This is a genomic window from Rhodovulum sp. 12E13, assembly GCF_003340565.1.
Taxonomy (GTDB): Bacteria; Pseudomonadota; Alphaproteobacteria; order Rhodobacterales; family Rhodobacteraceae; genus HLUCCA09.
This window is the reverse complement of the sequence record NZ_QPLK01000024.1, coordinates 1-42,926: the sequence shown is the minus strand read 5'-3', so window position 1 is coordinate 42,926 and position 42,926 is coordinate 1. Positions and strand designations below refer to the sequence as shown.

General features: G+C 68.8%; 56 protein-coding genes, 1 tRNA gene and 2 pseudogenes. 13 read left to right on the top strand and 46 right to left on the bottom strand.

The window, feature by feature from the left end; translation table 11 throughout:
* Both DLJ49_RS17280 and DLJ49_RS17270 read right to left on the bottom strand, forming a co-directional pair.
* Window positions 1-214: pseudogene (locus DLJ49_RS17280) on the bottom strand (hypothetical protein); the annotation flags it as partial.
* Window positions 215-449: 235 nt separating this feature from the next.
* Window positions 450-1,571: pseudogene (locus tag DLJ49_RS17270) on the bottom strand (IS256 family transposase); the annotation flags it as partial.
* 89 nt (window positions 1,572-1,660) lie between these two features.
* On the opposite strand from DLJ49_RS17270, the gene DLJ49_RS17265 reads away from it, so the two are divergent.
* Window positions 1,661-2,239, top strand: a complete 579-nt coding sequence (locus tag DLJ49_RS17265; RefSeq protein WP_115394797.1) for a hypothetical protein — start codon at window positions 1,661-1,663, stop codon at window positions 2,237-2,239.
* Here the strand turns inward: DLJ49_RS17265 and DLJ49_RS17260 are convergent.
* The 5 genes from DLJ49_RS17260 to DLJ49_RS17240 all read right to left on the bottom strand — a co-directional run bounded on the left by DLJ49_RS17260 (window position 2,202) and on the right by DLJ49_RS17240 (window position 6,729).
* A tRNA-Arg gene (locus tag DLJ49_RS17260) sits at window positions 2,202-2,278 on the bottom strand. The two genes, DLJ49_RS17265 and DLJ49_RS17260, sit on opposite strands and share 38 nt — an antisense overlap.
* Window positions 2,279-2,333: 55 nt before the next feature.
* Complete coding sequence (locus DLJ49_RS17255; protein ID WP_115394796.1) at window positions 2,334-2,882, bottom strand: hypothetical protein; 549 nt, start codon at window positions 2,880-2,882, stop codon at window positions 2,334-2,336.
* A gap of 201 nt (window positions 2,883-3,083) precedes the next feature.
* Window positions 3,084-4,490, bottom strand: coding sequence for a sensor histidine kinase (locus tag DLJ49_RS17250; RefSeq protein WP_115394795.1), 1,407 nt, complete (start codon window positions 4,488-4,490; stop codon window positions 3,084-3,086).
* Window positions 4,491-4,525: 35 nt separating this feature from the next.
* Entirely contained in the window at window positions 4,526-5,989 is a 1,464-nt protein-coding gene (locus tag DLJ49_RS17245) for a dihydrolipoyl dehydrogenase family protein (RefSeq protein ID WP_115394794.1), read from the bottom strand.
* Window positions 5,989-6,729, bottom strand: coding sequence for a TVP38/TMEM64 family protein (locus DLJ49_RS17240; RefSeq protein WP_115394793.1), 741 nt, complete (start codon window positions 6,727-6,729; stop codon window positions 5,989-5,991). The genes DLJ49_RS17245 and DLJ49_RS17240 overlap by 1 nt, the downstream gene beginning before the upstream one ends.
* Window positions 6,730-7,055: 326 nt before the next feature.
* Here DLJ49_RS17240 and rpmH point away from each other — a divergent pair, with 326 nt between their 5' ends.
* The 8 genes from rpmH (at window position 7,056) to yihA (ending at window position 14,283) form a co-directional block, all read left to right on the top strand.
* Window positions 7,056-7,190: a 50S ribosomal protein L34 gene (gene rpmH / locus DLJ49_RS17235; protein WP_115394792.1), complete on the top strand. Its 135-nt coding sequence runs from the start codon at window positions 7,056-7,058 to the stop codon at window positions 7,188-7,190.
* A gap of 41 nt (window positions 7,191-7,231) precedes the next feature.
* Window positions 7,232-7,615 (top strand): ribonuclease P protein component, encoded by a 384-nt coding sequence (rnpA, locus tag DLJ49_RS17230; protein ID WP_115394791.1) that lies wholly within the window; start codon window positions 7,232-7,234, stop codon window positions 7,613-7,615.
* Window positions 7,612-7,884: a membrane protein insertion efficiency factor YidD gene (gene yidD, locus DLJ49_RS17225; RefSeq protein WP_115394790.1), complete on the top strand. Its 273-nt coding sequence runs from the start codon at window positions 7,612-7,614 to the stop codon at window positions 7,882-7,884. The genes rnpA and yidD overlap by 4 nt, the downstream gene beginning before the upstream one ends.
* A 158-nt stretch (window positions 7,885-8,042) precedes the next feature.
* On the top strand, window positions 8,043-8,912 hold the full coding sequence (gene ttcA, locus DLJ49_RS17220) for a tRNA 2-thiocytidine(32) synthetase TtcA (RefSeq protein ID WP_115394789.1): 870 nt from the start codon (window positions 8,043-8,045) through the stop codon (window positions 8,910-8,912).
* 91 nt (window positions 8,913-9,003) lie between these two features.
* A complete protein-coding gene (locus DLJ49_RS17215; protein WP_115394788.1) occupies window positions 9,004-10,557 on the top strand; it encodes a bifunctional diguanylate cyclase/phosphodiesterase in 1,554 nt (517 codons plus the stop codon).
* Window positions 10,558-11,022: 465 nt separating this feature from the next.
* Entirely contained in the window at window positions 11,023-12,873 is a 1,851-nt protein-coding gene (gene yidC, locus DLJ49_RS17210; protein ID WP_115394787.1) for a membrane protein insertase YidC, read from the top strand.
* Between the two features lie 10 nt (window positions 12,874-12,883).
* A complete protein-coding gene (locus DLJ49_RS17205) occupies window positions 12,884-13,636 on the top strand; it encodes an MOSC domain-containing protein (RefSeq protein ID WP_115394786.1) in 753 nt (250 codons plus the stop codon).
* On the top strand, window positions 13,633-14,283 hold the full coding sequence (gene yihA / locus DLJ49_RS17200) for a ribosome biogenesis GTP-binding protein YihA/YsxC (protein WP_115394785.1): 651 nt from the start codon (window positions 13,633-13,635) through the stop codon (window positions 14,281-14,283). The genes DLJ49_RS17205 and yihA overlap by 4 nt, the downstream gene beginning before the upstream one ends.
* A 7-nt stretch (window positions 14,284-14,290) precedes the next feature.
* On the opposite strand, the gene DLJ49_RS17195 is transcribed toward yihA, so the two are convergent.
* Window positions 14,291-15,028, bottom strand: coding sequence for an SDR family NAD(P)-dependent oxidoreductase (locus DLJ49_RS17195; RefSeq protein ID WP_115394784.1), 738 nt, complete (start codon window positions 15,026-15,028; stop codon window positions 14,291-14,293).
* Between the two features lie 136 nt (window positions 15,029-15,164).
* On the opposite strand from DLJ49_RS17195, the gene argB reads away from it, so the two are divergent.
* From argB to DLJ49_RS17180, 3 genes are read left to right on the top strand one after another with little or no spacing between them, the layout of a single operon-like run.
* Window positions 15,165-16,031: an acetylglutamate kinase gene (gene argB, locus DLJ49_RS17190; protein WP_115394783.1), complete on the top strand. Its 867-nt coding sequence runs from the start codon at window positions 15,165-15,167 to the stop codon at window positions 16,029-16,031.
* Window positions 16,032-16,080: 49 nt separating this feature from the next.
* Window positions 16,081-16,764: a ferredoxin gene (locus DLJ49_RS17185; RefSeq protein ID WP_115394782.1), complete on the top strand. Its 684-nt coding sequence runs from the start codon at window positions 16,081-16,083 to the stop codon at window positions 16,762-16,764.
* Window positions 16,761-17,258, top strand: coding sequence for a SixA phosphatase family protein (locus tag DLJ49_RS17180; protein WP_115394781.1), 498 nt, complete (start codon window positions 16,761-16,763; stop codon window positions 17,256-17,258). The genes DLJ49_RS17185 and DLJ49_RS17180 overlap by 4 nt, the downstream gene beginning before the upstream one ends.
* Window positions 17,259-17,345: 87 nt before the next feature.
* Here DLJ49_RS17180 and DLJ49_RS17175 read toward each other — a convergent pair whose 3' ends face one another.
* The 10 genes from DLJ49_RS17175 to DLJ49_RS17130 all read right to left on the bottom strand — a co-directional run bounded on the left by DLJ49_RS17175 (window position 17,346) and on the right by DLJ49_RS17130 (window position 27,339).
* Entirely contained in the window at window positions 17,346-18,143 is a 798-nt protein-coding gene (locus DLJ49_RS17175; protein ID WP_304466146.1) for an amino acid ABC transporter ATP-binding protein, read from the bottom strand.
* 13 nt (window positions 18,144-18,156) lie between these two features.
* Complete coding sequence (locus tag DLJ49_RS17170) at window positions 18,157-19,458, bottom strand: amino acid ABC transporter permease (protein ID WP_115394779.1); 1,302 nt, start codon at window positions 19,456-19,458, stop codon at window positions 18,157-18,159.
* Window positions 19,459-19,512: 54 nt separating this feature from the next.
* The gene (locus tag DLJ49_RS17165; protein ID WP_233489166.1) at window positions 19,513-21,072 is read right to left on the bottom strand and encodes an amino acid ABC transporter permease; all 1,560 of its coding nucleotides are present in this window, start codon (window positions 21,070-21,072) and stop codon (window positions 19,513-19,515) included.
* 124 nt (window positions 21,073-21,196) lie between these two features.
* Window positions 21,197-22,216 (bottom strand): amino acid ABC transporter substrate-binding protein, encoded by a 1,020-nt coding sequence (locus DLJ49_RS17160; protein WP_115394778.1) that lies wholly within the window; start codon window positions 22,214-22,216, stop codon window positions 21,197-21,199.
* A gap of 237 nt (window positions 22,217-22,453) precedes the next feature.
* Window positions 22,454-23,200 (bottom strand): ATP12 family chaperone protein, encoded by a 747-nt coding sequence (locus DLJ49_RS17155; RefSeq protein ID WP_115394777.1) that lies wholly within the window; start codon window positions 23,198-23,200, stop codon window positions 22,454-22,456.
* Window positions 23,197-24,237, bottom strand: coding sequence for an RluA family pseudouridine synthase (locus DLJ49_RS17150; RefSeq protein WP_115394776.1), 1,041 nt, complete (start codon window positions 24,235-24,237; stop codon window positions 23,197-23,199). The genes DLJ49_RS17155 and DLJ49_RS17150 overlap by 4 nt, the downstream gene beginning before the upstream one ends.
* Window positions 24,234-24,611 (bottom strand): fluoride efflux transporter CrcB, encoded by a 378-nt coding sequence (crcB, locus tag DLJ49_RS17145; protein WP_115394775.1) that lies wholly within the window; start codon window positions 24,609-24,611, stop codon window positions 24,234-24,236. The genes DLJ49_RS17150 and crcB overlap by 4 nt, the downstream gene beginning before the upstream one ends.
* Before the next feature lie 15 nt (window positions 24,612-24,626).
* Window positions 24,627-25,970 (bottom strand): replication-associated recombination protein A, encoded by a 1,344-nt coding sequence (locus tag DLJ49_RS17140; protein ID WP_115394774.1) that lies wholly within the window; start codon window positions 25,968-25,970, stop codon window positions 24,627-24,629.
* A gap of 98 nt (window positions 25,971-26,068) precedes the next feature.
* Window positions 26,069-26,659: an acyl-homoserine-lactone synthase gene (locus DLJ49_RS17135; RefSeq protein WP_115394773.1), complete on the bottom strand. Its 591-nt coding sequence runs from the start codon at window positions 26,657-26,659 to the stop codon at window positions 26,069-26,071.
* A 68-nt stretch (window positions 26,660-26,727) separates the two neighbouring features.
* Window positions 26,728-27,339, bottom strand: coding sequence for an autoinducer binding domain-containing protein (locus DLJ49_RS17130; RefSeq protein WP_115394772.1), 612 nt, complete (start codon window positions 27,337-27,339; stop codon window positions 26,728-26,730).
* Window positions 27,340-27,405: 66 nt separating this feature from the next.
* Here DLJ49_RS17130 and DLJ49_RS17125 point away from each other — a divergent pair, with 66 nt between their 5' ends.
* Window positions 27,406-27,618 carry a hypothetical protein gene (locus tag DLJ49_RS17125; RefSeq protein WP_115394771.1) on the top strand — a complete coding sequence of 71 codons (213 nt, stop codon included), beginning with the start codon at window positions 27,406-27,408 and terminating at the stop codon, window positions 27,616-27,618.
* Between the two features lie 57 nt (window positions 27,619-27,675).
* Here the strand turns inward: DLJ49_RS17125 and rplQ are convergent, their stop codons facing one another.
* From rplQ to DLJ49_RS16985, 28 genes are all read right to left on the bottom strand, one after another.
* Window positions 27,676-28,095: a 50S ribosomal protein L17 gene (rplQ, locus tag DLJ49_RS17120; protein ID WP_115394770.1), complete on the bottom strand. Its 420-nt coding sequence runs from the start codon at window positions 28,093-28,095 to the stop codon at window positions 27,676-27,678.
* 110 nt (window positions 28,096-28,205) lie between these two features.
* Window positions 28,206-29,222, bottom strand: a complete 1,017-nt coding sequence (locus tag DLJ49_RS17115; RefSeq protein WP_115394769.1) for a DNA-directed RNA polymerase subunit alpha — start codon at window positions 29,220-29,222, stop codon at window positions 28,206-28,208.
* A gap of 118 nt (window positions 29,223-29,340) precedes the next feature.
* Window positions 29,341-29,733 carry a 30S ribosomal protein S11 gene (gene rpsK, locus DLJ49_RS17110; RefSeq protein WP_115394768.1) on the bottom strand — a complete coding sequence of 131 codons (393 nt, stop codon included), beginning with the start codon at window positions 29,731-29,733 and terminating at the stop codon, window positions 29,341-29,343.
* 12 nt (window positions 29,734-29,745) lie between these two features.
* Entirely contained in the window at window positions 29,746-30,114 is a 369-nt protein-coding gene (rpsM, locus tag DLJ49_RS17105; protein ID WP_115394767.1) for a 30S ribosomal protein S13, read from the bottom strand.
* A gap of 180 nt (window positions 30,115-30,294) precedes the next feature.
* Window positions 30,295-30,945: an adenylate kinase gene (locus DLJ49_RS17100; RefSeq protein WP_115394766.1), complete on the bottom strand. Its 651-nt coding sequence runs from the start codon at window positions 30,943-30,945 to the stop codon at window positions 30,295-30,297.
* The gene (gene secY, locus DLJ49_RS17095; protein ID WP_115394765.1) at window positions 30,942-32,318 is read right to left on the bottom strand and encodes a preprotein translocase subunit SecY; all 1,377 of its coding nucleotides are present in this window, start codon (window positions 32,316-32,318) and stop codon (window positions 30,942-30,944) included. Before secY ends, DLJ49_RS17100 begins: the two co-directional genes overlap by 4 nt.
* 100 nt (window positions 32,319-32,418) lie before the next feature.
* Window positions 32,419-32,892 carry a 50S ribosomal protein L15 gene (gene rplO, locus DLJ49_RS17090; RefSeq protein ID WP_115394764.1) on the bottom strand — a complete coding sequence of 158 codons (474 nt, stop codon included), beginning with the start codon at window positions 32,890-32,892 and terminating at the stop codon, window positions 32,419-32,421.
* Window positions 32,893-33,248: 356 nt separating this feature from the next.
* On the bottom strand, window positions 33,249-33,437 hold the full coding sequence (gene rpmD, locus DLJ49_RS17085; RefSeq protein WP_115394763.1) for a 50S ribosomal protein L30: 189 nt from the start codon (window positions 33,435-33,437) through the stop codon (window positions 33,249-33,251).
* A gap of 12 nt (window positions 33,438-33,449) precedes the next feature.
* Entirely contained in the window at window positions 33,450-34,037 is a 588-nt protein-coding gene (rpsE, locus tag DLJ49_RS17080; protein ID WP_115394762.1) for a 30S ribosomal protein S5, read from the bottom strand.
* A 129-nt stretch (window positions 34,038-34,166) separates the two neighbouring features.
* Complete coding sequence (rplR, locus tag DLJ49_RS17075; RefSeq protein WP_115394761.1) at window positions 34,167-34,526, bottom strand: 50S ribosomal protein L18; 360 nt, start codon at window positions 34,524-34,526, stop codon at window positions 34,167-34,169.
* A gap of 11 nt (window positions 34,527-34,537) precedes the next feature.
* A complete protein-coding gene (rplF, locus tag DLJ49_RS17070) occupies window positions 34,538-35,071 on the bottom strand; it encodes a 50S ribosomal protein L6 (RefSeq protein WP_115394760.1) in 534 nt (177 codons plus the stop codon).
* Window positions 35,072-35,082: 11 nt separating this feature from the next.
* Window positions 35,083-35,475, bottom strand: coding sequence for a 30S ribosomal protein S8 (gene rpsH / locus DLJ49_RS17065; protein ID WP_115394759.1), 393 nt, complete (start codon window positions 35,473-35,475; stop codon window positions 35,083-35,085).
* A gap of 13 nt (window positions 35,476-35,488) precedes the next feature.
* Entirely contained in the window at window positions 35,489-35,794 is a 306-nt protein-coding gene (rpsN, locus tag DLJ49_RS17060) for a 30S ribosomal protein S14 (RefSeq protein WP_115394758.1), read from the bottom strand.
* A gap of 16 nt (window positions 35,795-35,810) precedes the next feature.
* A complete protein-coding gene (gene rplE, locus DLJ49_RS17055; RefSeq protein WP_115394757.1) occupies window positions 35,811-36,374 on the bottom strand; it encodes a 50S ribosomal protein L5 in 564 nt (187 codons plus the stop codon).
* Complete coding sequence (gene rplX / locus DLJ49_RS17050) at window positions 36,367-36,681, bottom strand: 50S ribosomal protein L24 (RefSeq protein WP_115394756.1); 315 nt, start codon at window positions 36,679-36,681, stop codon at window positions 36,367-36,369. Before rplX ends, rplE begins: the two co-directional genes overlap by 8 nt.
* Entirely contained in the window at window positions 36,681-37,049 is a 369-nt protein-coding gene (gene rplN, locus DLJ49_RS17045; RefSeq protein WP_011567679.1) for a 50S ribosomal protein L14, read from the bottom strand. Before rplN ends, rplX begins: the two co-directional genes overlap by 1 nt.
* 67 nt (window positions 37,050-37,116) lie before the next feature.
* Window positions 37,117-37,416, bottom strand: a complete 300-nt coding sequence (gene rpsQ / locus DLJ49_RS17040) for a 30S ribosomal protein S17 (RefSeq protein WP_115394755.1) — start codon at window positions 37,414-37,416, stop codon at window positions 37,117-37,119.
* A 4-nt stretch (window positions 37,417-37,420) separates the two neighbouring features.
* Window positions 37,421-37,636, bottom strand: coding sequence for a 50S ribosomal protein L29 (gene rpmC, locus DLJ49_RS17035; protein WP_115394754.1), 216 nt, complete (start codon window positions 37,634-37,636; stop codon window positions 37,421-37,423).
* A gap of 181 nt (window positions 37,637-37,817) precedes the next feature.
* Complete coding sequence (rplP, locus tag DLJ49_RS17030) at window positions 37,818-38,231, bottom strand: 50S ribosomal protein L16 (protein WP_115394753.1); 414 nt, start codon at window positions 38,229-38,231, stop codon at window positions 37,818-37,820.
* A gap of 12 nt (window positions 38,232-38,243) precedes the next feature.
* Window positions 38,244-38,957, bottom strand: a complete 714-nt coding sequence (gene rpsC / locus DLJ49_RS17025) for a 30S ribosomal protein S3 (protein ID WP_115394752.1) — start codon at window positions 38,955-38,957, stop codon at window positions 38,244-38,246.
* On the bottom strand, window positions 38,957-39,337 hold the full coding sequence (gene rplV, locus DLJ49_RS17020; protein ID WP_115394751.1) for a 50S ribosomal protein L22: 381 nt from the start codon (window positions 39,335-39,337) through the stop codon (window positions 38,957-38,959). Before rplV ends, rpsC begins: the two co-directional genes overlap by 1 nt.
* 3 nt (window positions 39,338-39,340) lie before the next feature.
* Entirely contained in the window at window positions 39,341-39,619 is a 279-nt protein-coding gene (gene rpsS / locus DLJ49_RS17015; RefSeq protein ID WP_115394750.1) for a 30S ribosomal protein S19, read from the bottom strand.
* A 2-nt stretch (window positions 39,620-39,621) separates the two neighbouring features.
* Window positions 39,622-40,464, bottom strand: coding sequence for a 50S ribosomal protein L2 (rplB, locus tag DLJ49_RS17010; protein ID WP_115394749.1), 843 nt, complete (start codon window positions 40,462-40,464; stop codon window positions 39,622-39,624).
* Between the two features lie 108 nt (window positions 40,465-40,572).
* Window positions 40,573-40,869, bottom strand: coding sequence for a 50S ribosomal protein L23 (locus DLJ49_RS17005; protein WP_115394748.1), 297 nt, complete (start codon window positions 40,867-40,869; stop codon window positions 40,573-40,575).
* Window positions 40,866-41,486 (bottom strand): 50S ribosomal protein L4, encoded by a 621-nt coding sequence (gene rplD, locus DLJ49_RS17000; RefSeq protein ID WP_115394747.1) that lies wholly within the window; start codon window positions 41,484-41,486, stop codon window positions 40,866-40,868. The genes DLJ49_RS17005 and rplD overlap by 4 nt, the downstream gene beginning before the upstream one ends.
* A gap of 1 nt (window position 41,487) precedes the next feature.
* Window positions 41,488-42,351, bottom strand: coding sequence for a 50S ribosomal protein L3 (rplC, locus tag DLJ49_RS16995; RefSeq protein WP_115394799.1), 864 nt, complete (start codon window positions 42,349-42,351; stop codon window positions 41,488-41,490).
* 8 nt (window positions 42,352-42,359) lie between these two features.
* Window positions 42,360-42,671: a 30S ribosomal protein S10 gene (gene rpsJ / locus DLJ49_RS16990; protein WP_115394798.1), complete on the bottom strand. Its 312-nt coding sequence runs from the start codon at window positions 42,669-42,671 to the stop codon at window positions 42,360-42,362.
* Window positions 42,672-42,814: 143 nt separating this feature from the next.
* A partial coding sequence (locus DLJ49_RS16985) for an EF-Tu C-terminal domain-related protein (protein ID WP_147277330.1) occupies window positions 42,815-42,926 on the bottom strand: 112 nt, incomplete at its 5' end.

The following is a 42,926-nucleotide window of genomic DNA, read 5'->3' as shown; positions in this document are numbered from 1 at the left end:
CGCCCGTCCGGGTCCGGCCCCACCGGATGCGCTCGCCGCCACCGCAGCGCGGGCAAGCGGCCGCCGCTCCCCCCACCTCGGCGCGGGCGTCGATCTCGAGCACCGCTTCGGCCCGCTCCTGCGCCTCTGCCACCATCCCCTCGACCTGCCGCAGCTCCTGCGGTGTCAGACGGGCCAGCAAGCGGCCGAACTCGGTCGGATCGAAGCGGGGCATGGCAGGTCTCCGGCAGGCTCAGAAGCCGCCGATCCTACTCTACTGACGGACAAGAACAAAGGGCGAACCAACACGGTTTGCTGACACCGCCCAGGCGATGCTGCGCTTTTTGCGCAGCCGCCGCCGGGACAGTCATGCGGTGATCATCGACGACATCTCGCGCCTCGCGCGGGGACTGGATGCCCACCTGAAGCTGCGCGCGGACATCGCGGGCGTGGGCGGCGTGCTCAAGAGCCCGTCCATCGAATTCGGCGAAGACTCCGACTCGATGCTGAACGAGCTTGAAGACCATCAGCTTCGCCGTCTTCTGCGACAGGGCGCCGTTGGTCCGGACCGTTCGGTGCCGGACGGTGGCGAAGACGCTCTCGATCGGGTTGCCGGTGCGCAGGTGGTCCCAGTGCTCGGCAGGGAAGGCGTAGAAGGACAGCAACGCCTCACGGTCCTTGGTCAGGCAGGTCACGGCCTTCTCGTACTTGGCCCCGTACTTGTCCGCGAAGGTGTCCATGGCGGCCTCGGCGACGGCGCGGGTCTCGGCCTGCCAGATGTCGCGCAGATCGGCCTTCACCGCCGGATGCATGGATTTCGGGAACTTGTTCAGGACGTTGAAAGTCTTGTGAACCCAGCAGCGCTGGTGACGCGTGCCCGGGAAGACTTCGTCGAGGGCCTTCCAGAACCCCATCGCCCCATCGCCCACGGCGATCTCGGGTGGCACCTTGAGGCCGCGTTTCTTGATGTCGACCAGCAACTCCCGCCAGCTCTGCGCGCTCTCCCGCACGCCGACCTGGAAGCCGACGAGTTCCTTCTTCCCCTCAGGTGTGGCCCCAAGAATGACCAACATGCACTCGGCTCGGGCCTCCATGCGGGCCTGCAGGTAGACGCCGTCCGCCCAGATGTAGACGTACCGCCGCGCAGAGAGGTCGCGGCGCTGCCAGCGGTCGTACTCCTGCTGCCACTCGCCGGTCAGCCGCGAGATGACGTTCGGCGACAGGTTCGGCGCATCCGTGCCGAGCAGCGCCGAGAGTGCCTCCTGGAAGTCCCCGGTGGAGATGCCGCGCAGGTAAAGCACCGGCAGCAGGGTATCGAGGCTCTTCGACCGGCGCGCCCAGCGGGGCAGGATCGCCGAGCTGAAGCGGACCTTCTTCTCGGCCGCTACGCCCTCGGCGCGGTCGCGGACCTTCGGACGCCGCACCTCGAGCGCGCCGATCCCGGTCTAGATGCTGCGCTCCGGCCCGTACCCGTGCCGAACCACCCGCTGGCGCCCATCCGGCAAGGTCTCCTCGGCATGCTGCGCGACGAAGGCGTCGGCTTCAGCGCGGAGCGCGGCCGCCAGCATGCGCCGCGCCCCATCGCGCGCGATCTCGGTAAGCGGAACCGCTCACGGCCTGCTGGTCGAAGAGCAAGACCGGCAAGAAGCATGCCTACTATCTCTGCAAGACCAAGGGCTGCGTGAGCTATCGCAAGTCGATCCGGCGCGATGATCTGGAAGAGCGGTTCGAGTCGCTGCTGCACTCGATGGAGCCCTCACCAAGGCTCTACGAGCTGGCGAAGGCCATGTTCAAGGAAGCATGGCAAATGAAGCTCGCACAAGCCGAGGACATGGCTGCGCGGGCGAAGATCGAGCTGCGCAAGCTCGACAAGAAGATCGAAGAGTTGCTCGACAGGATCGTCGATGCGTCCAATCAGAGCGTTGTCAGCGCCTATGAGCGGCGTGTCAGCGCGCTTGAACGCGAGAAGCTGCTGCTGCGTGAGCGACTCGACAAAGGGGCCACTCCGAAGACCACCTGGGAGGAGTCGTTCGAACTCGCGACGCGATTCCTTTCAAGTCCTTGGAAAGTCTGGAAAAATGCTGATCTTGCGCTGCGCAAAACGGTGCTGAGACTGGCGTTTTTGGAGCCCCTGCCGCACTGCCGGAATCAGGGACTTCGAACCCCAAAAATGGCCTATCCTTTCAAGGCCTTAGGCGATTTTTCCACAATGAAATGTGAGATGGCGCGCTGGGGAGGATTCGAACCCCCGACCCCCTGATTCGTAGTCAGGTACTCTATCCAACTGAGCTACCAGCGCCCGGAGTGGGGGCGGTGTAGCCACGGCGGCGGCGCGATGCAAGGCGAAATCGGGCTCAGCGTCCGACCTGGGGCAGACCCGCGCTGCTGCCGCCGCCCGGGCGCAGGACAACCGGCGCGGCGCGCGGGCCTTCGGCCGCCGGATCGGCCTCGGGGCGCGGCACGGAGACGGCCGGGCGGGCGGCGTCCGGCGGGGCGAAGGAGCGGGCGAGCGCGCGCAGCGCGGCCTCCATTGCGGCACGGTCGGAGCCCTCGGGCGGGGCGATCTGGCGCATCGTGCCCTCCTCGCCCGCCGGCGGATCCGGAAGCGCGCCCGGAGACGGCCCCTCCTGGTCGCCGGCAAGCATCTCGCGCGCCGTGGCGACGAGGCTCGCCAAAGGATCCGGGCCGGGGGGCTTGGGCGTCGCCGCCGGCGTCTCGGACGGCCCGGAGCCGGCGGCAAGACCGGCAGAGAGACCCGGCACGAGACGATCGGCGAAGGGGAGATCCGCCGCGGCGCGCTTGAAGCCCGTCGTGAGTGTTTCGCCCACGTCGCCGCCGGTCATCGCCGTGCCGGTGACGGCGAGCCCGACCATGAAGAACCCAAGGTAGAATCGCCTGCGCATGCCGCGTCTCGCCAGTCGCTCCTCTGCCGCGGTCTCCGCATGGCACGGGATTGCGGCGATCCGGCGCCGCACGCCTGTCGGAAAGACGGCGGGACGACCCGGGCAGGCACCCGCCACGGAGCGCCGGCGCCGCCCGCCGCTCGGTCGGCAGACGGACTGTGGCGGGGCGCTCAGGCGGCGGGGCGCTCAGGCGGCGGGCGCTCAGGCGGCGGGCCGCTGGATCGCGCCCTTGGGCAGGAACAGCACGAAGACCGTTCCATCAGGCCCTGTCCGCTCCAGCCGCAGCGTGCCGCCGTGCCCCTTGACGAGGTCCTCGGAGATGGCGAGGCCGAGACCCGTTCCGCCCTTGCGGGTGCCGGCCGAGAACGGGCGGAAGAGGTGTTCCTGCGCCTTCGGCGGAAGGCCCGGGCCGGTGTCGGAGACACGGATCGTCCAGCCCTCGCCCTCCTCCGCCGCCGACACGCAGATCTCCCCCTCCTCGCCAGAGGCGACGATGGCCTGCCGCGCGTTGCGCACGAGATTGGCGAGCACGCGGTGGAGCTGCTCGGGGTCGGCCCGCAGGGTCAGCCCCGCCGGCACGTCCTCGCCATAGCTGACCGGCGCGTCCTCGGCGGCGAGCCGCTCGCTCTCGATCACGTCGCCCACGAGCGGGGCGAGCTGCACCAGCCCGAGGCGCGGCGGTGGCTCCTCGGCCTTGCCGAAGGCGAGGGTTCCCTCGCAGAGCGCGACGGCCCGGGTGATCGCGCCCACCAGCTTGGGGGCGGCGCGTTGCACCTTGGGGTCCTCGCTCACCTCCATCCGGTCGGCGAAGAGCTGCGCGGTGGCGAGGATGTTGCGCAGGTCGTGGCTGATGCGCGCGACGGCGCCGCCCAGCTGGGCCAGCCGCTCCTTCTGGCGCAGTGCCCCCGTCAGCTGGGTCTGCAGGCTTTGAAGCGCCTCCTCGGCCTCTCGCAACTCGGTCACGCCGGCCCGCGGCTCGATGATTCGGCGGGCGTCCTCAGGCGCCTCGGCATAGCTCTGCATCGCGCCCACCACGCGCCGGATCGGGGTGACGAGAACGAAACGCACGGCGAGGAACAGCAGGCCCGCCGTGACGACGGAGATCACCGCCGACAGAACGAGGATGCGGATCCCGTAGTCGATCATCTCGGTGCGCAACCGGTCGGTCGTCAGCGTCACCTCGATCAGCAGGCCCGCCTCGCGCACCGGGTCTCCGATCACGCGGATCACCCGCGCCTCCGGGTCGGCCAGCCGCCGCATCGCATCGGCGATCAGCGTGGCGGGGGCGGCCTCGCGCAGGTCGAACGTGGCGTGGATCGGCGCGGGCACCGGCGACGACAGCACGAGCTGACGCGCCTCGTCGCGCCGCAGCACCACGTTGAGCACGCCCGCGTTCTCCAGCAGTTCCGCCTCGAGGCCGGCGTCGATCATGTCGTCCGCCGCCAGCAGGGCGAGCGAGGCGATCTGCGCCCGCTCGAGCCGCGACAGCAGGTAATCCTCGCGGAAGCGCGCCACCGACGGCACGAAGATCAGGATCTCAGCGATCATCACGAAGATGACCGTCAGGATCAGGAACCTGCCCGAGAGTGAGTTCAGGAATCGGCGCATCGACGTGGCGGGGCTCCGCAATGGATAACCCCCAATTAGGGAAGAAATCGCTGCACGAAACCCACAACGCGCTTGACCGTCCGGTTCTCGAAGAGGCGCGGCGTGAAATAGGCGCCAGCCGCACGCTTGCTCGCCTCCATCCGTGTCGGGTAGGGGAGCACCGCGTGCGAGATCGCCGACATCTTCATCCGGTTCGCGATGGCGAGCGACCAGAGCGCGATCTGCTCGCCGGCCTGCGCCCCGACGATGGTGGCGCCGACAGGCCGCCCGCCCACGACCATCACCTTGACGAAGCCTGCCGTGCGCCCCTCTGCCACCGCGCGGTCGTTCTGCGCGAACTCGGCGCGCACGACCTCCAGCCGGGCACCGTGACGCTTGCGCGCCTCCGCCTCGGTCGCACCGACCTGCGCGAGCTCGGGGTCGGTGTAGGTTGCGCGGGGGATATGGGCGCCCTTCGCCTTCGCCGGCAGGCCGAAGAGCATCGCACGCAGGATGACCCCGGCGTGATAGCCCGCCAGATGGGTGAACTGCCCCTGCCCCGCCGCATCGCCGATGGCGTAGACGCGCCTGTTCGACGTGCGCAGCGCGGCGTCGACCTTAACGCCGGCCCTGTCGTGCCGCACCCCCGCCGATTCGAGCCCGAGGCCGGCCACGTCGACCCGGCGACCGGCCGCGACAAGCAGATGCGTGCCCGTCACCTCCTCGCCTCCGGCCTTCACGGTGATGGCGCCCTCGACACCCGAGACGCGCTCGACGGCCGCCCCCTCGCGGATGTCGACGCCCTCCTCCCGGAGCGCCTCGAGCACCAGCGCGGCCGCCTCGGGGTCGTCGCGGCCGAGCGCGCGGGCGCCTTCGATCACCGTGACCCTGCTGCCGAGACGCCGGTGCGCCTGCGCCATCTCCATCCCGATGGGGCCACCGCCGACCACGATCAGGTGCTCCGGCCGTTCGCGCAGGGCGAAAACCGTCTCGTTGGTGTGCACGGGCACCGTGTCGAGCCCGGCGATCGGCGGCATGAAGGGGCGCGAGCCCGTGGCGATCACGAAGCGCCGCGCCCGGATCAGCGCGTCGCCGGCCCGCACCTCGCGCTCCGACACGAAGCGGCCCCAGGCGCGGATCACGGTGACGCCGAGGCCCTCGAACCGCTCCTGGCTGTCGTGGGGCGCGATGGTGGCGATGGCGCGGGCGACATGGTCCTTGGCCCTGGCATAGTCGACCTGCGCGGGCACCGGCGCCACGCCATAGGGTGCGCCCGTCTCCATAGCGTGGGCGTGGTGCGCGGCGGCGATCAGCGCCTTCGAGGGAACGCAGCCGTGGTTGAGGCAGTCGCCCCCCATCTCGGCCCCCTCGATCAGCACCACCCGAACGCCCATCTGCGCCGCGCCGGCCGCGACCGACAGACCGCCCGAGCCTGCGCCGAGGATGCAGATGTCGGTCTCGATGGTGCGGGCGGGCGGCGCCTCCCGCGCCTTGGTGTCGGTTTCGGTCGCGTCGAACATCACAGCCCTTTCCGGCCGCGCACGGCCTTGAGCACGAGCGGCAGAGCTGCGAGCGCCGCGAGCCCGAGGATCGGCAGCAGCACCTGCGGCTCGAAGATGATGCCGAGGTCGGGCGTCTCTCCGGCGGCGAAGACCTCGCCCAGCCCCGCGCCGACCGAGGTGTAGACCAGCGCGCCCGGAATGATCCCGAGAAAGGTCGTCACGGCGAAGCGGTAGAGCGGCACGCCCACGAACGACGGCACCAGATTGGCCACGAAGAACGGCACCGCGGGCACGAGGCGTATGAGGAACAGCATCTCCCACTGGCTCGCGTCGATCCCGGCCTTGATCCGCTTCACCATGCCCTCCGAGGCGTCCATCCGCGCCGCGAGCCGCTCGCCAAGCCCCCAGCGGGCGGCGAGGAAGATCGCGGTGGCACCCAGCGTGGCCGCGGCGACGTTGAAAAGGACGCCCGGAAAGGTGGCGAAGAGGAAGCCGCCCGTCAGGGTGGCGACCGTCGCGCCGGGCAGCGAGAAGGCGACGATGGCGACGTAGGCGGCGATGAAGGCGGCGACCGTCGCGGCATAGTTGGCGTCGCGGAAGGCCAGCAGCGCCTCGCGATGCTCGGCCAGCGTCTCGAAGGTCAGCCGGTCGCCCAGCAGCACGGCGCCGCCGACCGCCACCGCAGCGATGACAGCGATGGGCAGGAGGCGCAGGGCGCCGCCGCGGTCGGGCCGGCTGTCGTCGGCGGTGTCGTGCATTGGGCGATCCTTTCGTCGGGCGGCGGCTGGTCGTCGGGCGGCGGGCGCCGGCTGTCCCCTAGATGCGCCACGGCGAGGCTGTCGGAAACGACCTTCACGCCGCCTTGATGCCCGCACCCGGTTTCCGTGAGGTCGGGCGTGTCTTCGCCCGCCTTCTGTAACAATTCCCGCGCCGGGCGCGGGGCGATGTTTCAAGCGCCCGCCCGCGTTGACTTGCCCGCGCGAACCGCCTATGCGCGGGGCTTCGCAACACCCCGGGCCGGCCCTCGGCCGCCGCCCGTGACAGACGAGAGGCCCCGGCGGGGCCCCTGCCGGAGACGAGCAAGATGAAGCGGACGTACCAGCCCTCCAACCTCGTGCGGAAGCGCCGCCACGGATTCCGCGCGCGCATGGCCACCAAGGCCGGGCGCAAGATTCTCAATGCCCGCCGCGCCCGCGGCCGGAAGAAGCTGTCGGCCTGAGCCGCGGCCCGGCACCGGCCCCTGGCCGGGGCCCGTCTCCCATGCCCGCGCTCGCTGGCCTCACGCGCCGCGCCGAGTTCCTCGCCGCCGCCCGCGCCCGCCGGGCGGGAACGGCGGGCTTCCTGCTGCAGGCCCGCAAGCGCAGGCCCGACGAGGCCGCTTCCGAGGTGGCGAGGGTGGGCTATACCTGTTCGCGCAAGGTCGGCAATGCAGTCGCCCGCAACCGCGCCAAGCGACGGCTGCGCGCCCTCGCACGCGAGGTGCTGCCCGAGGCCGGCCGCGCCGGCTGGGATTACGTGCTGATCGGCCGCCCGGGCGCCACCGCAGAGCGCCCCTACCCCCTGCTGCTCGACGACCTGCGCGGCGCGCTCGCCCGCATCCATGCGCCCGCGCGACGCGAGAGCAACCCCGAGCCACCGGCATGACCCCCGCCGCATGGCTCCTTTCCCTGCCGGTGCGGGGCTATCGCCTGTTGCTCTCGCCCTGGCTCGGCCATTCCTGCCGCTACCAGCCCACCTGCTCGGCCTATGCCCTCGAGGCGCTGGAGCGGCACGGCGCCCTGCGCGGGGCATGGCTGGCCGCCCGCCGCCTCGGCTCGTGCCACCCATGGGGCGGATCGGGCTACGACCCCGTCCCCGGCGCCGACCCCTCGCATGATGCCATGCACCGCTCCGCCCGGCCGCGCCGCGACTGAGCGCGCGGCCAGCCATCGGCGGGGCGAAAGGCGCCGCCCCCCGCCCGCCGCTTCTTTCTGTTCCAAATACGCATGGCACCACGCGCGCGCCCCGCACGACGCCGGACATGGGCGCGAGGGCCCTTCCCGCGCACGCGGCCCTCTGGCATAGACCGCCCATGCTCGACGAGTCCGACGACATCCACCCGCTGTTCCATGGCGCTCCCGCCACGACGGAGTTCCGCAAGCTGCGCAAGCGCATCGTGCGTCTGGCGCGCGAGGCGGTGGAGCAATACGGCATGGTGCACGCGCGGGGCGCCCGCTGGCTCGTCTGCCTCTCGGGCGGCAAGGACAGCTATACCCTGCTCGCCGCGCTGACCGAGCTGCAATGGCGCGGCCTCCTGCCGGTCGATCTGCTCGCCTGCAATCTCGACCAGGGGCAGCCCGGCTTCCCCGCCACCGTCCTGCCCGCGTTCCTCGAGCGGATGGGCGTGCCGCACCGCATCGAGTACCAGGACACCTACTCGATCGTGACCGACAAGGTGCCCGCGGGGCGCACCTACTGCGCGCTCTGCTCGCGGCTGCGCCGCGGCCACCTCTACCGGATCGCCCGCGAGGAAGGGTGCTCGGCCGTCGTGCTCGGACACCACCGCGACGACATTCTCGAGACCTTCTTCATGAATCTCTTCCACGGCGGGCGACTGGCCACGATGCCGCCGAAGCTGGTCAACGAGGAGGGCGACCTGTTCGTGCTGCGCCCTCTGGCCCACGTCGCGGAAGCGGATTGCGAGAAATTCTCCCGCGCGATGGGCTATCCCATCATCCCCTGCGACCTCTGCGGCAGCCAGGACGGGCTGCAACGCCAGCAGGTCAAGCGAATCCTCGACGGATGGGAGGCGAGCAGCCCCGGACGGCGGCAGGTGATGTTCCGCGCACTGATGAACGCGCGGCCCTCGCACCTGCTCGACCCGAAGCTGTGGGATTTCGCCGGGCTCGAGCTGGGCGCCGCCCCGCCGCCCGATGCCGACACGCCCGATACCGAAAATTGAGCGAAAACCGGGCCGCGCCTGTTAAGCCTCTGGCCACCCCCAGCGCCTAGCGTCCTCCCGACGCCCGCCTCAGGCCGCATGGAGGAGAGCCATGACCACGCCGCGCCAGCGCACGACGCCGATCCGCGGCTGGCAGCGCAGGCTTCCGCGCTCCCTGCGCCGCACCTTCCTGCGCCCCCAGCTGCTCGCCTTCGCTCCCGCCCTCATGCTGGCGGGGGCATGGTTCGGCCTTCAGGGCGTGCTGATGATCGTCGCGCTGACCGTGCCGCTCCTGCTGGTGCTGTCGGGCCTGTTCGACCGCGACCAGCGGCAGGTCGACGGGCTGACGGGCCACCTCACGCGCGACGGGCTCACCGAAGAGATCGACGACTCGCTCGTGTCCATCGGATCCGAGGCCGAGACGGCGATCGTGGTCGCCTTCGAGATCGACCACGGGCCGCAGCTGGCCGCCCGGCTCGGCCCCGCCGGGCTCGAGACCGTGCTGTGCCGCACCGCCGACCGCCTCGCCTCGGCGGCGCGCTCGGGGGACCGGGTGGGCCGGATCGGCGAGTTCCGCTTCGCCGTGCTCTTCGCACCCGTCCGCAACGCGGGGATGGACCTCGCGCTGCGCACCGTCGAACGGCTGCAGGGCGCGGCGAGCGAGCCCGTCAGCGTCGATTCCGGCAGCGTCTATGTCACCCTCTCGGCCGGCTTCTGCCTGGAGCGACGCGCCCCGCAACGCACGGGCGAGGCGCTTCTCGAGGCCGCCGTGACCGCGCTCGACGAGGCGCGGCTCGTGGGCGAGGGCGCGGTGCGCGCCTATTCGGCCGAGATGCGCGGCCGCGCTGCCCATCGGCGCGCCCTGGCCGACGATATCGGCCGGGCCATCGACGAGGGCGAGATCGTGCCATGGTTCCAGCCGCAGGTCTGCGCGCAAACCGGCCGCGTCACGGGAATGGAGGCTCTCGCGCGCTGGAATCACCCCAAAAGCGGCATCATTCCTCCCGCCGATTTCCTGCCCACCGCCGAGGCGACCGGCAAGATGGAGCGGCTCGGCGAGGTGATGCTGTTCAACGGCCTCTCCGCCCTGCGCCGGTGGGATCGCGAGGGTCTCGACGTGCCGCGCATCGGCGTCAACTTCTCCTCGGCCGAGCTGCGCAATCCCCGTCTCGTGGAGCGGGTGAGATGGGAACTCGACCGCTTCGACCTCGCGCCCGAGCGGCTTGCGATCGAGGTGCTCGAAACGGTCGTCGCCGCCCCGGACGACGACGCCGTCTCGGCCAACATCGCCGGCCTCGCCACGCTCGGTTGCGCCATCGACCTCGACGATTTCGGCACCGGCTCGGCCTCGATCGCCTCGATCCGCCGCTTCGCCGTCTCGCGGCTGAAGATCGACCGTTCCTTCGTCACCCGGATCGACGCCGACCCGGCCCAGCACAAGATGGTCGCCGCGATCCTCTCGATGGCCGAGAAACTGGATCTCGACACGCTGGCCGAGGGGGTCGAGACGCGGGCCGAGCGCGCACTGCTCGCCTCGATGGGATGTGGCCACATCCAGGGCTACCTGCTCGCCCGCCCGATGCCTCTGGACGAGGCCGAGGCCTGGCTCGAGAGCTACGCTGCACGGCTCGACAGCGAGGACGCCGCCTCGAGCCTGTCGGCCTGAACGGCGCGGCGACCGCCCCGTTGGGGGGGGCTGCACGTTCGCCGGGCCGCCCGCGGGGGGGCGCCCGTGCAGGGCGCTTGCGCCGGCGCACTCTGCGCTCCGGCCGAACGCGCCGCACCGGGTCCGCCAGCCCGCAGCACAACCCTCGCCCCGGCCGACGCGCCTCGCGCCCCGGCCAATGCGATACAGATGATGCCGATACCGTCGATGTCGGTGCCGTCGGCCGCGGCTCGCCCTTCCACCTGGTGGCCGGCCGGTGGCGCCTATCCTGCTTCGGCTCGCATACAAGACGCCCTGCCGACCGGCGCCGATCTTGGCAAGGCGCGCCCCGATGCCCACTTCAACTCCGGCGCGACGGCGCGGCGCGGCGCCCGCATCGGGCTTTGCTCTTGACCTTCGCGGCCCTGACCGATTGAAGCGACGACGACCTTCTCCTCCCTCCCTCGGACGACCGGTGCCCCGCTGATGGACGATCAGAACAAGAACCTCATCCTGGCCACGGCCCTGAGCTTTCTCGTCATCCTGGTGTGGTTCCTGCTCTTCCCGCCGGAAGAGCCCGTGCCGCCGGCGGAGCAGCCCGTCGCCTCCGAACAGGCCCCGACCGTCGACCCTGCGACGGGCGCGCCCATCGCCTCGGTGCCCGGCAGCGCGGAGACGGGCGGCGGATCGGAACCGGCCGCACCACAGCCCGATGCCGCGGCATCGGAGGTTGCCGACGCCCCGCGCATCGAGATCGACACGCCGCGCCTGTCGGGCTCGATCTCGCTTCTCGGCGGCCGGATCGACGACCTCGACCTGACCCGCTACCAGGAGACGCTGGCCGACGACAGCCCCGATGTCACGCTGCTGTCGCCCGTCGGCACCGACGGCGCCTACTACGCGCTCTACGGCTGGGCGCCCGGCGGCGGGCTGACGGCCGAAGACGTGCCCGGCACCGACACGATGTGGCAGGTCGAGCAGGGTAACGTGCTTACCCCCGACACCCCCGTCGTCCTGCGCTGGGACAGCCCGTCGGGATTGATCTTCCGCCGGACGATCACGGTCGACGACGCCTATCTCTTCGAGGTGACGCAGTCGGTCGAGAACCCCACGCAGGAGGCCCGCCGCGCCGCGCCCTACGGGATCATCGCCCGCCACGGCCTGCCCGACGATCTCGCCAACTTCTTCATCCTTCACGAGGGCGTCGTCGGCTGGGTCAACGACGAACTCGTCGAGGGCGGCTTCAAGTACGATCAGGTCGCCGATTTCGACGTATCGCCCCAGCTCGGCGTGCCCGGCGAGGTGTTCGGCGGGGTCGAGCAGGGCTGGATCGGCTTCACCGACAAGTACTGGATGACCTCGCTCATCCCGCAGCAGGGCGTCACTTCGACGCTCGCGGTACTCTACCAGCCGGGCCCCGACATCTACCAGACCCGCGCGATCTACCCCACGCTGGACCTCGCCCCCGGCGCGACCGCCGAGCAGACTTCGCGCCTGTTCGCCGGCGCCAAGGAATGGGAAGTGATCCGCACCTACCAGAACGAGGAAGGCATCGTGAACTTCCTCGATTCGATCGACTGGGGCTGGTTCTTCTTCCTGACCAAGCCGATCTTCGCGGTTCTGCACTTCCTCAATATCTGGATCGGCAACATGGGCTGGTCGATCATCGCCCTGACCCTCCTGATCAAGGCGCTCCTGCTGCCGCTGGCCTACAAGTCCTACGTGTCGATGGCCAAGATGAAGGAACTCCAGCCCGAGATGGAGAAGATCAAGGAGCGCGCCGGCGACGACCGCCAGAAGCTCCAGAAGGAGATGATGGAGCTCTACAAGAAGGAAAAGGTGAACCCGGCGTCGGGCTGCCTGCCGATCCTTCTGCAGATCCCGATCTTCTTCTCGCTCTACAAGGTGATCTTCGTCACGATCGAGCTGCGCCACGCGCCGTGGTTCGGCCCGTTCCGCGACCTCTCGGTGCCCGACCCGACCTCGATCTTCAACCTGTTCGGCCTGTTCCCGTGGCAGGCGCCGCCGCCCGAGTCGCTGCTCGCGCTGATCTTCATCGGCATCCTGCCGATCGTGCTCGGCGTGTCGATGTGGCTCCAGCAGAAGCTCAATCCCGCGCCGACCGACCCCACGCAGCAGATGATCTTCGCGTGGATGCCATGGGTGTTCATGTTCATCCTCGGCGGCTTCGCCAGCGGTCTGCTGGTCTACTGGATCGCGAACAACGTGCTCACCTTCGCGCAGCAATACGCGATCATGCGCAGCCAGGGATACAAGCCCGACCTGTTCGGCAACATCGCGTCGAGCTTCCGCAAGTCGAAACCCGACGCGAAGTGAGCTTGCTGACGTGAGCGGCGCACCCCGCCTCGCGCAGATCTGGCGCCACCCGGTCAAGGCGCTCTCGCGCGAGCGCCTGCCTGCGGTCGTCCTCGAGGCGGGCGCGCCCCTGCCCCTCGACCGGCGCTGGGCGGTCACCCATGCGAACGCCCGCTTCGACGGCACCTGGGCGCCAAAGGGCAACTTCCTGCGCGGGGTGAGCGCGCCGGCACTGATGGCGGTGACCTCGACCCACGATCCCGATACGGGGCGTCTGACGCTGGCGCATCCCGAACAGGACGAGATCGAGATAGACCCGGAAGACGCGGCTGCCTCGGCCGCCCTGGTCGCTTGGCTCGGGCCGCTCTGGCCCGAGAGCTTCCCGCCGCCGACCGGCCTCGTCTCGGCCGACACCGCGCTGACCGACGTGCCCGAGCCCTGGGTCGCGGTGAACAACTGCGCCAGCCACCGCGCCGTGGCCGACCGCCTGGGCGATCCGGGCCTCTCGATCCACCGTTGGCGCGGCAATCTCTGGCTCGACGGCCTCGCGCCGTGGGAAGAGTTCGACTGGCCCGGTCAGTGCCTGCGGATCGGCGAGGCGGTGCTCGAAGTGCAGGAACGGATCACGCGCTGCATGGCGACCGCCGCCAACCCCGAGAGCGGCCGGCGCGACCGCGACACGCTCGCTGCCCTGCGCTCCTGGGACCACGAGGATTTCGGCGTCTACGCGCGCGTGGTCGAGGGCGGCGAGATCGCCGAAGGCGCGGCAGTCACCCTGCCATGAGCCTTCCCTTCCCCCTCGCCGAGCCGCCCGATCCGCAGGCCGCCGAGGCGGGCCGCAAGCTCTTCGCCGGCGGCGCGGACTTCCTCAAGGGCGTCGTCGCGATGGACGGGCTCCCACCGGCCGACCGTCTCGAGGTGTGCTTCGCCGGGCGCTCCAACGTCGGCAAGTCGAGCCTGATCAACGCACTGACGGGCACCAGGGGCCTCGCGCGCACCTCAAACACGCCGGGCCGCACCCAGGAGATCAACTATTTCACCCTCGGCGAGAGCCATTACCTCGTCGATCTTCCGGGCTACGGCTTCGCCAAGGCGCCCCTGCCGGTGGTGGAGCGCTGGCAGCGCCTGCTGCGCGCCTACCTCGCCGGCCGCCCCTCGCTGCGCCGCGCCTTCGTGCTGATCGACGCCCGTCACGGCATCAAGCCGGTCGACGAGGAGATCCTGTCGATGCTCGACGGCGCCGCCGTGCCCTTCCAGACGGTGCTGACCAAGGCCGACAAGATCAAGGCGGCCGAGCGCGAGCGCATCCTCGCCCAGGTCCGCGAAAAGCTCCAGCCGCACCCGGCGGCCTTTCCCGAACTCGTCCTCACCTCGTCGGAAAAGGGCGAGGGGATCGCGACGCTGCGCGCCATCATCGCCACTCTCGCCTGAGGCCCGTCTACACGTGCTGGCCCGCATTCACCTCGATCTCGGTGCCGGTGACGTAGGTCGACGCCCCCGAGCACAGGAAGAAGATCACGTCGGCCACCTCCGAGGGCTGGCCGAGGCGCCTGAGCGGCAGCGTGTCCACGATCTTCTCTGTCCCGGGGCTCAGGATCGAGGTCTCGATCTCGCCCGGCGCGATCGAGTTCACCCGCACGCCGAGGGGCCCGAAATCGTGCGCCATCTCGCGCGTCAGCGCCGCGAGCGCCGCCTTCGACGTGGCATAGGCCGCGCCCGCGAACGGGTGCACCCGGCTGCCGGCGATCGAGGTGACGTTGACCACCGCGCCGCGCGCCTCCCACAACTCGTCCACCAGACCGCGGGCCAGAACGATGGGGGCGAAGAAGTTGACGTGAAAGACCTTGCCCCACGTCCGGAGGTCGGTGTCGATCGTGTTCAGCCGCGCGCCGTCTTCGCCCTTGGGCGAGATGCCGGCATTGTTGACCAGCGCCTCCAGCTTGCCGTCGACCTTCTCGCGGATCACCTCGATGGCGCGCATCGTGTCGTGCGGGTCGGCGAGATCGACCTGCACATGGTTCTCTTCGCCGCCCGGCCACGGGCAGCGCGAATCGAACGGCTGGCGCGAGCAGGTCAGCACCCGCCACCCCTCGGCCGAGAACCGCTTGACCGTGGCGTGCCCGATCCCCCGGCTCGCCCCGGTCAGCACCAGCGTCTTCTGCCGCGCCTCGCCCATTCGCGCCCTCCCGGCTGTCGCCGTCACACTACCGCGCCGCAGCGCCCGTGCAAATCGCCCTCTTGGCACGGCCCGGAACGGGGGCTAGCAGGGAGCGCCCCGCCGACCCGACCGGACCGAGAACATGAGACGACAGATGGCCGACCCCGACAGCTCCATCGCCACCGCCCGGACGCTCGCCGAGGCGCTGCCCTACCTCCAGCGCTACTCGGGCGCGACCGTGGTCATCAAGATGGGCGGCAACGCGATGGGCGACGACGCGGCCATGGCCGGCTTCGCCCGAGACGTGACGCTTATGAGCCAGGTGGGCCTGCGACCCGTCGTGGTGCATGGGGGCGGTCCGATGATCAACGCGCTGCTCGGCAAGCTCGGCATCGAGTCGAGCTTCGTCGGCGGCAAACGCGTCACCGACGAGGCCACGATCGAGGTGGTCGAGATGGTGCTGGCGGGCGGCGTCAACAAGCGCATCGTGCAGGCGATCAACATGCAGGGCGGCCGCGCGGTGGGCCTGTCGGGCAAGGACGCCAACATGATCGTCTGCGACCCGGCCGACCCGAGCCTCGGCTTCGTCGGCGAGCCGGTGGAGGTGACGCCAGACGTCCTTCACCAGCTTCACGATGCCGGCATCATCCCCGTCATCGCCCCCCTGGGCACCGGCCGCGAGGGCGAGACCTACAACATCAACGGCGACACCGCCGCCGGCGCCGTGGCTGCCGCCCTCAAGGCCGACCGCCTGCTGCTTCTGACCGACGTGGAGGGGGTGAAGGATGCCGAGGGCAAGGTGGTGACGGCGCTCACCGCGGCACAGGTCGAGGCGATGACGCGCGACGGCACGATCGCGGGCGGCATGATCCCCAAGACCGAGACGGCGCTTCACGCCCTGCGAGGCGGAGTGCGGGCCGTGGTCATTCTCGACGGGCGCCAGCCCAACGCCTGCCTGCTCGAGCTGTTCACCGATCACGGCGCAGGCTCGATGATCCGCATGCAGGAGCGGCTGGGGTGAGCACGAAAATGCCTTCTCCCGCACCTGCGCCCTGCCCTATGCTTCACCCATGAAAGCCGCGCGCCCACCTGCCCCGAGCTTCGCCGCACTCGATGCGCGCGCCGCCGAGGCGGGGCTCTGGGCGCTTGGGGGCTTCCACGCGCGTGCGGACGACGACCACCTGCCCGCCGGCACGGAGACGGTCGTGCTGCTCGCCCCGCGCGAGCCCGGCTTCTGGGCGCGCGTGAGTGCCGAGCCCGAATTCGCGGACACCCGCCCCGACCCGCTCGACCGCTGGTCGCGCCGCGCGGTGGGACGGCTTGCCTGCGCGTTCTCTGCCAAGGCGCTCTTTCCCTTCGACGGCCCGCCGTGGCGTCCCTTCCTCTCCTGGGCGCTGCGCACCGGCCGGCTGCACCCCTCACCCGTCGGCATGCTGGTGCACGACGAGGCGGGCCTGTGGGTATCGCTGCGCGGCGCGCTGGCGCTCCGGCAAAGGATCGACCTGCCGGCGCCCACCCCCTCGCCCTGCGAAACCTGCACCGGCCAGCCCTGCCGCACCGCCTGTCCCGTCGGCGCGCTGGGCGGTGGGCCCTACGACATCGACGCCTGCCGCGACCATGTCACCGCACCGGAGGGGGCCGATTGCATGGAGGCGGGCTGCCGAGCGCGTCGTGCGTGCCCCGCCTCCGCCCGCTACCCGCGCGCCCCGGCGCAGTCGGCCTTTCACATGCGCGCCTTCACCGGAGCCCCATGAAGCACCTGATCCTCCTCCGCCACGCCAAGTCGAGCTGGAACAATCCCGAGCTCGAGGATCTCGAGCGGCCTCTCAACAAGCGCGGCAAGCGCGCCTCGGGCGACCTCGCCAAGTGGTTTCGCCAGCAGGGATGGACACCCGACCAAGTGCTCTGCTCGCCCGCCCTTCGCACGCGCGAGACGCTGGAGCGGCTCAAGCTCGACGCGACGCCCGAGATCCGCGAAGACATCTACGAAGCGCCGCCCGGCGCCCTCTTTGCCGCGCTGCAGGGCGCCGTGGGCGAAACGGTGATGATGGTGGGCCACAATCCCGGAATCGGGGCACTCGCGCAGATCCTCGCCCGCGAAAAGCCCGACCATCCCCGCTTCGACGACTACCCGACCGGCGCCCTCACGATCCTGCGCTTCGACCTCGGCGACTGGGCCGGGCTGCAGCCGGGCTCGGGCGAGGTGGTGGAGTTCCTCACCCCCCACGACCTCGCTCCCGCCGGTTGAGCGGCGACGCGGAACGCCCTTGCAAGGGCGTTGCCAAGCGCTTTCGAAAGCGCTTCTCAAGGCGCTTCGAAGCGCCTTGCCTCGAGCTCAGTGGCCGAGGATCTGGCTCAGGAACAGCCTAGTCCGCTCGTTCCTGGGATCGTTGAAGAACGCCTCGGGCTCGTTCTGCTCGACGATCTGCCCCTGGTCCATGAAGATCACCCGGTTCGCCACCTGCCGGGCAAAGCCCATCTCGTGCGTCACGACCAGCATCGTCATGCCTTCCCCGGCCAGCTCGACCATGGTGTCGAGCACTTCCTTGATCATCTCCGGATCGAGGGCAGAGGTCGGCTCGTCGAACAGCATGATCCGCGGCCGCATGCACAAGCTGCGCGCGATCGCCACCCGTTGCTGCTGGCCGCCCGAGAGCTGTCCGGGATACTTGTGCGCCTGTTCGGGTATCTTGACCTTGGTGAGAAAGTGCATCGCCGTTTCCTCGGCCTCGCGCTTGGGCGTCTTGCGCACCCAGATCGGGGCCAGCGTGCAGTTCTCGAGGATGGTCAGGTGCGGGAAGAGGTTGAAGTGCTGGAACACCATCCCGACCTCGGAGCGGATCGTGTCGATGTTCTTGATGTCCGACGAGAGCACGGTGCCGTCCACCTCGATCCGGCCCGCCTGATGCTCTTCGAGCGCGTTGATGCAGCGGATGAGGGTCGACTTGCCCGAGCCGGAAGGCCCGCAGATCACGATCCGCTCGCCGCGATAGACGGTCAGGTTGATGTCGCGCAGCACGTGGAAGGCGCCGAACCACTTGTTCATCGCCTCGATCTCGATGGCCACCTCGTCGGAGACGGTCATCGTCTTCTTCGGTGCCGAGGCCTCCGGCATTTGCGGTGCTTCGCTCATGGGGCGTCCTTTCTCAGCGTCGGTCGGTCTGGAGCTGCCGCTCCAGCCATTGCGAGTATTGGGAAATGCCGTAGCAGACGACGAAGAACAGCAGCGCGGCGAAGCCGAACAGCTCCCAGTACACCCCGTTCCAGTCGGTCGACGCCAGGATCGGCCCCCGGATCATGCCGACGAGGTCGAACATCGAGATGACCGAGACGAGCGTGGTGTCCTTGAACAGGCCCACGGCCACGTTGACGATACCGGGGATCGAGATCTTCAGCGCCTGCGGCAGGATGATCAGCCGCATCGCCTGCGCGTAGTCGAGCCCGAGACTGTCGGCCGCCTCGTACTGGCCCCGCGGCAGGGCGGCGAGGCCGCCGCGCACCACCTCTGCGATGTAGGCCGAGGCGAACATGGTGATCATGATGACCACCCGCAGGATCAGGTCGAGATTGGATTGCGGCGGCAGGAAGTAGGCGAGCACCACGTTGGCGACGAACAGCAGCGTGATCAGCGGCACGCCGCGGATGAACTCGATGAAGATCACGCTGATCCACTTGATGATCGGCATCGAGCTCTGCCGGCCGAGCGCCAGCGCGATGCCGATGGGAAGCGACAAAGAGATGCAGACGGTCCCGAGGATGATGTTGAGCATGAAGCCGCCCATGTCGCGGCTCGGCACGGCCTCGAGCGCGATCGGCGCCACCGTAGAGAGCGGCGGTACCAGGTAGCCCTGCAGCGACCAGAACACGAGCGCTGCCACCGTGCCCGCCAAAAAGCCCATGGCGAAACTCTGGGTGACGAGCCGGGAATACACCGCATAGCCCACCATGAAGCCCACGGCCGTGAGCACCGGTGTCCAGATCGAGCCGCCCCAGATCAGGAAGTAGGCCACGAACGGGTAGAGCGCGGTGAGGATCAGCATGCGGCGCGGCAGCGCCGGGAACAGCACCGGCGCGGCGCAGACGAGCAGCAGCAGGAAGGCCAGCGACGGCCGCCAGTAGAGCTCGGACGGGTAGGTGAAGCCGAACAGAAGCTGGTTCCACCGCTCCGACAGCACGGCCCAGCAGGCCCCCGACGTGCCGCCGAGAATCTCTCGGCATTCGGCGAGGCTGCCCGCGTTCCAGACGCCGTTGAGTATCCATGGCAGGCTCTGCGCGAGCACCCAGTACACCGCGTAGAGCGACGCAAGCGTCAGGATCGCGTTGAACCAGTTGGAGAAGAGGTTGTCGCGCAGCCACTTGACGACGCCGCCCACCGCCTCGGGCGGTGGCGCCGGCGGGATCTCGGACTCGCGCACATAGGCGACGGTGCGGGCGTGAACGTCGCTCATCCGCGGCCCTCCTTCGCTGCACTCGTGGCCGGGCGCTCTTTCGGTGCGACCATCTCAGCGCTCCTTCAGCCTGACGGCGTTGTTGAACACGTTCATCACGGCCGAGATGCTCAGCGAGATGATCAGGTAGAACAGCATCAGCATCAGGATCGACTCGATGGCGCGGCCGGTCTGGTTGAGCGTGATGCCTCCGAGCGTTCCGGTCACGTCCATGTAGCCCACGGCGATGGCGAGCGAGCTGTTCTTGGTCAGGTTCAGGTATTGCGAGATGACCGGCGGGATGATGATCCGCAGCGCCTGCGGCAGGATCACGAGGTTCATGATCCGGCCCGGGCGCAGGCCGAGCGATGCCGCGGCCTCTGTCTGGCCGCGCGGGATCGCCTGGATGCCGGCGCGCACGTTCTCGGCGATGAAGGCGCCGGTATAGATCGCCAGCGCGAACCACAGCGCGATGAGCGAGCCGCGCACCTGCACGCCGTCGGAAAAGTTGAAGCCCGAGAGATACGGCTTGTCCCACTCGATGGGACGCCCCTCGCGCAGCTGGGTCTCCAGCGTCGCGCCCGCGGCGATGTTGGCGGCCGCCTCCTGCGGCACGGCGAGCAGGTTGCACTGCCCCTCCTCGAAGGCGGCAACGGCGGCCGCCCGGCTCTCCACCCGGTTGGTGCGGATGTTCAGGTTGACGCGGTCGTCCACCGGGCCCGAGCGGGCGGCAGCCTGCAGGCGCAGGAGCGCCGTCTTGGCCACGGTGCTGGACGATGCCCCATCGACGAGGCAGAGCGTCGCGCCGCCCTCGGCCATCACATAGTCTTCCAGCGTTTGCCCGCCGGCACCCTCGGGCACCAGCAGCGCGTTCTGCGCCGAGCCCGCGGTGAGCGAGAAGAGGAGCCAGACCACGAGCGACGGCACCACGAGGATAGCCAGCGACGGCCAGCCGCGCGGCAGGTCTCGGCCCGTGTCGTAGAGCAGCTTGGTGGCGAAGCGGCGATAGGCGAAAACGCCCGCCACCGAGGCGAGGAACACCGCCACGAAGAGCCAGCCGCCCGGCCCAAGGACAGGCTCGGGCACGTAGACGCCGCGATTGGTCGCCGCCATCGCGCCGAACAGCATGGTCTGGTCGGGATCCGCGCCCCTGAAGGCCGACGGCGCGGGGAGTGCCGCCGTCATGATGAAGAAGATGATAAGGATCCAGATCAGCACCGGCACGTTGCGGAACGCCTCGACATAGGCCGCCATGAGCTTGGCCACGAGCCAGTTGTTCGACAGGCGCAGCACGCCGGCGATGGTGCCGAGGATCGTCGCCGTGACGCAGCCGAGGAAGGCCACGATGAGGGTATTGAGCACCCCGACGAAGGCCGCGCGCAGGTGCGAATCCTGGTTGTTGTAGGGAATCGGGCGCTGGTTGATGTCGTAGCCCGCGGGCTCGCCGAGGAAGGCGAACGAGATGTCCTGACCGAGATCGGCGAGGTTCCTCACGAGGTTCCAGCCGAGAAACGCCATGAAGAGGATCAGGAGAAAGAGCGCGATGACCTGGAAGGTATACGACCGGTAGCGCGTATCGTTCAGCAGCATCGAGAGCCGGAACTGCTCCCGTGGCGGCTCGACCGTCGAGGACATGGCAATATCCCTGCTGGAGCCGGTTAGCCGGGCGGGGCCGTGCCCGCCTCTTCCGGCCTGTCTTGTCCGTCCGTCGGATACGAGAAGGGCGCGGAGTGCCCGCGCCCTTCCCGGATTCGTGCGATCAGCGGAACGGCGGCGAGTACATCAGGCCGCCATCGGTCCACTGCGCGTTGAGACCGCGCGCCAGACCGATCGGGGTGCTCTCGCCGATGTGACGCTCGAAGATCTCGCCGTAATTGCCGCCGGCCTTCAGCGCGTTGACCAGCCAGTCGGATTCCAGTCCAAGGATCTCGCCGAAGTTGCCCTCGGTGCCGAGCATCCGGTTGATCTCGGGGTTGTTGGTCCCCTGGGCGAGTTCGTCGATGTTGGCCGACGTGATGCCGTACTCTTCGGCCGCGATCAGGCCGTTGAGCGTCCAGCGCACGATGTCGCCCCACTCGTTGTCTCCATGGCGCACGAGCGGTCCGAGCGGCTCCTTCGAGATGACCTCGGGAAGGAGCACGTGGTCGCCCGGCGCCTCGAACGTGGCACGGGTCGCCGCGAGGCCCGACATGTCGGTCGTGTACACGTCGCACGCGCCGGCGAGGTACTGCTGCTGCGCCTCGGCGTTCGTCTCGATCGGCACCGGGTCGTAGTTCATGTTGTTGGCGCGGAAGAAGTCCGCGAGGTTCAGCTCGGTCGTGGTGCCGGTCTGGATGCAGACGGTGGCACCGTCGAGCTCGGTCGCCGAGCTCACGCCCAGCGCCCGGGGAACCATGAAGCCCTGGCCGTCGTAGTAGTTGATGCCGACGAACTCGAACTTCAGGTCGTTGTCGCGCGTGAAGGTCCAGGTCGTGTTGCGCGAAACCATGTCGACCTCGCCCGAGGCCAGCGCGGTGAAGCGCGTCTTGCCGGTGGTCGACACGAACTCGACCGACGACGGATCGCCGAGCACGGCGGCGGCGACGGCACGGCACACCGCAACGTCGAAGCCTTCCCACTCGCCTTCCGCGTTGGGGGCGGCGAAGCCCACGAGGCCGGTATTCACGCCGCAGTTGAGCACGCCCCGATCCTGCACCTGTTGCAGCGTCTGGGCCGACGCCATGCCGGCGGCGGCGATGGCAGTCGCGGCTACGGCGCTCGCGAGAACGGATTTCTTCATGTTTACCTCTTCCTGATGGTTCGCCCGGCAAGCGGGCGTTTTCGCAATGAGGGGGTATCCGCCCCCCTTACGCAGCGGCAGACGAGCGCAGCCCCCTTCCCTCAACGCCGCAACATTGGGCAAAACACCGCATCAAGGTCAAGGCTGGTCTGGCCCTGCGCAACGACAGATCGCTGGACTTGCTGCCCGAGTCGGGCCGTGCCCACCCCTTGTGCGGAATGGTGGCCGCCCGCCGACTTATCGGGCAGGCTTGTCGGCCTCGCCCTGTCGAGCGGGCCGGCGCGAGAGAAAATGAAAGGCTGACGCAACGAGAAAATCTGCCCGCCGGGCCTCTTCCATGCGGGCGGCTTCGGCGTCGCGGCCCCACTGGCTTTCCTGCCAGTGCTCGTCGACGCGCGAACGAATCCACAGCTCCTCGGCAGGCAGCACGCCCTGCTGCGCGGCGAGCCCGATCACGAGCGAGCCCGACAGCGTCACCAGATCGTGCAGCGCCGTGAGCGCGAAGGCGTCCTGCCCCGCGACCGCGGCCCTCAGGCCGGCACGGGCGCGCTCCGGCTGGTCGACATGGATGACGCCGGCGGTCGCCACCAGCGGGGCGCCCAGCGCCGAGCGCGCCCAGTCGAGCAGGGGATCCCACGCCTCGGCCTGCGCGGCGGCCAGCTCCTCCGGCGTCTCGGCGCGGTAGCACAAGAGGTCGGTGTCGCCGTACTCGATCAGCATGTCGGCCACCGCCCCCGCCTGCAGCACGACCTTGTCGAGCGCGGAGTTGGCCGCGCGCGTGAGGGGCATCAGGCCCGGCTGCACCTCGCCCTCCTGCGCCTGCCACTCGGCCGCCACGGCCTCGGCCAGCGCCTCGGTGGGCAGGAGCAGGGGCGCACGGGCGGGCGTGTGCACGGGGCGGCCGTCGAGCAGGACAGCCCAGCCGCCCTCGCCCGGCTCGGCGCGTGCCTCCGTCCAGAACCGCTTGAGGGCCCATTCGGTCATCGCGTCGTCTCTCGATCGTCGAGGAAGGGGTCGGCAGGAACGTCGGCCGGCCGCCAGTCGAGCACCTCCCAGGTGCGGGCCATGTGCTCGGGCAGCGGCGCCGTGACGTGCAGGCGCGCGCCCGTGACCGGGTGGGTGAGTGCGAGCGAGCGGGCGTGCAGGTGCAGCTTGCGCGAGAGCGCCCCGCCTGCGCCCGCGCCCCAGCCGTCGCCTACATTCTCCTGCGCCGAGCCGCCATACTTGCCGTCGCCGAGGATCGGGTGGCCGATCTCGGCCATGTGCGCACGCAACTGGTGGGTGCGCCCGGTCACCGGCACGAGCGCCACCCATGACAGCCGCCCGCCCGCGGCCTCGAGCACGGCGTAGTCGGTCGTCGCCCGCCTGGCATCGCGCGTGCGCTCCACCTCGTCGGGATGGAGGCAGATCATCTTCTCGCGGTCGCCGCCCGCCTTGACCAGCCCGTAGCGGATCGTGCCCATCCGGGGCGCGGGCACGCCGGCGCAGGCGGCCCAGTAGATCTTGCGCGTCTCCTTCGCGCGGAGGGCCTTCGCCAGCGCATCGGCCGCCGCGCGGGAGCGGGCGAGCAGCAGTACGCCCGATGTGTCCTTGTCGAGCCGATGCACGAGGCGCGGCTTGTCGCCGGCACCGAACCGAAGCGCCTCGGCCAGCGCGTCGACGTGGCGCGCGCCCTGCCCCGAGCCGCCCTGGCTGGGCAGGCCGGGCGGCTTGTTGAGCGCGATCAGGTGGTCGTCGCGCCAGAGCACGGCGGCACGCATCATCTCCGAGTCCCGCTCCGACACGCGAGGTCGATCGGGGGGCGGCGGCGCGTCGTCGGGCAGGGGCGGCACCCGCACCGATTGCCCCTCGGCCACGCGCGTGGCGGGCTTCACCCTGCCGCCGTCGACCCTGATCTCGCCCTTGCGGCACATCTTCTCGACGCGCCCCTGCGGAACGTGCGGAAAGCGGCGGCGAAACCACCGGTCGAGCCGCTGATCGCCCTCGCCCGCGCCCACGGTGAGAGTCTGCACTCCGCTCATGCCATCCCCACCCGCATCAGCCACATCCCGGCGAAGAGCGCACCGACCGACAGCACGACCGAACCGACGGCGTAGCCCGCGGCAGCGGCCACTTCTCCGCGCTCGTAGAGCGTCGCCACGTCCAGCGAGAAGGCCGAGAACGTGGTGAAGCCCCCCAGCACGCCCGTCATCAGGAACGGCGCCCAGTGCTGCCCGCCACGCTTCGCAAGCCATACCACGAGCGCGCCCATCAGCAACGAACCGGCCACGTTCACCGCCATCGTCGCCCACGGAAAGCCGGGGCCGAGCGCGCGCATGACCGAGACATTGACGAGATGGCGGGCCGAGGCGCCGAGCGCGCCGCCCAAGGCCACCTGGAGGAGCGAGCCGAGCATGGCCGCGCCAATGGCTCAGCCCTCGTCGCCTGTCAACTTGCCGTGCCGCCGCGCGCGCAGCCGCCCGAAATACTCCACCCGCTTGCGCAGGTCGCGCTCGAAGCCGCGGTCGACCGGGTCGTAATAGCTTTCGCGTGCCATCCCGTCGGGGAAATAGTCCTGGCCCGAGAAGGCATCCTCGGCGTCGTGGTCGTAGGCGTAGCCCGCGCCGTAGCCCTGCTCCTTCATCAGCCGCGTCGGCGCGTTGAGGATGTGCTTGGGCGGCGGCTCCGAGCCCGTCTTGCCGGCGGCCGACATCGCCGCCTTGTAGGCGGTGTAGGCCGCGTTCGACTTGGGCGCGAGCGCGAGGTAGAGCACCGCCTGGGCCAGCGCCAGCTCACCCTCGGGCGAGCCGAGCCGCTCGTAGGTGGCCCAGGCATCGAGGCAGTGGCGCTGCGCGGCCGGGTCGGCCAGCCCTATATCCTCCACCGCCATGCGGGTGATCCGCCGGGCGAGGTAGCGCGGATCCTCGCCGCCTTTCAGCATCCGCGCCAGCCAGTAGAGCGCCGCGTCGGGGTCGGAGCCGCGCACGGATTTGTGCAGCGCCGATATGAGGTTGTAATGCGCGTCGCCGGTCTTGTCGTACTGCGCCGCGCGTCGGGTCAACCGGGCGGCGAGGGCGCTCGCGTCGAGCGGCGGCCCCGCGTGGTCCGCCACGTGCTCGACGAGATTCAGAAGCGCACGCCCGTCGCCGTCGGCCATGCCGATCAACGCGGCGCGGGCCTCGCCCGTCAGCGGCAGGGGGCGCCCGAGCTCTGCCTCGGCGCGCTCCAGCAGCGCCTCGAGCGCCTCGGTATCGAGCCGGTGCAACACCAGAACTTGGGCACGCGACAGCACGGCCGCGTTCAACTCGAAGCTCGGGTTCTCGGTGGTGGCGCCCACCAGCACGATCGTCCCGTCCTCCATGTGGGGGAGGAAGCCGTCCTGCTGGGCCTTGTTGAAGCGGTGGATCTCGTCGACGAACAGAAGCGTGCCGCGCCCGTTGACGCGCCGGTGCTTCGCCGCCTCGAAGACCTTTCGCAGGTCGGGCACGCCGGTGAAGATGGCCGAGATCTGCACGAAGGCGAGATCGGTCTCGTCGGCCAGGAGCCTTGCGATCGTGGTCTTTCCCACGCCCGGCGGCCCCCACAGGATCAGCGACGACAGCCGCCCCGCCGCCAGCATCGCGCCGAGCGGGGCCTCGGGGCCGAGCAGGTGCCCCTGCCCGATCACCTCGGAGAGTCGCGTCGGACGCAGGCGGTCGGCCAGCGGCCGGGTTGCGGCCTCCGAAGCGGTGTCGGGCGCGGGCCGTTGCGGCGATGGGTCGAAGAGGTCCTGCATCGGCCCAATCTAGGCCCCCGGCAGGTCGGTTGAAAGCGGCGGGCCGCCCGCCCTGTGCCGGGCGGCCCCCGTGGCGCTGTCCCCCCCTCGCGCGGGCGTCAGTGGAGCTTTGCCGTCAGGTCGATCGACACGCACTGGTTGGCGATGCCGTCGATCTCCATCACCCGGCCCGCCGCGGCCGCGTTGAGCCCGCAGCGCGGGGCCCAGCGCGGCCAGTTGGCGGGGATCAGGCCGAGGAGCTGGGCCGCGCCGAGGTCGCGCGCCGCGCGGCTCATCTCGTGCATGAGGCTGAGATGCACGCGCCTGCGATCGCGTGCCGGGCAGGCCGAGCTGACGAAGACGCGGCTCGACTCCCACACATGGTCGGCGACCGGCGCCTCGACATAGAGCAGATCCTGCGGGATCGAGTCGAGCAGGCCGCGCTGCGCGTCGCGGATCATGTAGGTGTAGATGCCGCAGCGCGCCGTGGTGGGCGTCAGGCGGATGCCGGCCAGCACGGTTCCGGCCTGGTCATGCACGGCGACCCAGCGCGAGGCCGGCGTGTCGTACTGATCGTACTCCATGCCGAGTGCCTCGGGCAGATCCCACTTGTTCTTCTCGATGAAGGACTGCCGCCTGGCGCGAAGCAGATTGGCGAACAACTCGCCATGGTTGTGAAGGTTCTCGAACGAAAGGGTCGTGGCTTCCATGGTCACTCTCCTGCTGGTTGGTGGTGGGTGAAACCGAGCCAGCGCGAGAGCAGTCAGTGGACCTTCACCTACAACAGACGGTACTCTTGTGCGCGCTGAAGCGCCTCGGCCGTCGTGCGCGCCATCAGGCGCTGACGAGCCGAGGAAAGCCGTGCCTTCAACGCGCTTTCCGAAATCCCGAGTTTGGCCGCCGCGGCCGCGTGACGATCCCCTGCTGCGATCAGGCGCAAGGCATCCTTCTGGGCCTGGGTCAGGCTCTCGGGCGGTTCGGTGATGGCATGCAGACGGCGCACGATCTCCTGCAACTCTGCGATCTCGTCGTCGGTGAACTCTCGGTCCGCACGGGCGAACCCGCAGATCGAGCGTGACGCGATCGGGCCGCAGGCGACACAGGCCCCGTAGGGCATGCCGTAGTCAGCCGCTTCCTTAAGTATGCCGAACGGATCGGGAACGCCCAGCGTCGACCAACGCGTGGCCCCCTCCTCCGTAAACCCCCAGGCAACCATCGGGTCGCGCAGCTGGTAGGCCTGCGCGGTGTAATGGTCGATCCAGTCCTGTCTGTACGTCTGGAACTTCACGAGGGGGGCAGCGAACCGGATGTGCAGCGCCAGAAGGTAGCCGGCGGGCGCCAGCTCCTTCAGCGTGTCCAGTTCCACCTCGATCGCGTTCCGCTGAGACATGACCTTTTAGACTAGTTGCCTGTCAGGCGGTCAACCGTAAATTGAACATACCTGAAGGAGCTATACTTGGAGGGGTTTTCCGTGCGTCCCATCCGACCGGAGCAGTTTGCGCGCATCATGGCATTGCCGCAAGCGGCGCGCATGGACCTGCTGGAGTTCCTCGGCGGCACGCCCGTCAGCGCCCGCCAGGTCGATATGCTGATTCTGACCGCACACCAGAAGCACAAGCGCGCCGCAGTCGAGGCCCGCCGGGCCACGACCGAGCCCGAACACGCATGAAAAAGGGGGCCTCGCGGCCCCCTTTTCCCATGCTTCACGCAGCGCGGGGCGACGTGGTCACTCTTCGGCGGCCTCCGCTTCCGCCTCGCGGGCACGGTCGGCGGCACCCTTGGCGTCGGGGTCGCGGTCGACCAGCTCGACGATGGCCATCGGAGCCATGTCGCCATAGCGGAAGCCGGCCTTGAGCACGCGGACATAGCCGCCCTGACGCTCGGCGTAGCGGGGCCCGAGCACGTCGAACAGCTTGGCCACGTGCGCGTCCTGCTTGAGGCGCGCGGCGGCCTGCCGGCGCGCGTGCAGGTCGCCGCGCTTGGCCAGCGTGATCAGCTTGTCGGCGATGCGCTTGAGCTCCTTGGCCTTGGGCAAGGTGGTCTTGATCTGCTCATGCTCGATCAGCGAGCCGGCAATATTGGAAAAAAGCGCCTTTCGGTGCTCGTGGGTGCGGTTGAGGCGGCGGTATCCGCGGGCGTGACGCATCTTCTCTCTCCTAATTCATGCTTTGTCCGGGGGGCCATGCGCGCGGCCCTCTCACCTTGGTGGGGCAGGATCGCCCGGGGCGGGAAAGGTGGGCGGCTCGCCCACCCCCCTCAGAACTGCTCCTCGAACTTCTTGGCGAGGTCCTCGATGTTCTCGGGCGGCCATTCCTCGACATCCATGCCCAGATGCAGGCCCATGCCCGAGAGCACCTCCTTGATCTCGTTCAGCGACTTGCGGCCGAAGTTCGGCGTGCGCAGCATCTCGGCCTCGGTCTTCTGGATCAGGTCGCCGATATAGACGATGTTGTCGTTCTTCAGGCAGTTGGCCGAGCGCACCGAAAGCTCGAGTTCGTCCACCTTCTTCAGGAGCAGCGGGTTGAACTCGAGGTCGCCGTCGTCCTCGGCCCGTGTGGCGCTCTCCGGCTCATCGAAGTTCACGAAGATCGACAGCTGATCCTGCAGGATGCGCGCGGCATAGGCCACCGCGTCCTCGGGGCTGACCGAACCGTCGGTCTCCACCTTCATCGTCAGCTTGTCGTAGTCGAGCACCTGCCCTTCGCGGGTCGGCTGCACGTCGTAGCTGACCTTCTTCACCGGCGAGTAGATCGCGTCGATCGGGATAAGGCCGATCGGCGCGTCCTCGGGGCGGTTCCGGTCGGCTGCGACGTAACCCTTGCCGATGTTGACCGTCAGTTCCATGTAGACGTCCGCGGCTTCGTCGAGGTGGCAGATCACATGGTCGCGGTTCAGCACCTCGATCCCCGCGGATTCCGAGATGTCGCCGGCGGTGACGGCGCCGGGCCCCTTGGCCGAGATCGACAGCCGCTTGGGCCCGTCGACCTCCATCCGCAGGGCGACCTGCTTGAGATTGAGCACGATGTCGGTCACATCCTCGCGGACACCGGGCACCGAGCTGAACTCGTGGAGCACGTTGTCGATCTGGACCGAAGTGACCGCAGCGCCCTGCAGCGAGGACAGGAGGACCCGCCGCACGGCATTGCCGAGGGTCAGGCCGAAGCCCCGCTCGAGCGGCTCGGCGATCACGGTCGCCTGCCGTGCCGGGTTGTGACCCGGCTTGACCACGAGCTGCGTGGGCTTGATCAGTTCCTGCCAGTTCTTGTGGATCATGTAGGTGCCTCCATTCCAGTCCGGCGCCCATGTCCATGAAGCGCCGAACACCCGAGGATCGAAAAGCGGTGCGCCGCGCCCGGAGCGGGCACGGCGCCGAAGTGGCAATCCCTCGCGGTCAGACCCGGCGTCGTTTCGGCGGGCGGCAACCGTTATGGGCGATGGGGGTCACGTCGCGGATGGCCGTGATGTTGAAGCCGACGGCCGCGAGCGCCCGCAGCGCACTCTCGCGGCCCGAGCCCGGCCCCTGAACCTCGACCTCGAGCGTCTTCATCCCGTGCTCCTGCGCCTTGCGCCCGGCATCCTCGGCGGCGAGCTGGGCGGCGTAGGGCGTGGACTTCCGCGAGCCCTTGAAGCCCATCGTGCCGGCCGAGGACCAGGCAATCGCGTTGCCCTGGACGTCGGAAATCAGGATCTTGGTATTGTTGAACGACGAATTCACATGTGCCACGCCGGCGGCGATGTTCTTGGAGACCTTGCGGGCCGGGCGGCGGCGGGTATCACGAGCCATGACGACCTCTCCTTATTTCTTCTTGCCGGCGATGGGCTTGGCGGGGCCCTTGCGGGTGCGCGCGTTGGTGTGCGTGCGCTGGCCGCGGACGGGCAGGTTGCGGCGGTGGCGCAGCCCGCGGTAGCAGCCCAGGTCCATCAGCCGCTTGATGTTCATCTGCACCTCGCGGCGCAGGTCGCCCTCGACGGTGAAGTTCTGGTCGATGTGCTCGCGGATCGACAACACCTCGGCGTCGGACAGTTCGTTGACGCGCTTTGCCGGGTCGACGCCGACGGTCTCGCAGATCGTGCGGGCGGCGCTTTGCCCGATGCCGTGGATGTAGGTCAGCGCAATGGGAATGCGCTTGCCCGTGGGGATGTTGACGCCAGCGATTCGTGCCAAGAGTGGGTTCCTTCGGTTGCGGTTCCGTAATGCCAGAACCTTTTTTCACAACACTGGCCCGGCAGCGGGGGCGCCACCGGGTCCGGGACGCACCCTCGCCCGGGCGCGGGTCAAGGGGAGGGGTCGATTCTTTCCAGAGGCGGTGTGCTACGGGCGATCGCCCCTGCGGTCAAGGGGTGGTCACACCTTGTCAAGCACTTTCGCGATGGCCCCGCTGACGGCATCGATCTCCGCCAGCCCGTCTACCCGGTGAAGCTGCCCCTTGGCATAGTAATAGCCCACCAGCGGAGACGTCTTCTTGTAGTATTCCATCAACCGCTGGCGAAGGCTCTCCTCGTTGTCGTCCGCCCGGCGCTTGAACTCGGTTCCACCGCATTTTCCGCACGCGCCGTCGGCCGGGATCGGGCGCAGCGTGTCGTTGTAGACCTCGCCGCAGCCCGCGCAGGTGGCGCGGCCGGCGATACGGGTGACGAGGGCCTCGTCGTCGACCTGCATCTCGATCACGGCGTCGACCTGCTGGCCGTGCTTGGTCAGCAACTCGCCAAGCGCGTCGGCCTGGGGCAGCGTGCGCGGGAAGCCGTCGAAGATGAAGCCGCCCGGCGGATGATCGTGTGTGAGCTTCTCCTCGATCAGGCCGATGACGATCTCGTCGGTCACCAGTTCGCCCCGATCCATCACGTCGGCGACGCGCTTGCCCATCTCGGTGCCCGAACTGCGCGCCTCGCGCAGCATGTCTCCGGTCGAGAGTTGCTGCATGCCGCGCGCCTCGACGAGCCGTCGCGCCTGCGTGCCCTTGCCCGCCCCCGGCGGCCCCAGAAGAATGATGTTCATCGCCGTGCCGGCCCCTTCCTTGCGCCGGCCTTCGCGGCGCCTCCCCTCTTCTTGCCGCGCAGCTGGGACTTCTCGATGAGGCCCTCATACTGATGCGCGAGCAGGTGCGACTGGATCTGCTGCACCGTGTCCATGCCGACCGACACGATGATGAGGATCGACGTGCCGCCGAAATAGGCCGTGATGGCCAGCTCGGCACGGATCATCTCGGGGATGAGGCAGACGAGCGCCAGGTAGGCCGAGCCGAGCACCAGGATCCGCGTGGTGACGTATTCGAGGTATTCCGCCGTCTTCTTGCCCGGCCGGATGCCGGGAATGAACCCGCTCTGGTTCTTCAGGTTGTCGGCGACGTCGTCGACCTTGAAGCTCACGTTGAGCGTGTAGAAGTAGGTGAAGAAGACGATCATGCCGCCGAAGAACAACAGGTAGAGCGGCTGCCCCGGCCCGAAATAGGCCATGATCGTCGACATCACCGGCCCCGACTGCCCCCCCGAGAAGGTGCTGAGCGTGGTCGGCAACAGCAGCAGCGACGAAGCGAAGATCGCCGGGATCACCCCAGCCGGGTTCACCTTGATCGGCAGGTGGCTCGAGCCGCCGTCATAGACCTTCATCCCCACCTGACGGCGCGGATACTGGATGTGGATCTTGCGCAGGGACCGCTCCATGAACACCACGAAAGTGAGCGTCGCCAGCAGCATGACGATCACCCCCACGGTCGCCGCCGGCGACAGCGCCCCGGTGCGGCCCTGCTCGAAGAACTGCGCGAGCGCTGCCGGAAGCTCGGCGATGATGCCCACGAAGATGATCAGCGAGATACCGTTGCCGATGCCGCGCGCGGTGATCTGTTCGCCCAGCCACATCAGGAACATCGTGCCGCCCACCAGGGTGATGACGCACGCCGCGCGGAAGAACCAGCCGGGGTCGGAGACGAGGCCGCCTGCCTCGAGGCTCACCGCGAGCCCGTAGGCCTGGAAGGTGGCCAGCAGCACCGTGCCGTAGCGCGTGTACTGGTTGATCTTCTTGCGGCCCTGCTCGCCCTCCTTCTTGAGCTGCTCGAGCTTGGGCACCATCGCCGTCATCAGCTGCACGATGATCGAGGCAGAGATGTAGGGCATGATGCCGAGGGCGAAGATGCCCATGCGGCCGAGCGCGCCGCCCGTGAACATCGACAGCACCCCGCCGAGGCCGGCCGCCGCCTGGTCCATGAACTCTCGCAGCGCATCGCCGTCGATCCCGGGCACCGGGATGTAGGTGCCGAGGCGGTAAACGATCAGAAGGCCGAGAGTGTAGAGGATGCGCTGGCGGAGCTCGGTGGCGCGCCCCAGCGCGCCCCAGCTGAGGTTGGCCGCCATCTGCTCTGCTGCGGATGCCATGTGAGCGGTCTCTCTTCATGGGTGCGCCGCCGAACCGGTCCCCGGTCGGCGGCGCGAAGACATGGGCGATGTAAGCCGGGCGCGCGCCCGGCACAACCTGTCAGCCGGCCGCCGGCGCCGCCTGGACCGTGATCGCGCCGCCTGCGTCCTCGACCGCCTTGACGGCCGCTTGCGAGGCGCCCGTCACGTCGAGCGTCACCTTCGCGGTGAACTCGCCCTTGGCGAGCACGCGAACGCCGTCGCGCTTGCGCCGCACGAGGCCCGACGCCACGAGCGCGTCCTCGGTGATCGGCTGGCCCGCGTCGATCTTGCCGGCATCGATGAATTTCTGGATCAGGCCCAGATTCACCACCGAATACTGCTTGCGGTTGGGCTTGTTGAAGCCGCGCTTCGGCAGCCGCTGGTAGAGCGGCATCTGGCCGCCCTCGTAGCCGTTGATCGCCACGCCCGAGCGGCTCTTCTGACCCTTGATGCCGCGCCCGGCGGTCTTGCCCTTGCCGGAGCCCGGGCCGCGCGCGATCCGCTTCTTCCTGGGGGCGGAGCCCGGGGCGGGCGCCAGTTCGTTCAGTTTCATGTCGCTTCTCCTTTCGCCGGATGCGGCCCCCGAAGCGAGATGGTACCGACCTCGGCATGATGAACGCTACCGGCAGGGCAAACCCTCCGGTTTTCGCAGGCCCAAGCCCTTAGCGCCTGCGCGCGCGGCCTGCAAGGACCGACCTGACGACCGCTGTCGTCTACCGCTTCGACCGCTCAGACGGGCATGGCGTTGCGCAATGCAATCGGCGGGGCGTCAAGATCCGGCAGGCCCTCGAAATCCCCGAGGACGGTGTCCGCAATGGCCGCACAGCGGGCCTTGTGTTCCGGCCCGGCGCGGCTGGCACTGGCCCGCGACACCGGCAGGCGCACCGGTCCACCGGCGCCCAGGAGGCGTCAGCCGCGCTCCTCGACGATCTCGACGAGGTGCGGGATCTTGCGGATCATCCCGCGGACCGAGGGCGTGTCCTCCAGTTCGCGGGTGCGGTGCATCTTGTTCAGGCCCAGGCCGATCAGCGTCTGGCGCTGGTCGGCCGGGCGGCGGATCGGCGAGCCGATCTGCTTGACGACGATGGTCTTGGCCATGGTTCGCTCTCCTTACGCCTCGGCGCCGGCCGTCTCGGCCTCGGCCTTGGGCTGGTCGTCCTTGCGGAGGATGTCGGCCACTTTCTTGCCGCGCCGCTGCGCGACCTGGCGGGGGCTCGACTGGTTGCGCAGCCCGTCGAGGGTGGCGCGGATCATGTTGTAGGGGTTCTGGCTGCCGTTCGACTTCGCGACGACGTCCTGCACCCCGAGCATCTCGAAGACGGCGCGCATCGGGCCGCCGGCGATGATGCCCGTGCCCTGGGGCGCGGTGCGCATGATGACCCTGCCGGCGCCGTGATGGCCTTCGACGTCGTGGTGCAGCGTGCGGCCCTCGCGCAGGGGCACCCGCATCATGCCGCGCTTGGCCTGCTCGGTGGCCTTGCGGATCGCCTCGGGCACTTCCTTGGCCTTGCCCTTGCCGAAGCCGACACGGCCCTTCTGGTCGCCCACGACGACCAGCGCGGCGAAGCCGAAGCGCTTGCCGCCCTTGACGGTCTTCGACACCCGGTTGATGGCGACCAGCCGGTCGGCGAATTCGGGGGCCTCGTCGCGGTCGCGCCCGCGGCCGCGGCCACCCCTGTCCTGCGGTTCTCGTGCCATGAGCGGCATCCTTTCCTGCGGCGCCTCGACGCCGGTTAGACCGATCGTAGTGGGCCGCCCGTGGCGGGGCGCCCCCCCGATCATCGAGGCGACGCCGCGGCGCCGCCTGCCCTGTTCATGCCGCGGCGGTCAGAGCCGCAGCCCGCCCTCGCGCGCCGCGTCCGCCAGCGCCTTGACCGTGCCGTGGTAGCGGAAGCCGCCGCGGTCGAGGTAGCACTCGTCCACGCCCGCCTTCTTCGCGCGCTCGGCGATGGTCTGGCCGATCTTGGTGGCCGCGTCGGCGTTGTTCTTGCCGAGGAACCCCAGATCCTTCTCCATCGTCGAAGCGGAGGCCAGCGTCCGGCCTTCCACGTCGTCGATCAGCTGCACGCTGATGTTCTTGTTGCTGCGGTGGACCGAGAGGCGGGGACGCCCCGCATTGACCTTGCGCAGCTTGTTCCGGACGCGCAGACGGCGCTTCTGGAACAACTCTCTCTTGCTCAGACCCATCTGATACGCCCTTACTTCTTCTTGCCTTCCTTGCGGAAGATGAACTCGCCCTTGTAGCGGATGCCCTTGCCCTTGTACGGCTCGGGCCGCCGCCAGTCGCGGATATTCGCCGCGACCTGGCCGACATGCTGCTCGTTGGCGCCCTCGATCACGATCTCGGTCGGCTTGGGGCAGGTGATCGTCACCCCCTCCGGCACCGGGAAATCGACCTCGTGCGACAGCCCGAGGTTCAGCTTCAGGGTGTTGCCCTGCATCTGGGCACGGTAGCCAACGCCCTGGATCTCGAGCTCTTTCTTGAAGCCGTCCGTCACGCCCTGCACGAGATTGGCGATGTTGGTGCGCGACATGCCCCATTGCTGGCGGGCGCGCTTGCTCTCGCCCCGCGGCTTGACCGTGATGGCGCCGTCGTCCAGCGCGATGGTCACGTCGTCGGTCGCCGTCCAGGAGCGGGCACCCTTCGGTCCCTTCACCTCGACGGTCTGTCCCTGCACCTCGGCGGTCACGCCGGAGGGCAGCTCGACCGGTCTCTTTCCGATGCGGCTCATCTCGTCCCTCCTCAGAATACCTGGCAGAGCACTTCGCCGCCGACATTCGCCTGGCGTGCGGCGGCATCCGACATCACGCCCTTCGAGGTCGACACGATCGACACGCCGAGGCCCTGCCTGACGGCGGGAATCTCGGTCGCGCCGGTATAGACCCGGCGCCCGGGCTTCGACACGCGGCGCAGCTCGCGGATCACGGGCTGGCCCTCGTAGTATTTCAGAGCGATTTCGAGCTCGGGGTGGCCGTCGGCACCGCTCACCTTCTCGTAGCCGCGGATGTAGCCTTCGGCCGCGAGCACGTCGAGCACCCAGGCCCGGACCTTCGACGCCGGCGTGCGGACGGTGGACTTGCCCCGCATCTGCGCGTTGCGGATCCGGGTGAGCATGTCTCCGAGAGGATCGTTCATGTCGTGTCCTCCCTCACCAGCTCGACTTGACCATGCCCGGGATCTGCCCCTCGGACGCAAGGTCGCGCAGGGCAATCCGGCTGATCTTCAGCTTGCGGTAATACGCCTTGGGGCGCCCGCTGATCTGGCAGCGGTTATGCAGGCGCGTGGGCGACGAGTTGCGCGGCAGCTGGGCGAGCTTCAGCCGGGCCTTGAACCGTTCTTCCATCGGGCGGCTGTCGTCGTTGGCGATGTCCTTGAGCGCCTGCCGCTTTGCGGCGTAGCGCTGCACGAGCTTCTGCCGTTTCTGCTCGCGCTCGACCATTGCTTTCTTTGCCATGATCCTGTTCCCCGGCTCAGCTGTTGAACGGCATGTTGAAGTGCTTCAACAGCGCCTTGGCTTCCGCATCCGTCTTGGCGGTGGTGCAGATGATGATGTCCATGCCCCAGACCTCGTCGACCTTGTCGTAGTCGATCTCGGGGAAGACGATGTGTTCCTTGATGCCCATGGCGTAGTTGCCGCGGCCGTCGAAGGCGGTGCCCTTCACGCCGCGGAAGTCGCGGACGCGCGGCAGCGCGACGGTGATCAGGCGGTCGAGGAACTCGTACATGCGGTCGCTGCGCAGGGTGACCTTGGCGCCGAGCGGCATGTCCTCGCGCACGCGGAAGCCGGCGATCGACCGCTTGGCGCGGGTGACCACGGCCTGCTGGCCGGCGATCCTGGTGAGATCCTCCTGCGCGCTCTTGGCCTTCTTGCTGTCGCGCACGCTCTCGGCGCCGGCGCCGATATTGAGCACGATCTTGTCGAGCCGCGGGATCATGAGATCGTTGGCGTAGCCGAACTCCTCCTTCATCGCGGGCTTGATCGTCTCGCGGTAGAGCGAGCGCAGGCGCGGGGTGTAGTCGGTGGCGTCAAGCATCGATCACGTCCCCCGTCGTCTTGGCGTAGCGGACCTTCCTGCCCTCGTCGGTCAACCTGAAGCCGACCCGCGTCGGCTTGCCGTTCGCGTCGACGAACGCGAGGTTCGACAAGTCGATCGGCATCGCCTTGGGCACGCGGCCGCCTTGGCTGTTCTGCGTCTGGCGCTGGTGCCGGACGGCCATGTTGACGCCGTCGACGATCGCGCGGCCGGCCTTGGGATCGACCGACACGATCTCGCCGGTCTTTCCCTTGTCCTTGCCGGCCAGCACGATCACCTTGTCACCCTTCTTGAGTTTCGCGGCCATCAGAGCACCTCCGGGGCGAGCGAAATGATCTTCATGAAGTTCTTGGCGCGCAACTCGCGCACCACCGGCCCGAAGATGCGGGTGCCGATCGGCTCGTTGTTGTTGTTGAGGATGACGGCGGCGTTCCGGTCGAAGCGGATCGCGGTTCCGTCCTCGCGGCGCACTTCCTTGGCGGTGCGCACGACGACGGCCTTGCGCACGTCGCCCTTCTTCACGCGGCCACGCGGGATCGCCTCCTTGACCGACACCACGATGATGTCGCCCACGGAGGCGTATTTCCGCTTGGAGCCGCCGAGAACCTTGATGCACTGCACCCGGCGCGCGCCGGAATTGTCAGCGACATCCAGATTCGTCTGCATCTGGATCATGTGGTTTCTCCCGACCTTTGGGGACGCCCGATCCGCGGTGCCCCAGGGTTTCGATCAAACCGGAATGTTACGCGGCGCCCGCCGCTTCCGCATCCGCGGCATGGCCCTGCGCCGGCACCCACTCCATCGAGGCGCTGCGCGAGGCGATAACTTCCCAGCGTTTCGTTTTCGATTTCGGCGCGCATTCGATGATGCGGACGACATCGCCGACCTTGTATTCGTCCGCGCCGTCGTGGGCGCGATACTTCTTGGATTTTCGGATCGTCTTCTTCAGAACCGGGTGCGTGAAGCGGCGCTCGACCGAGACGGTGACGGTCTGAGCGTTCTGCGTCGAGGTGACGACGCCCTGAAGGATTCTCTTCGGCATGGTCTCAGGCCTCCTGCGCCTCGGCCGCGCCGCCGCGCGCCTTCTCGTTCAGAACGGTCAGCACGCGCGCGGTGTCACGGCGCACCTGCCGCATGCGCGCCGTGTTCTCCATCTGGCCGGTCGCCTTCTGGAAGCGCAGGTTGAAGCTTTCCTTCTTGAGCTGGGTGAGCTGCTCGCGCAGCTCGTCCGGCGTCTTGTCTCGCAGTTCGGTGACGTTCATCGCCTTGTTCCCTTGTCATACACCGGAGGGCCCCTGCCCGTTGCTGCGGGGTCACCCTGAGTCCGGTGGAGCGGTGAGTGAGCCGCTCCCTTAGTCCTTCGCGGGCCGGCTGGCAAGCCTGCGCATGACGCGCGCCTCGGCCCTGCAGGTCGAAGAGCCTGTCGACCGACCGCGTGCGGCGTTACCAGTCTTCGCGCACGACGACGCGCGACTTGATCGGCAGCTTCATCGCGGCGAGGCGAAGCGCCTCCTGGGCGATCGCCTCGGACACGCCATCGATCTCGAACATGATCCGGCCCGGCTTGACCCGCGCCGCCCAGAAATCGACCGACCCCTTGCCCTTGCCCATGCGGACCTCGGTAGGCTTCGACGTGACGGGCACATCGGGGAAGATGCGGATCCACACCCGGCCCTGACGCTTCATGTGGCGCGTCATGGCACGGCGCGCCGCCTCGATCTGGCGCGCGGTGATCCGGTCGGGGGTGGTCGCCTTCAGCCCGTAGGTGCCGAAATTCAGTTCGGTGCCGCCCTTGGCCTCGCCCTTGATCCGACCCTTGTGCTGTTTGCGGAACTTCGTGCGCTTGGGTTGCAGCATCTTCTCTACTCCTTAGCGGTCGCGGCGGCCGCCGCCACCGCGCGGGGCCGGACCGTCCTGGATCTCCTGCGCGCGGCGGTCGCGCGCCGAGGGATCGTGCTCCATGATCTCGCCCTTGAAGATCCAGACCTTGACCCCGATGATCCCGTAAGGCGTCTTGGCCTCCTTGAGCGCGTAGTCGATGTCGGCCCGCAGGGTGTGCAGCGGCACGCGGCCCTCGCGATACCACTCCGTCCGGGCGATCTCGGCGCCACCGAGGCGGCCGGCGACGTTGACCCGAATGCCGAGCGCGCCCATGCGCATGGCGTTCTGCACCGCGCGCTTCATCGCACGGCGGAAGCTGACCCGCCGCTCGAGCTGTTGTGCGATGCTGTCGGCCACCAGCGCGGCGTCGAGCTCGGGCTTGCGCACCTCGACGATGTTGAGGTGCAGCTCGCTGTCCGTCATCTTGGCGAGCTTCTTGCGCAGCACCTCGATGTCGGCGCCCTTCTTGCCGATGATCACGCCGGGCCGCGCCGTGTGGATGGTCACGCGGCACTTCCGGTGAGGGCGCTCGATGATGATCTTCGAAACGCCGGCCTGCTTGGCCTCCTTCTCGATGAAATCGCGGATCGCGACATCCTCGAGCAGCAGGTTTCCGTAATCCTTGGTGTCGGCGTACCAGCGGCTGTCCCAGGTCCGGTTGACCTGGAGGCGCATGCCGACGGGGTTGACCTTGTGACCCATCAGACCGTCTCCTCGACTTCGCGGACCTTGATCGTCAGTTCGGCGAACGGCTTGTTGATGCGGCCGAACCGGCCGCGCCCGCGGGGACGGCCCCGCTTCATCACCAGGTTCTTGCCGACATAAGCCTCGGCGACCACCAGTTCGTCGACGTCCAGCCCGTGGTTGTTCTCGGCGTTGGCGATGGCCGATTGCAGGCACTTCCTGACGTCGACGGCGATGCGGCGCTTGGAAAACGTCAGGTCGGTCAGAGCCTTCTCGACCTTCTTGCCGCGGATCATGGCTGCCACGAGGTTGAGCTTCTGCGGCGAGGTGCGCAGCATGCGAACCTTGGCCATGGCCTCGTTGTCCGCCACGCGGCGGGGATTCTTCTCCTTGCCCATGGCTTACTTCCTCTTGGCTTTCTTGTCGGCGGCGTGGCCATAGTAGGTGCGCGTGGGCGCGTACTCACCGAACTTCTGGCCGATCATGTCCTCGGAGACGTTCACGGGAACATGCTTGTGCCCGTTGTAGACGCCGAAGGTGAGGCCGACGAATTGCGGCAGGATGGTCGAGCGGCGCGACCAGATCTTGATGACGTCGTTGCGGCCCGACTCGCGCGCCTTTTCCGCCTTCTTCAGAACGTAGGCATCGACGAAGGGGCCCTTCCAGACAGAGCGTGACATGATTACCGACCCTTCTTCCGAGCGTGGCGCGAGCGCAGGATGAGCTTCTGGCTGGCCTTGTTGGTATCGCGCGTGCGGTGGCCCTTGGTGGGCTTGCCCCACGGCGTGACCGGGTGACGGCCGCCGCTCGTGCGGCCCTCACCGCCGCCATGGGGGTGGTCGATCGGGTTCATCACGACGCCGCGCACGGCGGGGCGCTTGCCCTGGTGGCGGGTGCGGCCCGCCTTGCCGAAGTTCTGGTTGCTGTTGTCGGGGTTCGACACGGCGCCGATGGTCGCCAGGCATTCCTGACGGACCATGCGCAGCTCGCCCGACGAGAGGCGGATCTGGGCGTAGCCGCCGTCACGGCCGACGAACTGGGCGTAGGTACCCGCCGCGCGGGCGATCTGGCCGCCCTTGCCCGGCTTCATCTCGATGTTGTGGACGATCGTGCCGATCGGCATGCCCGAAAACGGCATCGCGTTGCCCGGCTTCACGTCGACCTTGTCGCCGGCAACCACCTTGTCGCCCACCGCGAGGCGCTGCGGCGCAAGGATGTAGCTCTGCTCGCCGTCCTGGTAGCGGATCAGCGCGATGAAGGCGGTGCGGTTGGGATCGTACTCGATCCGCTCGACCGTCGCGGGCATGTCGCGCTTGCGACGCTTGAAATCGACGATGCGGTAGAGGCGCTTGGCGCCGCCGCCACGCCGGCGTGCGGTGATCCGTCCGGTGTTGTTCCGGCCGCCCTTCTTGGTCAGGCCCTCGGTGAGGGACTTGACGGGGCGGCCTTTCCAAAGCTCCGAACGGTCGATCAGAACCAGCCCGCGCTGGCCAGGCGTCGTCGGATTGTACGACTTGAGTGCCATGCTTTCTGTCTTCCGTTTGGCTGGGCCCGGACGGTGCGTCGCGGGCAGGATGGGCTCGAAAAGCGACGGCCCCGGTCACCCCGGGGCCGCGCGAGATGCAGCCGTGTATTAAAGGCCCGTGGTCACGTCAATCGTGTTGCCCTCTTCCAGGGTCACGTAGGCCTTCTTCACGTCCTTGCGCACGCCGCGAATCCCGCGGAAGCGCTTGCGCTTGCCCTTGGTGATGGTGGTGTTCACCGCCTTGACCTTGACGCCGAACAGCGCCTCGATCGCTTCCTTCACCTGGGGCTTCGTCGCGCCGATCGCGACCTCGAAGACGACCGCTCCCGCCTCGGAGGCCATCGTCGCCTTCTCGGTGATCACGGGCTTTCGGATCACGTCGTAATGTTCGGGCTTCGCGCTCATTTCAGGCGGGCCTCCAGAGCTTCGACACCCGCCTTCGTGAGCACGAGCGTGTCACGCTTGAGGATGTCCATCACGTTGGCGCCCATCGAGGGCAGCACGTCGATCCCCTCGATGTTGGCGGCGGCGCGGGCAAAGTTCTCCTGCACCTCGGCGCCGTCGATGACGAGGGCGCGCTTCCAGCCGAGATCCTTGAGCTTTCCGGCCAGCGCCCTGGTCTTGGCCTCGGGCAGTTCGGCGGCGTCGATCACGACGATCTTGCCCTCGGCCGCCTTGGCGGACAGCGCGTATTTCAGCCCCAGCTTGCGGATCTTCTTGGGCAGGTCGTGCGCGTGGCTGCGCGGGACGGGGCCCTTGTAGATGCCGCCCTTGCGGAAGATCGGCGCGTTGCGGTCGCCGTGCCGGGCGTTGCCGGTGCCCTTCTGACGATAGATCTTCTTGCTCGAATAGCTGGTCTCCGAGCGCGTCTTTACCTTGTGCGTGCCGGCCTGGGCACGGGCGCGCTGCCAGCGGACGACCCGGTGCAGGATGTCGGCGCGGGGCTCGAGGCCGAAGATCTCGTCGGAGAGCTCCACCGCCTCGCCCTTGCCGCCATCGAGCGTGATGACGTCGAGTTTCATGTCACTCGCCTTCCTTCTTGTCGGTGTCGCCGCCGTCGGCCTTGTCGGCCTGGATGTCGGCCTCGGCCTCCATCAGCGCCTCGTCCTGCGCCGCGGCCTCCTCGGCGAGACGCGCCTCCTCGGCGGCCTTCGCCTCTTCCTCGGCCTGGCGCGCGGCTTCCTCGGCCTGGCGCGCCGCCTCTTCGGCGGCCGATTTCAACGCGGCGGGCAGGATCAGGTTGTCGGGCGCGGGCTTCTTCACGGCGTCCTTGATCGTGACCCAGCCACCCTTGGAGCCCGGGACCGCGCCCTTGACCATGATGATGCCGCGCTCGGCGTCCGTGCGGACGACCTGCAGGTTCTGCGTGGTCACGCGGGCGGCGCCCATGTGGCCCGCCATCTTCTTGCCCTTGAACACCTTGCCGGGGTCCTGGCACTGGCCGGTCGAGCCGTGGCTGCGGTGGCTGATCGAGACGCCGTGGCTGGCGCGCAGGCCGCCGAAATTGTGCCGCTTCATCGCACCGGCAAAGCCCTTGCCGATCGAGGTGCCCGACACGTCGACGAACTGGCCCTCGAAGTAGTGATCGGCGGTGATCTCCTCGCCCACGCCGATCAGGTTCTCGGGCGCCACGCGGAACTCGGCCATCTTGCGCTTCGGCGCAACCTTGGCGGCGGCAAAGTGGCCGCGCATCGCCTGGGTCGTGCGCTTGGCCTTGGCGGCGCCCGCGCCGAGCTGGACGGCCGTGTAGCCGTCGCGCTCGGGCGTGCGCTGGGCGACGACCTGGCAGCCGTCGAGTTGCAGCACCGTCACCGGCACCTGCTTGCCGTCTTCCATGAAGAGGCGCGTCATGCCCACCTTGCGGGCGATCACTCCCGTGCGCATCAGGGCCTCCCTCAGTTCAGCTTGATCTCGACGTCGACGCCGGCCGCGAGGTCGAGCTTCATCAGAGCGTCGACGGTCTGCGGCGTGGGGTCGACAATGTCGAGCAGGCGCTTGTGGGTGCGGATCTCCCACTGGTCGCGGCTCTTCTTGTCCACGTGGGGGCCGCGGAGCACGGTGAACTTCTCGATCTTGTTCGGCAGCGGAATGGGGCCGCGCACCTGCGCACCCGTCCGCTTGGCCGTGTTGACGATCTCCTGGGTGCTCGCGTCGAGCACGCGGTAGTCGAACGCCTTCAGCCGGATGCGGATATTCTGGCTTTGCATCTGTCGTCGCCTTGTCTGACCCGGCGGGCGGGCCGTTTCGGCCGAGAGGTGGAGTGCGGCGCATCCGCCCCCACGTCGGGCCGCGTTCTTGTCCTGCGCGGGCGGGCGCATCGGGCCCGCCCGAAAGCGTCATCCGCGCGCGATCACTCGATGATTTTCGAGACGACGCCGGCGCCGACGGTGCGGCCGCCCTCGCGGATGGCGAAGCGCAGCTTCTCCTCCATGGCGATCGGCGCGATCAGCTCGACGGTGAAG

Bases quoted from the DNA above. Each gene is read 5' to 3' on its own strand.
- DLJ49_RS17255 (WP_115394796.1), bottom strand. From the start codon at position 2,882: ATGCGCAGGCGATTCTACCTTGGGTTCTTCATGGTCGGGCTCGCCGTC.
- DLJ49_RS17250 (WP_115394795.1), bottom strand. From the start codon at position 4,490: ATGCGCCGATTCCTGAACTCACTCTCGGGCAGGTTCCTGATCCTGACG.
- DLJ49_RS17245 (WP_115394794.1), bottom strand. From the start codon at position 5,989: ATGTTCGACGCGACCGAAACCGACACCAAGGCGCGGGAGGCGCCGCCC.
- DLJ49_RS17240 (WP_115394793.1), bottom strand. From the start codon at position 6,729: ATGCACGACACCGCCGACGACAGCCGGCCCGACCGCGGCGGCGCCCTG.
- rpmH (WP_115394792.1), top strand. From the start codon at position 7,056: ATGAAGCGGACGTACCAGCCCTCCAACCTCGTGCGGAAGCGCCGCCAC.
- rnpA (WP_115394791.1), top strand. From the start codon at position 7,232: ATGCCCGCGCTCGCTGGCCTCACGCGCCGCGCCGAGTTCCTCGCCGCC.
- yidD (WP_115394790.1), top strand. From the start codon at position 7,612: ATGACCCCCGCCGCATGGCTCCTTTCCCTGCCGGTGCGGGGCTATCGC.
- ttcA (WP_115394789.1), top strand. From the start codon at position 8,043: ATGCTCGACGAGTCCGACGACATCCACCCGCTGTTCCATGGCGCTCCC.
- DLJ49_RS17215 (WP_115394788.1), top strand. From the start codon at position 9,004: ATGACCACGCCGCGCCAGCGCACGACGCCGATCCGCGGCTGGCAGCGC.
- yidC (WP_115394787.1), top strand. From the start codon at position 11,023: ATGGACGATCAGAACAAGAACCTCATCCTGGCCACGGCCCTGAGCTTT.
- yihA (WP_115394785.1), top strand. From the start codon at position 13,633: ATGAGCCTTCCCTTCCCCCTCGCCGAGCCGCCCGATCCGCAGGCCGCC.
- DLJ49_RS17195 (WP_115394784.1), bottom strand. From the start codon at position 15,028: ATGGGCGAGGCGCGGCAGAAGACGCTGGTGCTGACCGGGGCGAGCCGG.
- argB (WP_115394783.1), top strand. From the start codon at position 15,165: ATGGCCGACCCCGACAGCTCCATCGCCACCGCCCGGACGCTCGCCGAG.
- DLJ49_RS17185 (WP_115394782.1), top strand. From the start codon at position 16,081: ATGAAAGCCGCGCGCCCACCTGCCCCGAGCTTCGCCGCACTCGATGCG.
- DLJ49_RS17180 (WP_115394781.1), top strand. From the start codon at position 16,761: ATGAAGCACCTGATCCTCCTCCGCCACGCCAAGTCGAGCTGGAACAAT.
- DLJ49_RS17175 (WP_304466146.1), bottom strand. From the start codon at position 18,143: ATGAGCGAAGCACCGCAAATGCCGGAGGCCTCGGCACCGAAGAAGACG.
- DLJ49_RS17170 (WP_115394779.1), bottom strand. From the start codon at position 19,458: ATGAGCGACGTTCACGCCCGCACCGTCGCCTATGTGCGCGAGTCCGAG.
- DLJ49_RS17165 (WP_233489166.1), bottom strand. From the start codon at position 21,072: ATGTCCTCGACGGTCGAGCCGCCACGGGAGCAGTTCCGGCTCTCGATG.
- DLJ49_RS17160 (WP_115394778.1), bottom strand. From the start codon at position 22,216: ATGAAGAAATCCGTTCTCGCGAGCGCCGTAGCCGCGACTGCCATCGCC.
- DLJ49_RS17155 (WP_115394777.1), bottom strand. From the start codon at position 23,200: ATGACCGAATGGGCCCTCAAGCGGTTCTGGACGGAGGCACGCGCCGAG.
- DLJ49_RS17150 (WP_115394776.1), bottom strand. From the start codon at position 24,237: ATGAGCGGAGTGCAGACTCTCACCGTGGGCGCGGGCGAGGGCGATCAG.
- crcB (WP_115394775.1), bottom strand. From the start codon at position 24,611: ATGCTCGGCTCGCTCCTCCAGGTGGCCTTGGGCGGCGCGCTCGGCGCC.
- DLJ49_RS17140 (WP_115394774.1), bottom strand. From the start codon at position 25,970: ATGCAGGACCTCTTCGACCCATCGCCGCAACGGCCCGCGCCCGACACC.
- DLJ49_RS17135 (WP_115394773.1), bottom strand. From the start codon at position 26,659: ATGGAAGCCACGACCCTTTCGTTCGAGAACCTTCACAACCATGGCGAG.
- DLJ49_RS17130 (WP_115394772.1), bottom strand. From the start codon at position 27,339: ATGTCTCAGCGGAACGCGATCGAGGTGGAACTGGACACGCTGAAGGAG.
- rplQ (WP_115394770.1), bottom strand. From the start codon at position 28,095: ATGCGTCACGCCCGCGGATACCGCCGCCTCAACCGCACCCACGAGCAC.
- DLJ49_RS17115 (WP_115394769.1), bottom strand. From the start codon at position 29,222: ATGATCCACAAGAACTGGCAGGAACTGATCAAGCCCACGCAGCTCGTG.
- rpsK (WP_115394768.1), bottom strand. From the start codon at position 29,733: ATGGCTCGTGATACCCGCCGCCGCCCGGCCCGCAAGGTCTCCAAGAAC.
- DLJ49_RS17100 (WP_115394766.1), bottom strand. From the start codon at position 30,945: ATGAACATCATTCTTCTGGGGCCGCCGGGGGCGGGCAAGGGCACGCAG.
- secY (WP_115394765.1), bottom strand. From the start codon at position 32,318: ATGGCATCCGCAGCAGAGCAGATGGCGGCCAACCTCAGCTGGGGCGCG.
- rplO (WP_115394764.1), bottom strand. From the start codon at position 32,892: ATGAAACTGAACGAACTGGCGCCCGCCCCGGGCTCCGCCCCCAGGAAG.
- rpmD (WP_115394763.1), bottom strand. From the start codon at position 33,437: ATGGCCAAGACCATCGTCGTCAAGCAGATCGGCTCGCCGATCCGCCGC.
- rpsE (WP_115394762.1), bottom strand. From the start codon at position 34,037: ATGGCACGAGAACCGCAGGACAGGGGTGGCCGCGGCCGCGGGCGCGAC.
- rplR (WP_115394761.1), bottom strand. From the start codon at position 34,526: ATGGGTCTGAGCAAGAGAGAGTTGTTCCAGAAGCGCCGTCTGCGCGTC.
- rplF (WP_115394760.1), bottom strand. From the start codon at position 35,071: ATGAGCCGCATCGGAAAGAGACCGGTCGAGCTGCCCTCCGGCGTGACC.
- rpsH (WP_115394759.1), bottom strand. From the start codon at position 35,475: ATGAACGATCCTCTCGGAGACATGCTCACCCGGATCCGCAACGCGCAG.
- rpsN (WP_115394758.1), bottom strand. From the start codon at position 35,794: ATGGCAAAGAAAGCAATGGTCGAGCGCGAGCAGAAACGGCAGAAGCTC.
- rplE (WP_115394757.1), bottom strand. From the start codon at position 36,374: ATGCTTGACGCCACCGACTACACCCCGCGCCTGCGCTCGCTCTACCGC.
- rplX (WP_115394756.1), bottom strand. From the start codon at position 36,681: ATGGCCGCGAAACTCAAGAAGGGTGACAAGGTGATCGTGCTGGCCGGC.
- rplN (WP_011567679.1), bottom strand. From the start codon at position 37,049: ATGATCCAGATGCAGACGAATCTGGATGTCGCTGACAATTCCGGCGCG.
- rpsQ (WP_115394755.1), bottom strand. From the start codon at position 37,416: ATGCCGAAGAGAATCCTTCAGGGCGTCGTCACCTCGACGCAGAACGCT.
- rpmC (WP_115394754.1), bottom strand. From the start codon at position 37,636: ATGAACGTCACCGAACTGCGAGACAAGACGCCGGACGAGCTGCGCGAG.
- rplP (WP_115394753.1), bottom strand. From the start codon at position 38,231: ATGCTGCAACCCAAGCGCACGAAGTTCCGCAAACAGCACAAGGGTCGG.
- rpsC (WP_115394752.1), bottom strand. From the start codon at position 38,957: ATGGGTCACAAGGTCAACCCCGTCGGCATGCGCCTCCAGGTCAACCGG.
- rplV (WP_115394751.1), bottom strand. From the start codon at position 39,337: ATGGGCAAGGAGAAGAATCCCCGCCGCGTGGCGGACAACGAGGCCATG.
- rpsS (WP_115394750.1), bottom strand. From the start codon at position 39,619: ATGTCACGCTCTGTCTGGAAGGGCCCCTTCGTCGATGCCTACGTTCTG.
- rplB (WP_115394749.1), bottom strand. From the start codon at position 40,464: ATGGCACTCAAGTCGTACAATCCGACGACGCCTGGCCAGCGCGGGCTG.
- DLJ49_RS17005 (WP_115394748.1), bottom strand. From the start codon at position 40,869: ATGAGCGCGAAGCCCGAACATTACGACGTGATCCGAAAGCCCGTGATC.
- rplD (WP_115394747.1), bottom strand. From the start codon at position 41,486: ATGAAACTCGACGTCATCACGCTCGATGGCGGCAAGGGCGAGGCGGTG.
- rpsJ (WP_115394798.1), bottom strand. From the start codon at position 42,671: ATGCAAAGCCAGAATATCCGCATCCGGCTGAAGGCGTTCGACTACCGC.